42 protein-coding genes and 2 tRNA genes are annotated in these 43,381 nt (G+C 45.1%); 10 read left to right on the top strand and 34 right to left on the bottom strand.

Annotated elements, in window-relative coordinates:
- Window positions 1-235: 235 nt before the first annotated feature.
- The 16 genes from AC1RR2_RS08945 to ndk form a co-directional block, all read right to left on the bottom strand.
- Window positions 236-745, bottom strand: coding sequence for a phosphoribosyltransferase (locus AC1RR2_RS08945; RefSeq protein WP_493221902.1), 510 nt, complete (start codon window positions 743-745; stop codon window positions 236-238).
- 19 nt (window positions 746-764) lie between these two features.
- Window positions 765-2,078, bottom strand: a complete 1,314-nt coding sequence (locus AC1RR2_RS08940; RefSeq protein WP_493221897.1) for an adenylosuccinate synthase — start codon at window positions 2,076-2,078, stop codon at window positions 765-767.
- A 6-nt stretch (window positions 2,079-2,084) separates the two neighbouring features.
- Window positions 2,085-3,236, bottom strand: a complete 1,152-nt coding sequence (locus AC1RR2_RS08935; protein ID WP_493221896.1) for an ATP phosphoribosyltransferase regulatory subunit — start codon at window positions 3,234-3,236, stop codon at window positions 2,085-2,087.
- A 117-nt stretch (window positions 3,237-3,353) separates the two neighbouring features.
- The gene (gene hflC, locus AC1RR2_RS08930) at window positions 3,354-4,250 is read right to left on the bottom strand and encodes a protease modulator HflC (RefSeq protein WP_493221895.1); all 897 of its coding nucleotides are present in this window, start codon (window positions 4,248-4,250) and stop codon (window positions 3,354-3,356) included.
- Entirely contained in the window at window positions 4,250-5,500 is a 1,251-nt protein-coding gene (hflK, locus tag AC1RR2_RS08925; protein WP_493221894.1) for an FtsH protease activity modulator HflK, read from the bottom strand. The genes hflC and hflK overlap by 1 nt, the downstream gene beginning before the upstream one ends.
- Before the next feature lie 104 nt (window positions 5,501-5,604).
- Window positions 5,605-6,714 carry a GTPase HflX gene (hflX, locus tag AC1RR2_RS08920; RefSeq protein ID WP_493221893.1) on the bottom strand — a complete coding sequence of 370 codons (1,110 nt, stop codon included), beginning with the start codon at window positions 6,712-6,714 and terminating at the stop codon, window positions 5,605-5,607.
- 41 nt (window positions 6,715-6,755) lie between these two features.
- Complete coding sequence (gene hfq, locus AC1RR2_RS08915; protein WP_189344399.1) at window positions 6,756-6,992, bottom strand: RNA chaperone Hfq; 237 nt, start codon at window positions 6,990-6,992, stop codon at window positions 6,756-6,758.
- Window positions 6,993-7,140: 148 nt separating this feature from the next.
- The gene (gene der, locus AC1RR2_RS08910) at window positions 7,141-8,484 is read right to left on the bottom strand and encodes a ribosome biogenesis GTPase Der (protein WP_493221892.1); all 1,344 of its coding nucleotides are present in this window, start codon (window positions 8,482-8,484) and stop codon (window positions 7,141-7,143) included.
- A gap of 4 nt (window positions 8,485-8,488) precedes the next feature.
- Window positions 8,489-9,643, bottom strand: a complete 1,155-nt coding sequence (bamB, locus tag AC1RR2_RS08905) for an outer membrane protein assembly factor BamB (protein ID WP_493221891.1) — start codon at window positions 9,641-9,643, stop codon at window positions 8,489-8,491.
- Window positions 9,644-9,656: 13 nt separating this feature from the next.
- Window positions 9,657-10,325 carry a YfgM family protein gene (locus AC1RR2_RS08900; protein WP_493221890.1) on the bottom strand — a complete coding sequence of 223 codons (669 nt, stop codon included), beginning with the start codon at window positions 10,323-10,325 and terminating at the stop codon, window positions 9,657-9,659.
- Window positions 10,326-10,332: 7 nt separating this feature from the next.
- Window positions 10,333-11,694, bottom strand: a complete 1,362-nt coding sequence (gene hisS, locus AC1RR2_RS08895) for a histidine--tRNA ligase (protein WP_493221889.1) — start codon at window positions 11,692-11,694, stop codon at window positions 10,333-10,335.
- A 65-nt stretch (window positions 11,695-11,759) separates the two neighbouring features.
- Complete coding sequence (ispG, locus tag AC1RR2_RS08890) at window positions 11,760-13,022, bottom strand: flavodoxin-dependent (E)-4-hydroxy-3-methylbut-2-enyl-diphosphate synthase (RefSeq protein WP_493221888.1); 1,263 nt, start codon at window positions 13,020-13,022, stop codon at window positions 11,760-11,762.
- 2 nt (window positions 13,023-13,024) lie between these two features.
- Window positions 13,025-14,101, bottom strand: a complete 1,077-nt coding sequence (locus AC1RR2_RS08885; RefSeq protein ID WP_493221887.1) for a helix-turn-helix domain-containing protein — start codon at window positions 14,099-14,101, stop codon at window positions 13,025-13,027.
- On the bottom strand, window positions 14,094-14,867 hold the full coding sequence (pilW, locus tag AC1RR2_RS08880; RefSeq protein WP_493221886.1) for a type IV pilus biogenesis/stability protein PilW: 774 nt from the start codon (window positions 14,865-14,867) through the stop codon (window positions 14,094-14,096). The genes AC1RR2_RS08885 and pilW overlap by 8 nt, the downstream gene beginning before the upstream one ends.
- A 20-nt stretch (window positions 14,868-14,887) precedes the next feature.
- A complete protein-coding gene (gene rlmN, locus AC1RR2_RS08875) occupies window positions 14,888-16,045 on the bottom strand; it encodes a dual-specificity RNA methyltransferase RlmN (protein WP_493221885.1) in 1,158 nt (385 codons plus the stop codon).
- An 89-nt stretch (window positions 16,046-16,134) separates the two neighbouring features.
- Window positions 16,135-16,560, bottom strand: a complete 426-nt coding sequence (gene ndk / locus AC1RR2_RS08870) for a nucleoside-diphosphate kinase (RefSeq protein WP_186889323.1) — start codon at window positions 16,558-16,560, stop codon at window positions 16,135-16,137.
- Window positions 16,561-16,851: 291 nt separating this feature from the next.
- Between ndk and dbpA the strand changes: the two genes are divergently transcribed.
- The 7 genes from dbpA (at window position 16,852) to AC1RR2_RS08835 (ending at window position 24,077) form a co-directional block, all read left to right on the top strand.
- Window positions 16,852-18,234, top strand: coding sequence for an ATP-dependent RNA helicase DbpA (dbpA, locus tag AC1RR2_RS08865; protein ID WP_493221884.1), 1,383 nt, complete (start codon window positions 16,852-16,854; stop codon window positions 18,232-18,234).
- 71 nt (window positions 18,235-18,305) lie between these two features.
- Window positions 18,306-18,941 carry a response regulator gene (locus AC1RR2_RS08860; protein ID WP_493221883.1) on the top strand — a complete coding sequence of 212 codons (636 nt, stop codon included), beginning with the start codon at window positions 18,306-18,308 and terminating at the stop codon, window positions 18,939-18,941.
- Window positions 18,942-19,129: 188 nt separating this feature from the next.
- A complete protein-coding gene (locus tag AC1RR2_RS08855) occupies window positions 19,130-19,543 on the top strand; it encodes a response regulator (RefSeq protein WP_493221882.1) in 414 nt (137 codons plus the stop codon).
- Between the two features lie 78 nt (window positions 19,544-19,621).
- Window positions 19,622-20,500: a helix-turn-helix domain-containing protein gene (locus tag AC1RR2_RS08850; protein ID WP_493221881.1), complete on the top strand. Its 879-nt coding sequence runs from the start codon at window positions 19,622-19,624 to the stop codon at window positions 20,498-20,500.
- Between the two features lie 46 nt (window positions 20,501-20,546).
- On the top strand, window positions 20,547-21,386 hold the full coding sequence (locus tag AC1RR2_RS08845) for a universal stress protein (RefSeq protein WP_493221880.1): 840 nt from the start codon (window positions 20,547-20,549) through the stop codon (window positions 21,384-21,386).
- A 167-nt stretch (window positions 21,387-21,553) separates the two neighbouring features.
- Window positions 21,554-23,515 (top strand): MASE3 domain-containing protein, encoded by a 1,962-nt coding sequence (locus AC1RR2_RS08840; protein WP_493221879.1) that lies wholly within the window; start codon window positions 21,554-21,556, stop codon window positions 23,513-23,515.
- A gap of 211 nt (window positions 23,516-23,726) precedes the next feature.
- Window positions 23,727-24,077 (top strand): flagellar basal body rod C-terminal domain-containing protein, encoded by a 351-nt coding sequence (locus tag AC1RR2_RS08835; RefSeq protein WP_493221878.1) that lies wholly within the window; start codon window positions 23,727-23,729, stop codon window positions 24,075-24,077.
- Window positions 24,078-24,101: 24 nt separating this feature from the next.
- Here AC1RR2_RS08835 and AC1RR2_RS08830 read toward each other — a convergent pair whose 3' ends face one another.
- The 13 genes from AC1RR2_RS08830 to AC1RR2_RS08770 all read right to left on the bottom strand — a co-directional run bounded on the left by AC1RR2_RS08830 (window position 24,102) and on the right by AC1RR2_RS08770 (window position 34,791).
- Window positions 24,102-24,902: a sulfite exporter TauE/SafE family protein gene (locus AC1RR2_RS08830; protein WP_493221877.1), complete on the bottom strand. Its 801-nt coding sequence runs from the start codon at window positions 24,900-24,902 to the stop codon at window positions 24,102-24,104.
- A gap of 9 nt (window positions 24,903-24,911) precedes the next feature.
- Complete coding sequence (gene hemN / locus AC1RR2_RS08825; protein ID WP_493221876.1) at window positions 24,912-26,315, bottom strand: oxygen-independent coproporphyrinogen III oxidase; 1,404 nt, start codon at window positions 26,313-26,315, stop codon at window positions 24,912-24,914.
- Window positions 26,316-26,322: 7 nt separating this feature from the next.
- Window positions 26,323-26,580, bottom strand: coding sequence for a hypothetical protein (locus AC1RR2_RS08820; protein WP_493221875.1), 258 nt, complete (start codon window positions 26,578-26,580; stop codon window positions 26,323-26,325).
- A 119-nt stretch (window positions 26,581-26,699) separates the two neighbouring features.
- The gene (locus tag AC1RR2_RS08815) at window positions 26,700-27,257 is read right to left on the bottom strand and encodes a FixH family protein (protein WP_493221874.1); all 558 of its coding nucleotides are present in this window, start codon (window positions 27,255-27,257) and stop codon (window positions 26,700-26,702) included.
- A gap of 28 nt (window positions 27,258-27,285) precedes the next feature.
- On the bottom strand, window positions 27,286-28,698 hold the full coding sequence (ccoG, locus tag AC1RR2_RS08810) for a cytochrome c oxidase accessory protein CcoG (RefSeq protein WP_493221873.1): 1,413 nt from the start codon (window positions 28,696-28,698) through the stop codon (window positions 27,286-27,288).
- A 65-nt stretch (window positions 28,699-28,763) separates the two neighbouring features.
- Entirely contained in the window at window positions 28,764-29,774 is a 1,011-nt protein-coding gene (gene ccoP / locus AC1RR2_RS08805; RefSeq protein WP_493221872.1) for a cytochrome-c oxidase, cbb3-type subunit III, read from the bottom strand.
- A gap of 2 nt (window positions 29,775-29,776) precedes the next feature.
- Window positions 29,777-29,923 carry a cbb3-type cytochrome oxidase subunit 3 gene (locus AC1RR2_RS08800; RefSeq protein WP_186942912.1) on the bottom strand — a complete coding sequence of 49 codons (147 nt, stop codon included), beginning with the start codon at window positions 29,921-29,923 and terminating at the stop codon, window positions 29,777-29,779.
- A gap of 30 nt (window positions 29,924-29,953) precedes the next feature.
- Window positions 29,954-30,571, bottom strand: coding sequence for a cytochrome-c oxidase, cbb3-type subunit II (gene ccoO / locus AC1RR2_RS08795; RefSeq protein WP_493221871.1), 618 nt, complete (start codon window positions 30,569-30,571; stop codon window positions 29,954-29,956).
- A gap of 25 nt (window positions 30,572-30,596) precedes the next feature.
- Entirely contained in the window at window positions 30,597-32,036 is a 1,440-nt protein-coding gene (gene ccoN / locus AC1RR2_RS08790) for a cytochrome-c oxidase, cbb3-type subunit I (RefSeq protein ID WP_493221870.1), read from the bottom strand.
- Between the two features lie 258 nt (window positions 32,037-32,294).
- Entirely contained in the window at window positions 32,295-34,217 is a 1,923-nt protein-coding gene (locus AC1RR2_RS08785) for a SurA N-terminal domain-containing protein (RefSeq protein ID WP_493221869.1), read from the bottom strand.
- A 77-nt stretch (window positions 34,218-34,294) separates the two neighbouring features.
- Window positions 34,295-34,371: transfer RNA gene (locus tag AC1RR2_RS08780), tRNA-Asp, on the bottom strand.
- Between the two features lie 23 nt (window positions 34,372-34,394).
- Window positions 34,395-34,470: transfer RNA gene (locus AC1RR2_RS08775), tRNA-Val, on the bottom strand.
- Window positions 34,471-34,518: 48 nt separating this feature from the next.
- On the bottom strand, window positions 34,519-34,791 hold the full coding sequence (locus AC1RR2_RS08770) for an HU family DNA-binding protein (RefSeq protein ID WP_493221868.1): 273 nt from the start codon (window positions 34,789-34,791) through the stop codon (window positions 34,519-34,521).
- 424 nt (window positions 34,792-35,215) lie between these two features.
- Here AC1RR2_RS08770 and nadB point away from each other — a divergent pair, with 424 nt between their 5' ends.
- The gene (nadB, locus tag AC1RR2_RS08765; RefSeq protein ID WP_493221901.1) at window positions 35,216-36,835 is read left to right on the top strand and encodes an L-aspartate oxidase; all 1,620 of its coding nucleotides are present in this window, start codon (window positions 35,216-35,218) and stop codon (window positions 36,833-36,835) included.
- 40 nt (window positions 36,836-36,875) lie between these two features.
- On the opposite strand, the gene radA is transcribed toward nadB, so the two are convergent.
- Window positions 36,876-38,261 (bottom strand): DNA repair protein RadA, encoded by a 1,386-nt coding sequence (gene radA / locus AC1RR2_RS08760; protein WP_493221867.1) that lies wholly within the window; start codon window positions 38,259-38,261, stop codon window positions 36,876-36,878.
- Between the two features lie 188 nt (window positions 38,262-38,449).
- On the opposite strand from radA, the gene lplT reads away from it, so the two are divergent.
- Window positions 38,450-39,715 (top strand): lysophospholipid transporter LplT, encoded by a 1,266-nt coding sequence (gene lplT, locus AC1RR2_RS08755; protein WP_493221866.1) that lies wholly within the window; start codon window positions 38,450-38,452, stop codon window positions 39,713-39,715.
- A gap of 121 nt (window positions 39,716-39,836) precedes the next feature.
- Here the strand turns inward: lplT and AC1RR2_RS08750 are convergent, their stop codons facing one another.
- Genes AC1RR2_RS08750 through tsaB form a run of 4 tightly spaced genes read right to left on the bottom strand, consistent with a single transcriptional unit; the run spans window position 39,837 to window position 42,788 of the window.
- Window positions 39,837-40,781: a DUF1853 family protein gene (locus AC1RR2_RS08750; RefSeq protein WP_493221865.1), complete on the bottom strand. Its 945-nt coding sequence runs from the start codon at window positions 40,779-40,781 to the stop codon at window positions 39,837-39,839.
- Between the two features lie 29 nt (window positions 40,782-40,810).
- Window positions 40,811-41,575: a uracil-DNA glycosylase family protein gene (locus tag AC1RR2_RS08745; protein ID WP_493221864.1), complete on the bottom strand. Its 765-nt coding sequence runs from the start codon at window positions 41,573-41,575 to the stop codon at window positions 40,811-40,813.
- A 14-nt stretch (window positions 41,576-41,589) separates the two neighbouring features.
- Window positions 41,590-42,090 (bottom strand): ribosomal protein S18-alanine N-acetyltransferase, encoded by a 501-nt coding sequence (rimI, locus tag AC1RR2_RS08740; protein ID WP_493221863.1) that lies wholly within the window; start codon window positions 42,088-42,090, stop codon window positions 41,590-41,592.
- A 2-nt stretch (window positions 42,091-42,092) separates the two neighbouring features.
- Window positions 42,093-42,788, bottom strand: a complete 696-nt coding sequence (tsaB, locus tag AC1RR2_RS08735) for a tRNA (adenosine(37)-N6)-threonylcarbamoyltransferase complex dimerization subunit type 1 TsaB (protein WP_493221862.1) — start codon at window positions 42,786-42,788, stop codon at window positions 42,093-42,095.
- 91 nt (window positions 42,789-42,879) lie between these two features.
- On the opposite strand from tsaB, the gene AC1RR2_RS08730 reads away from it, so the two are divergent.
- Window positions 42,880-43,317: a thioredoxin family protein gene (locus AC1RR2_RS08730; RefSeq protein ID WP_493221861.1), complete on the top strand. Its 438-nt coding sequence runs from the start codon at window positions 42,880-42,882 to the stop codon at window positions 43,315-43,317.
- Window positions 43,318-43,381 lie beyond the last annotated feature (64 nt).

Genomic DNA, 43,381 nt, shown 5'->3' with positions numbered 1-43,381 from the left:
TACTGAGCACTACACCAAATTTACACCAAAACTCTCAAGAGCCGCATCAAACAATAGGATTTGATTCCCTCCGTGGGCACCACAGTATTAGTTTAAAAAGCCGTTAATTTATTAGCGGCTTTTTTGCTTTTTGAAATACGAAAAACAGGCAATTATTACAGCAAACCTAGTTAGGTAAATTGGACTAGACACAACAGAGTAAGTCCCTATTCATACTAAAAGTCCGTCAGCAATTTTATGCCAAGTCTTCAAAACTCAACGTATCGTAAATTTCAAACGGCTGATGTATCCAAGGCGTGCCTTCTACATACTCAATGTAAAAATCGGGGATGACTACCGATACCGACTTCACCCATATTACTGCACTCTTAATGTCACTAATCTCTGGATAATGAGTGCGCAACCATGGCTGCACTTCTTTAAAGGTAATACCTGAATCAACCAGATCATCCAGTAGCAATACCCTACCGCGCAGATTTTGCTCAACACTGGCGACGCTCCCGCCTATCTGAATTTGCCCATGCTCTTGTCCAGCAGATCCACGATAAGAACTGACCGAGAGTATGCTCAAAGGCAATTTAAACAGGCGCGAAAAAACATCACCTAAGCGAAGTCCTCCGCGCGCCAGGCACAAAATATGATCGAACTGCAAGCCCGATTCATGGATTTTCAATGCTAAGAGTTCTATCGAGCGATGATACTCATCCCAAGAAACCCACAAATCATTTTGCTCAGTATTCAAGATCAATTATTTTCAAAAACGATTACAAGAACGGATGACGCAATACAATCGTTTCTTCACGGTCTGGGCCGGTAGAAACCATATCGATAGGTACACCAACTAATTCTTCAATACGCTTAATGTAATTACGTGCATTGACTGGCAAGGCATCCATAGATTGCGCACCCACTGTCGACTCAGACCAGCCTGGCATTTCTTCGTACACGGCCACACAACGCGCCGCATCTTCCGCACCAACAGGGAAAATATCCACTGCTTTACCATCAATCGTGTAGCCAGTGCACAGTTTCAACGACTCTAGGCCATCCAAAACATCGAGCTTGGTCAAGCACATACCCGACACGCCATTAATTTGCACGGAACGCTTCAACAATGCCGCATCAAACCAACCGCAACGACGCGCGCGACCGGTGACCGTACCAAATTCATGACCCACACTCGCCAAGTGCTTACCGACACCTTGATCGGTTGGCAATTCAGATGGGAATGGACCTGAACCTACACGTGTCGTATACGCTTTAGTGATACCCAAGATGTAATGCAACATGCCAGGGCCAACGCCGGAACCAGCAGACGCATTACCAGCGACACAGTTACTTGAAGTGACGAAAGGATAAGTACCATGATCGATATCGAGCAAACTACCTTGCGCACCTTCGAACAACAAACTTGCACCGTTCTTGTAAGCTGCGTGTAAAGCGCTAGAAACGTCAGTCACCATAGGACGGATGCGTGCGACATCGCGCATCGCATCGTCATAGGTTTTTTGGAAATCGACAGGCTCGGCTTTCAAATAATTTACCAAGACGTAATTATGGTATTCCAAATTTTCTTTGAGCTTTTCGGCAAAGCGTTCTGGATTCAACAAGTCAGCAACGCGAATCGCACGACGAGCCACTTTATCTTCGTACGCAGGACCAATACCTTTACCCGTTGTACCAATTTTGGCAGCACCACGCGCAGCTTCACGCGCTGCATCGAGCGCCGTGTGGTAAGGCAAAATGACTGGGCATGCTTCAGAAATCTTTAAACGTGAGCAAACTTCAACGCCGTTCGCTTCTAATTTATCAATTTCACGCAGCAAATCTGGCACGGACAAAACAACACCGTTACCGATATAGCAAGCCGTACCTGCACGCATGATTCCAGAAGGAATCAATTGCAAAGCGGTCTTCTGACCACCGATAACCAAGGTGTGGCCCGCATTATGGCCGCCTTGAAAACGCACCACGCCTTGCGCGTGATCCGTCAACCAATCGACGATCTTACCTTTGCCTTCATCGCCCCACTGGGTACCAATGACAACTACGTTTTTTGCTGGTTTATTTTGTGACATCGCTCATCAACCTACAGTTTTTAAAATCCATTGACTACCATCGAATTCGACCATGCGCGTGCATTCAAATTCGTCCTGTTCATTCTCGTGACCGGGCAGATTTTGTATCACCACTTCGCCCGCCTGGCGTAATTCATTTATCTTGTGACGCAACGCGGGATCTGGACTCCAAGGAGCCAAAATCGCATTCTTACGCTCTGCAGAAGGCATCAAGCGTGCCAATTCACGCAAATCTAATGAGAATCCAGTTGCCGGACGTGCACGTCCAAACGCTTCACCGACGTGATCATAGCGACCACCGCGTGCAACGGCATTCGGCAAGCCTGGAACAAAAGCATTAAACATCACACCACTGTGGTAGTGATAGCCGCGTAAATCCGCTAAATCAACCGTAACTTTGGCACTACCTGCCAAATCGACCAAATAGGCCAATTCGTCCAATGCTATCGCAATCCCATCGAGTTTGGGCAAAATTTCACGGGCTTTTTGAATAATCGCTTTATCGCCATATAAATTTGGCAAATCCAATAAAGCTTGACGAACTTCCGGTTGGAAGTCTTTCGTCAACTCCTTCAATGCCGGCAGATCTTTCGCTTCTAGCAAAGCGAATAATTGCGACTCATGTCGTTTCGCTGCAGCATCACTATTCAACAATGCGCGTAACACACCAACGTGACAGAGGTCTAAACGTACTTCAGAGATATTCGCCAATGCTAAAGATGCCAGCATCAGCTCCTGAATTTCAGCATCAGCTTCAAGACCAGCGTGGCCATAGATCTCGCCGCCGATTTGCAAGGGCTCACGCGTCGCATGCAAACCTGATGGGCGGGTATGTAAAACACTACCGGCATAGCACAAACGCGTAACCGATTTGCGATTCAGCAAATGCGCATCTATCCGCGCCACCTGCGTCGTCATATCAGCACGTACGCCCATAGTTCGACCGGAAATTTGATCAACTAATTTAAAGGTGCGTAAATCCATATCTTGCCCGGCACCAGTCAATAGAGACTCAATGTATTCAAGCAGAGGTGGCATGACTAATTCATAGCCATAGCAACGGAAGTTATCTAACAAAACACGGCGCAACTCTTCTATCTTGCGCGCTTCTGATGGCAAGACGTCGGCGATGTTTTCTGGGAGTAGCCAATTTGGCATAGGGAACAATCTTCAGCAATAGCAATACTGCAAACATTAATGGATCGGGCAAAAACTAGAAAGACTGCAGTTCAAAATGAAATGCAGTCTATCTAACGTCACCCACTTTTAGTACATTTACTTTTTCGGTGCAGCTCCGGCAGTTCCCGCTCCTGGCGCTTTAAAATATTTAAAGAATTCCGAGTTTTGATCAACTACCATCATGTCACTCTTGTTCTTAAAGCTAGCACGATATGCCTCCAGACTGCGGTAGAACTTGTAGAACTCCGCATTTTGACTAAATGCCTGCGAATAGATTTTCGCCGCTTCTGCATCACCTGCACCACTGATTGTTTGCGCTTCTTTATACGCCTCAGCCACAATCACAATACGCTGACGATCTGCGTCAGCGCGAATTTTTTCGGAATCTGCGAAACCAGTAGAACGTAATTCATTCGCAACCCGGCTACGCTCAGCCTTCATACGCTCATAGACAGAATTATTAATCTGCTCCACGTAGTCCACGCGCTGCAAACGAACGTCAACGATTTCAACACCGATTTGCTTTGCTTCATCCGTGACTTTTTTACGGATCGCTTGCATCACTTTATCGCGCTCACCAGAGATCACATCACGCACTGAGCGCTTGGTAATTTCTTCGTTCAATGCCGCCTTAACGATTTGTGATAAACGGTCACGGGCTCGACTTTCTTCGCCGCCAAAACTAACGAAATACAATTTTGGTTCCGTGATATGCCATTTAACATAGGTATCAACCAAAATATTTTTCTTTTCCGCAGTAATAAAACGATCAGCTTCGGGAGACTCTATCGTCAAAATACGCTTATCCAAAAACATCACATTTTGAAACGGCGGTGGCAATTTGAAATGTAAGCCAGGTTCGCTAATGACCGCTTTCACCTCGCCCAAGGCAAATACGATGGCATGCGATCTTTGATCAACTACAAAAATCGTCGAATACGCGGCCATACCGACAATTACCAAAGCCACTATAGAAGAAATAAATTTATTCATTAACGTGACTCCCTGTCGCGAGAATCGCGAGTACGACCGTCTTTGACTCCACGTACTTCGACTGTCGTCATGGTATCGCTGGCGGCATTTCCTGTCGCTGTACTAGCTGGCTGGCTGCTCTTCACAGCACTCTCGCCATTCAGTTTATCTAAAGGCAAATAAATCATATTGTTTGCGCTCTTGGTATCCATCATTAACTTGGTCGTACTCGAGAAAATCTGCTGCATGGTTTCTAAGTACATACGATCTCGTGTCACAGCGGGTGCTTTCTGATACTCAACCAAGACTTGTTTAAAGCGTGCAGCATTACCCTCTGCATTGGCAATCACGCGTGAACGATAACCTTCAGCATCCTGCAACATGCGAGATGCCTCACCACGTGCTTTAGGAATGACATCATTCGCATAAGCCTGGCCTTCATTTTTTTGGCGTTCTTTATCCTGACCTGCTTTCACCGCATCATCAAAAGCCGCCTGCACTTGCTCTGGAGGCTGCACTGCTTGCATCGTGACGTTCGTAATTTGCGCACCAGATTCATAACGATCCAGAACTTGCTGCATCAACAAATTCACATCTAACGCCACTTTCTCGCGGCCTTCGTACAATACAAAATCCATTTTGCTGCGGCCAACAATTTCACGAATCGCAGTTTCAGCAACCTGACGTATCATTTCTTCCTGATCGCGATTGCTATACAACCATTTTGCGGCATCCTTCAATTTGTACTGCACTGCGAATTGTATGTCGATGATGTTTTCATCATCGGTCAACATCAAAGCCTCTTTCGGCTGCTTATTTTTAACATTATTGCGATATCCAATCTCAACTGTGCGAACCTGCAGCACATTTACAATTTCATGTGCTTGGATCGGCGTGGGCCAGCGCCAATTGAAACCTGGACTTGTTTGATAGCTATATTTACCAAACGTGGTGATGACGCCAGTCTGACCTTCTTGCACGATAAAAAAGCCACTGATCATCCAAAAAAATGCCACGACGACCACAATCACGCCAAAGCCAATTTTGGCAAATGTGGAATCAGAAGGACCACCGCCGCCACCATCTCCGCCACCATTTCTACCAAACATACGTGCAATCGATTGATTGAAATCACGCCACAACTGATCTAGATCAGGAGGTCCTTCTTCAGGCTTTTTGCCGTCTTGCTTTCCATCTTTGGAACCACGACCCCACTGAGGATCGTTCAAAGACAACAAAGGCTTTATTCGTTTAAAAAAGGGAATTCGCATTCGTTCATTACTCACTAAAAAAGTTGAACTATTATTGCTTAATTACTGACAATTTACTGCTAAATTATCGCGATACTGGTTTTAACAAGCCTGCCTTAAACAAGCTACTCCTCAATCAAAGACTCGCTAATTGATTCAGTTTTGACTGGAGTTTCCTGCATCAACTCAATGATGGCGATTCGCAATAAATCAATACCCAAACCATTCTTTGCACTTAAAAAAACTCTATCGATTTTACCATATTCATCGCGCTCTACGGCAGCGGGCAAATCAGCCTGATCAATCTTGTTCCAAACTAACAGTTGCGGAATATGATCAGCACCAATTTCCTTTAATACATGATTCACCTGATCGATCTGATCATTACGAACGGCACTACCACCATCAACCACGTGAAGTAACAAATCAGCATGAATCGTTTCTTCCAACGTGGCTCTAAATGAGGCAACCAATTGATGCGGCAAATCTCGGATGAATCCAACGGTATCAGAAACAACAATGTTTCCAACACCTTCCAAATACAAGCGACGCGAAGTGGTATCAAGCGTCGCGAACAATTGGTTGGCGGCATAAGTGCCCGCCTTTGTCAAAGCATTGAACAACGTAGACTTGCCAGCATTGGTATAACCCACCAAAGACACCGTGAACGTGTTGCTGCGACCGCGCGAACGACGTTGTGTTTCACGTTGCTTATGAAGTTTTTCCATCTTTGCCTTGAGCATCTTCACCCGCTCACCTAGCAAACGTCTATCGGTCTCCAACTGGGTCTCACCTGGACCACGTAAACCGATACCGCCCTTTTGACGTTCCAAATGGGTCCAACCACGAACCAGACGAGTTGCCAGATGCTGCAGCTGAGCTAATTCAACCTGCACTTTACCTTCGTGACTCTTAGCTCGTTGCGCGAAAATATCTAAAATCAAGCTAGTTCTATCGACCACACGAATCTTTAAATGCCGCTCCAAATTTCTCTGTTGCGCTGGCGACAATGCGTGATTGAAAATAACGAGATCTAATGTGAGATCAGTGACAGCGTGTGCGATCTCATCGGCCTTACCCGAGCCGACAAATAATGCCGCGTCTGGACTAGAACGCTTACATGCTATGGTTGTGATGGTCTCAGCCCCCGCCGACAGCGCGAGCTGAGAAAGTTCGTCTAAACTTGCAGCAAAATCACCCTTGCCGAAGTCCACGCCAACTAGTGCAGCGCGCATAAGAACCTAAAAATATTACGACAATTGAACTTCAAAAATAATTACTCTGCTTCTGATTCTGAATTAATACTCACCGCACGGGCTGGTACAACAGTAGAGATTGCGTGCTTGTACACCATTTGCGTCACAGTATTACGCAATAACACAACGTACTGATCAAATGACTCAACATGGCCTTGCAACTTAATGCCATTCACTAAGTAGATCGAGACAGGGATATGCTCTTTTCTTAATGCGTTCAAAAATGGGTCTTGTAACAGTTGCCCTTTATTGCTCATAACAGCTCCATTGTGTTGTTGTGATTAGGAGTTGGGGACACCTTTTATAATTTCAAGTGTCCAAAAGATAATTAAGATACCACGAGAACTTAATTTTTAAAATACTTACTGCCAATTAAACGAAGTAAAGTTCGTCGCAACTTATTTTTTACTTCGAATCTTTAGTGAAAGGGTTTTTACCCGAACGCATTTCTATACGCAAAGGTGTGCCAGTCAAAGAAAAAGTTTCTCTGAAATGCTTTTCCAAATAACGCTTATACACATCACCAATCGCATCCAGAGCATTGCCATGAATAACGATGATAGGTGGATTCTGGCCGCCTTGATGGGCATAACGCATCTTAGGTCGAATTGACCCCTTACGTTTCGGCTGTTGATGTTCAACCGCTTCAATCAGAGCACGCGTCAATTTTGGTGTCGACAAATTCACCATGGCCGCTTCGTACGCTGCATCAATTGATTTCATCAGCGGACTAATGCCTGTCGACTTCAGCGCAGAAATAAAATGAAATTTCGCAAAAGTCAGGAAATTCAATTTGCGCTCAATGTCCATCTTAATTTCATCGCGCCTATCGCTTTGCAAACCATCCCATTTATTGACTCCGACCACTAAGGCGCGACCTGACTCCAAAATAAATCCTGCAATATGAGCGTCTTGTTCCGAGATATCTTGTTGTGCATCAAGTAAAAGTAAGACGACATTTGCTTCGGAAACTGATTGCAAAGTTTTGACTACAGAGAATTTTTCAATGGCTTCAAACACCTTGCCGCGGCGACGGATACCTGCAGTATCAATTAAAGTGTACTGTTGTCCATCGCGCTCAAAAGGAATTTCAATGGAATCACGTGTGGTTCCTGGCATATCGAAAGCAATAACACGCTCCTCACCCAACAAGGTATTCACCAAGGTTGATTTACCAACATTGGGACGACCAACGATAGCTATCTTAATACCTTTAGCTGCATCAGCGACTTCATCTTCTTCTTGTGGCCGCGAAGCATGCGCAATATTAAGCGCTTCGTCCACTAAATCAGCGACGCCATCACCATGTGCGGATGAAATCACGTAAGGATCACCCAAACCAAGCTCATAAAAATCAGCAGCAACGCTGGTATAGCGCATACCTTCTGCTTTGTTCACCACCAACATGACTGAGCGACCTGATTTACGCAAAAAATCGGTAATCGTTTTATCATGAGGAGTTAAACCTTGACGACCATCCACCAAAAAAATGACGACATCGGCTTCAGCGACGGCTTGTTTGGTTTGCTTTGCCATTTCGTGCATGATGCCTTCTTTGGCCACTGGTTCAAAGCCACCAGTATCGATGACCAAAAATGGGCGCTCCCCCACTCTTCCCTCACCATAATGGCGATCACGGGTTAAGCCAGGCATATCAGCGACTAAAGCATCACGGGTACGCGTCAGGCGGTTAAAGAGTGTAGATTTGCCGACGTTAGGTCGACCGATTAAAGCAATAACTGGTTTCATTAATTTATTCCGTCGCAAACGCGACAACAGCACCTAGTTTAGTTTGCACAACCAGGTTATTACCGACCAAAGTCGGGGCAGACATAATCTTACTTCCATCCGTAGCCATACGCGCTAGGAAAGAACCATCTTCTCTAGATAAAAAGTGTAAATAACCAAAACGATCACCGATCACGACTGCACGACCGAACGATGATGGTGTGGCCAATCCACGATTCGTCAATTTGTCATTTTTCCACATCGTGGCACCGCCACTCAATGCGTAGGCAAAAACACCACCTTCATTATCAGCCGCGAACGCAAATCGCTCATCGGCAGCAACTCCCACTTCGCTGGAAATATTTTTCGTCCACTTTGCACTACCATTCGTCAAATCAAAGCAACCTACACGACCTTGATAACTAGCAGCACAAACATTATTACCGACCACAGCAGGTGCACCGGACATATCAACAATACGCTCTAGCTCAGTTGCGCCTTTTGGCTCAGCAGCAGTCGCTTCCCAACGCAAGCCACCATTTTGCAAAGCCACCGCGACTAACTTGCCTCCGGGAGAAGAAATGATCGCCAACTGATCTTTGATCGTAATCCCGGTCACTATACGCAAAGTCAACACTGGCAATGGCCGCTCAAGCGTCCATTTGCGTTGACCAGAATTGATATCAAATGCAGAAATACGATTATCAATGCTATGCACTAAAACCAGATCATCCGACAAAGCGGGCGCGGACAAAATTTCACTAGTTGCTTGATTTTTCCAACGCAATTTACCTTGTGTATCAAACACAAACAACACACCTTTTTCGCCTGCGACCGCAACGGCTTTTTGATTCGCACCAACACCTGCAGTCAAAGGCAAGTCTGCTTTAATTTTCCAAGCAACCTGACCGTTGGCATTGTTGATTTTTGCGATGGTGCCATCTGCCGCAGCGGCATACACATCATTACCCACAGCCACTGGCGAAAACACATAGTCGCCAGCACTTGCAAGATTAACTGTCCAAGCATTCTTTACTGCCATAGCTTGCTTAAACTCTTGCAATGGTGCCGGTACATTCTTTGTATCCACTTTGGCAAATGGATTTAAAGACGACAGTGTCGAACATCCAGACAACAAACTCAAACTAACAATAAGAGACAAAGTGCTGCGTGAAAACATAGTCAATTCCAATTTATTTTTTCTCTGAAGGGATCGCAGCTTTGGCTTGTATTGCACCACCAATTGCATCCAACTTTATCTGAACTAACTGGCGCCCAGCATGTTTCTCACCCATTTTATCTAAAGCGCTTTTATAGGCATCACGTGCTTCATTGATTTTATTTTGAGCGACCAAAATATCTGCTTTTTTATCTAAAACATCGGCTTCGAATTCGGCTGGAAAATCACCCATTAAAATCTTGGTGGCTTCGTCAAAATTCTTTTCATCTAACAAAATCGCGGATAAGCGCAATTTCGCCAATGCTTTAAATTCATTGGTATTTGCATGCTCAACAGCCCAAGTTAACTGCATCTTAGCGACCTTCAGGTCATTGTTGTCGAATGCGCTTTTCGCTGCCGCAAAAGCAGCCATAGTGGCATAGGCGGTACCGCTGTATTTCTCGAGAACCACCGCAGTCGCGCCTTGTACCTTAGCATTATCTTTTAAACTAACCGCACGCTGAACTTCTTCGTACAAAGTTGAGGCTTGCGTTGCCTGATTACGCTGATAGGTATTCCAGCCAGTCCAAGCCGCAAAACTTGACAAGGCAGCGATAAGCAACCACGTCACTAAATTGCCATATTGTTTCCACCATGCTTTGAGGGTGTCTATTTGTTCTTGCTCTTCGAGATCGTATGCCATTTTTTTATTAATGATGAATGTGAATATGATTAGGATTATCGCACTGGGATTCGTCGTGATCAGCACCAACGATTTGATCGACTAAATAATCAACCGCGGTATCAAAAGGAACGCTGGTTTGATTATTCGCAAAGTCGTCTGAACGCATGGACTTAACGGTGACTGTCTCGCTCGCAGCCTCATCTTCGCCAATAATAACGGCAAATGCGGCACCGCTAGCATCTGCTTTCTTCATTTGCGATTTAAAACTACCGATTCCCGTAGCAGATGCGCAATGTAACACAACATCTAAGCCTGCATCACGTAAACGCTCTCCTAAAACGAAAGATTGCATTTGTGCCTGTTCACCTTGATGTACTAAATAGACATCACAACTATTCGCAACCTCAGCGTCGCCATTGAGCTTCATTAATTCCAATAAGCGTTCAACGCCCATTGCGAATCCACATGCTGGGGTATGCTTACCACCAAAAATTGTGAACAAAGTATCGTAGCGACCGCCGGCACATACCGTACCTTGCGCACCCAATTCGTCAGTAACCCATTCAAACACAGTACGGTTATAGTAATCCATACCGCGCACCAGTCTTGGATTGATCGTGAATGGGATACTATTGTGACGCAATATTTTTTGCACGCCTTCAAAATGCGCTTTGGATTCTTCACCCAAGAAATCTAACAACTTCGGAGCATTGTTTACCAAGTCTTGCATCGCTGGGTTCTTGGTATCGAGAATGCGCAGTGGATTAGTGTAAAGACGGCGTTGAGCCTCTGCATCCAACTGCTCCTTGTGCTGCTCGAAATAAGCAATCAATTCTGCTCGATGTTGATTACGCTCGGCAGCATCACCGATCGAATTGAGCTCCAAACGAACATTTGTCAAGCCAAGGTCATCCCACAAACGCTGGCACATCGCGATCAATTCAGCATCAATATCAGGGCCAGCGAAACCTAAGGCTTCCGCACCGACTTGATGAAATTGACGGTAGCGACCACGTTGCGGTTTCTCATGACGAAACATGGGGCCGTTATACCAAACGCGCTTAGGACCTTCGTAAGTAATATTGTGTTCCAAAGCCGCTCGCACAATACCCGCCGTATTTTCAGGGCGCAAAGTGAGCTTATCGCCGTTCATCGAATCTTCGAAAGAATACATCTCTTTTTCAACGATATCGGTTACTGCGCCCAAACCGCGCGCAAATAATGGCGTAGCTTCCACAATAGGCGTACGCATTTGCTGAAAGCCGTAGCTCTTCAATACCGACTGCACCGTATTTTCAAATAATTCCCAAAGCGCAGCCTGCTCTGGGAGAACATCATTCATCCCTTTGATACCGCTGATCTTCTCTATTTTTTTATCTTCGGACATGCACTTATTTCCAATTTAAATTCAACTATGTTTTTGATTGAAATTTCTTATTTCTTACCCCGACTCTACTCTGATGGTGCGTAATGGGTTTGTACATAATCAAGCACGATCTGCTGAAAATCTTTTGCAATATTTTCACCACGCAGCGTCATCGCCTTCACACCATCAATAAAAACGGGCGCGGCTGGTGACTCACCCGTGCCAGGTAGGCTGATACCAATATTGGCATGCTTAGATTCACCAGGCCCATTCACAATGCATCCCATTACAGCAACATTCATGCTTTCAACCCCGGGATGACTAAGCTTCCAACTTGGCATTTGTTCACGCAAAAAAGATTGAATATCGTCGGCTAATTCTTGAAACACCGTAGATGTCGTTCTGCCACAACCCGGGCAAGCAATCACCATAGGCATAAATTTACGCAGCCCCATGGTTTGTAAAATTTCTTGCGCAACAAAAACTTCACGACAGCGATCACCACCAGGCTCTGGTGTCAAAGAAATCCGAATGGTATCGCCTATACCTTCTTGCAGCAAAACCGACAAAGCTGCGGTCGAGGCCACGATCCCCTTGCTTCCCATACCCGCCTCAGTCAAGCCTAAATGCAATGGATAATCGCAATGCTTAGCAATTTCTCGATAAACTGCAATCAAATCCTGAACGCCAGACACTTTGCAAGACAGAATAATTTTATCCGCAGCCAAGCCCAACTCTTCAGCTCTATGAGCACTTTCAATCGCAGAGGTTATCAAGGCCTGGTACATGACCGATTGTGCACTCAGTGGCTCAGCTCGATTGGAATTTTCATCCATAATTCTAGCAAGCAAAGCTTGGTCCAAACTTCCCCAATTTACGCCAATACGAACAGGCTTATCGTAGCGACAAGCCATCTCTATCATTTGTGCAAACTGTGTATCACGTTTAGCGCCTTGCCCCACATTGCCGGGATTAATCCTGTACTTGGATAAAGCTTGGGCGCAATCAGGAAAATCTTTCAACAAAGTGTGACCGTTGTAATGAAAATCACCGACTAGAGGCACGTCGATATCCATACGATCCAACTGCTCCCGAATTGCAGGGACTGCAGCTGCGGCTTCAGGATTATTCACAGTGATGCGCACCAACTCTGACCCAGCCCGTGCCAAGTCTTTAATCTGTATTGCCGTGGCGATCACATCGGCCGTATCCGTATTGGTCATGGACTGAATCACGACGGGAGCATTTCCTCCCACCACGACAAGCCTATCCTTGTAACTGACTTTGACGGATCTAGATAGGCGTCGCAATTGCGCGCCAGATGATATCTCTTGCAAATCAATCAGCATGACTACTTCACCACCAAATTGGCTACATTACTACCACGCTCAGAGGATACATTTAAGGCTTGACCACGCAATATTGCATCGACTCCGGCCGCATTACCAATTCTCACGGACAGTGCCTGTTTCACACTAAACGACTCTTCGGTACCAGCCTTGGCCAAGTGAGAGCTCAGTATAGTGCCATCCTCAGTCTTCACTTGTATCCATGAATTTTCTCGAAATTTAACAACGAGTAAATTCGAATCCGAAGGCAAACCACCAACTGGACTCACAGCAGGTTTCGAGCCCGAGTTTGCATTGATGAGATTATTTGAAACTGCAGCTACGGCAGGGACCACAACTGTCTCAGCAGGCGTTGAAGCTGAATGATTTTCTTGTGATGCAACTGAAGTCAGGTTTCTATTTTCAGCATGTGAACTTGATGCTGGCACACTTTCAGCACCCTGCAGAGCAGGCATGGAACCCGTGGAACTATCGGCCTTTGGCTGATTAATGTTTGCCACGGCAGCACTGGCATTTAACACTTCCGTTTCAGGGATACCTGGCTTGGCAAGTCCATCTTGCGTCAATTGCGTACTCACGGGCGTCTGAAACATCGTGATCAGATTTTTACCAAACTCCGTGCGCTGAATGACCAGAAAAATTGCCACCAACAAGACAAGAAAAATCGCACCTATGATATAGCGTCGATTATTATCGTGATGCCCTAACAAAGACAAGCGAGAGTCCACAAACGGCGTTGACAAAGCTGGACGCAAGGAGGTCTCTAGTTGCATAGGCGAACTATCTTTAGGCAACAAAGCGATCAAACTATCTGCATCAATTTTGAGCAATTTGGCATAAGCACGCACGAATCCTCGCACAATAACTAATTTCGGCAATACTTCAAAACGATTTGATTCAAGGGCTAGAATTTGTCCATGGGACAACTTTAACTGCTCAGCCACATATTGAATGCTCCAGTTTTTTTCTTGACGGCTTGTCGACAACCTCTCACCAACTGAAAAATCTTTTAGCATTCTAGCTGGCTCAGGAGCTTCATTCGCTTCCTCACGAGTCGACACCTGCGACAAATCATTCATTAAACGCACCCTTTTGAAACGAAGCGAATTCTTTTGAATTCGGATGTCTGCGACGTAGCTGTGTTGCCAAGCCATTCACCGACGCCGAATCTCCAAGCTTATTATCTATTTTGATCGCCAGCCACAATACATCGGCAGCAAAAATTTCTTCGCGCAATACGCGCTGAATATAAATTCTGGCATCGGCTAACTGCCCTCTGTCAAAATACAACTTCGCGAGGTTGCCATTAATAGTGGGATTATTGGGCTGTATTTCGGCACCCATTTTAAAATAGCGCTCGGCGGTCGCAAGATCTTTCATACGCAAACTACAAACTCCAGCGCTCACCATGGACTTAACCGGCGCAGCATAAGTACGATCGCTTAAGACCTTATCAAACAGTGGCAATGCCTGTTTACCACGACCATTTTCACACAGGAACCAAGCGTAATTATTAGTAATATCTGAATTTGCCGGGTCTAATTTACGCGCATGCAAAAAATTCTCCTCCGCCCTTGCCATATCATTCATTTCCATCTGAATTAAGGCACGCAAACTATACGCATCCGCGAAATTCGGCGACAAACTGATCACCTGGCGTATCTCCTCCAAGGCCGGCTTGTATTGCCCTTGAGTGAAATAATCCACAGCGAGCTGCATGCGAATTGAGATGCGACGTTGCACATCTGGGGTTTCTGTCGTTACCTTCTCATCGTCCATAGAACTCACGAAACGAGAGCTAGAACAAGCAGCCAACAACAATGCGCAAGAACATAAAAAGATCATCGAAACTGCTTTGCAGGATTTCATTCTTTAATCTCCGTAATTTTGCCGAAATTGGGACCAAATTTTTTCTGATACTCCGACATTTGCTGCATGCGTTCCTGCACTCGCGTTCTATCTTGCACTTCGCCTGCCAATTGACCGCAAGCAGCATCAATATCGTCACCGCGCGTTTTACGCACAGTCGTGACAATACCAGCGTCCATTAAAATTTGTGCAAACAATTTGATACGCACGTTTGGTGAGCGCTTTAAACCTGACTCTGGAAACGGATTGAAGGGAATTAAATTAAATTTACACGGAACTGTTTTCACTAAGGCGACCAGTTCACGAGCATGCTGATCGCTATCATTCACACCATCGAGCATACAATATTCGAATGTAATAAAGTCGCGTGGTGCAAATTCCAAATAACGACGACATGCATCCATCAATTCATGCAATGGATATTTTTTATTCAGCGGCACCAAGCCATCGCGCAATTGATCATTCGATGCGTGAAGTGAAACCGCCATCGCGACCGGACATTCTTTCGACAACTTATCGATCATCGGCACTACGCCACTCGTGGACAAGGTGACGCGACGACGAGATAAGCCGTAGGCATTATCATCCAGCATCAATTTTAAAGCGGTGACAGTAGGCTCAAAATTCAACAAGGGCTCACCCATACCCATCATCACGACATTGGTAATTTGGCGCTCACCTTTTGGACCAGGCTCTATGCCCTTAGTTCGGCGCAGCTCAAACTCAGCCATCCACAATTGGCCGATGATTTCACCTACGCTTAAATTACGATTAAAACCTTGCTTACCGGTAGAACAAAAACGGCAATTAACAGCGCAGCCTGCTTGCGTAGAAATACACAAAGTGCCGCGATTTTCTTCTGGAATAAAGACGGTCTCAACCGCATTTCCATTCCCGACATCGACTAACCACTTGCGGGTACCGTCAGTCGAAGTATGATCACTAATCACTGCTGGCGCAGAGATATGCGCGCGCCCTGCCAACTTCTCTCGCAATGATTTTGCCAGATCAGTCATCTCATCAAAATTGCTAGCGCCGAATTGGTGTATCCAGCGCTGCAATTGTTTTGCGCGAAACGGCTTCTCACCCAACTCGCCACAGTAAGCTACAAGTTGTGCAGGATCAAAATCCAATAAGTTGGTGAGTGCCGTCATTTAAATCTTCAAAGTTAAATTTTTCTCGCGCCTGAGGCTAGTGCCACAGTTAAAACTAATAATTGCAAGTACGTTCGCTTCTGTACAGATTAACGTGAATACACGTTCAATGCTGGAAAGAAGTAAGCGATTTCATTGGCAGCTGTTTCAGCAGCATCAGAACCATGAACTGCGTTTGCATCGATAGATTCAGCGAAATCAGCGCGGATTGTGCCTTTTTCTGCTTTCTTAGGATCAGTTGCGCCCATCAAATCACGATTAGTCAAAATCGCGTTTTCGCCTTCTAATACTTGTACAAAAACAGGACCAGAGATCATGAAATCGACCAAATCTTTAAAGAATGGACGTGCAGCGTGCACAGCGTAGAAACCTTCTGCTTCAGCGCGGGACAATTGTGTCAAGCGAGCGGCAACAACTTTCAAGCCAGCGCCTTCAAAGCGGCTGACGATTTGACCGATAACGTTTTTTGCAACTGCGTCAGGTTTGATGATTGATAATGTACGTTCGATAGCCATCTAAAAACTCCAATAAAAAGAAAGGGTTAAGATAAAATTTCAAGAATTCATCTAACCTTAGATTTTAGCATGAAACCCATTACTCTAGGGAACATGTCAATTAAACCAATTTAGAAATTGATTTGGTGAAATTGCCGCAAGAAGAGCTACTGATGCCGTTTAACCAGGTTAAATCATTTTCAAATTTATACGAAAATCACAAAAAATCTGCATAAATTTGGCTAAACATAGTGCTTCCACAGTGCAACTGTTAGACTGCGCACTTCAATGAAAAAGACAAATACTGACATTATGCAAACTGCCCAACGATTTTCCGAACTCCCGCTAACAAGCGCCATGCTTGATAATTTAACCAGTCTTGGCTATCTGGAGATGACCGAAATTCAAGCCGCCAGCATTCCTGTCATGTTGGAACAACAAGATCTAATTGCCCAGGCAAAAACAGGAAGTGGCAAGACTGCGGCTTTCGGCATAGGCATTTTGAGCAAGCTCAATCCCAGCTATTTCGCTACGCAGGCACTGGTGGTTTGCCCCACCAGAGAACTGGCAGATCAAGTATCCAACGAATTGCGACGATTAGCCCGCGCAATCGGCAATGTAAAAATTCTCACCTTATGCGGCGGAACACCAATGCGACCCCAAATTGCCTCTTTGGAACATGGCGCGCACATTGTGGTCGGCACCCCAGGTCGATTACTCGATCATATCGGTCGCAATAGTATTAATTTGGCGACGGTCCAAACACTGGTATTGGACGAAGCAGATCGCATGGTGGATATGGGTTTTTTCGAAGACATCGTCGGTATCGTTGCCGCCTGCTCTCCACGGCGCCAAACTTTGCTTTTTTCAGCGACCTATCCAAACGATATGCGCAATGCGAGCGCCAGCTTCTTACGTGACCCGGTTGAAATTAAGGTAGAAAGCCAACATGCCGGTCAGCAAATTGAACAGCTGTTTTTCGAAGTAAGTGCCGAAACCAGAAATGCCGCAGTTAGCCAGTTACTGTTCCACTATCAGCCCATCTCTAGTATCGCTTTTTGCAATACCAAAATTCATTGCCGCGAATTGGCAGAAGAGCTGCAACAACAAGGCATCACTGCTTTAGCACTACACGGCGACCTAGAGCAACGTGATCGCGACGAAATTTTAGTCTTGTTCGCTAATCAAAGTTGCTCTGTTCTGGTTGCAACCGATGTTGCAGCACGCGGAATCGACATTCAATCCTTAGGTGCGGTAATTAATGTAGATGTATCAAAAGACACTGAGGTTCATATACATCGCATCGGACGTACTGGTCGCGCCGGAGAACGCGGGCTAGCCTTGACCTTAGTTGCACCCAATGAAAAAAAATGGGTGCGCCTGATCGAAGAGTATCAAAATCGAACTGCTGTATGGAAATCGCTGACAGAGTTAGAACTTCATCAGACTGATTTACAAGCGCCGATGATTAGCTTATGCATCTCGGGAGGCAAAAAAGACAAATTACGCCCCGGTGATATCTTGGGTGCACTCACCGGCGATGTCGGCTTAAGAAAAGACCAGGTCGGCAAAATCAATGTGTTTGAATTTATGTCCTATGTAGCAGTTGAGCGCAGCATTGCAGAACATGCACTCAAAAAATTAAGTCTGTGCAATATCAAAGGGCGACAATTTAAAATCAGAGAGATCACCTGATCTACACGATGAAAAGCAGTGCGAAATAAAGTAAAAAACATTAAAAAAGAACAGCAAAGAGTATCAAGCTTATGATAAAAATTCTGATTGCAGACGACCATACCATTATGCGCGAGGGACTAAAGCGCATTTTAGATGGCATTGAGGACATTCAAGTCATAGGCGAAGCCATCGACGGACACGATACCTTGACCAAAGTCCGTTCAGAAATTTTTGACGTATTACTCCTAGACCTCTCGATGCCAGGACGTAGTGGCGTTGATTTGATTCATCAGATTAAGGATGAATTTCCCAAGCTGCCGATTTTAATCCTCACCATGCACGAAGAGGAACAATATGCGGTAAGAGCGATTCGAGCTGGCGCGAATGGCTATTTAACCAAAGAAAGTGCGGGGACACAATTGGTCACCGCACTAAGGAAAGTTGCATCTGGGAGGCCCTACATCAGTATGGAGGTGGCAGAACAATTAGCGATGTCGGCCATGCCATCGAACAATAACAACACTAGCCATAGCGCCTTGTCGGACAGAGAATTCGAAGTGTTTTGCCATTTAGCCAAAGGAAAATCCATCACAGAAATCGGTGACATGCTACATCTCAGCGTCAAAACAGTGAGCACACACAAAACACGTATCATGCAAAAAATGGAATTAAATTCAATTTCCGAATTAGTCCAATATGCGATGACGCATCATTTGCTCAATTAGTCCCTAAACAGTTCAACTCACAGCGAATGCATAAAAAATGCAAACGCACCGCCCTCCCATTTCCCAAAATCAGCCTGTGCTATAGCTCTAGGCTGTAGGAATATTCCTAGCTGTACGGTACGAACTCCCACACTTTAAATCAGCGAACACTGATTTAAATCAAATGCGCGCGCCGCCATAATAGACACATGCCAATCGCACCCAGTCCATTAAAGATCAAACCCGCCATGAATCTGTTTATCGTCGAAGACTCACTGCTGATACAAAATCGCCTGGTACGGTTCATCGAAGAATTGCCAGATGTCAGCATCGTTGGTATCAGCCCAGACATCGCCAGCGCTTACGAAAAAATTCTGGATACACACACAGACACCATGATTTTGGACATTCAACTGAGCGATGGAAATGGTTTGCTATTACTCAAAAAAATAAAAACAACGCATCCTGAAATTCGTGTGGTGGTACTCACTAATCACTCTAGCGAAGCCAATCGCATGCAAGCTTTACGTGCAGGTGCCGATAGTTTTCTCGACAAGTCCACTGATTTCGAGCAAATCCCCAGCCTCCTGCATCGCTGGCATACACCTGACAGCGCTCATTGATCGAGTAAATACGAGTAAAAAATTCAACGCTCATTGCCATTAAAACAGTTTATAAATTCTTCTTAAAGAGAGCCCATCATGTCTAACTTATTTACTCTTCCTCAGCCAAATCGTTTTGCCGATGTCGCGAATTTGTCTGACAGCGCATGGCGTCAACAAGGTAGCCTTTGGTCAAACCTGCGCCAAATCTGCGAACTATTAGCCATCCCGGCACCCGTCACTGCAGACGGAGAAGATACTTTATTTCAGCACGTTCGTTTCAAAGCAGGTCAACGCATACATCGCATAGGTCAAGTCTTCGACACCCTCTACATCGTCAATTCCGGCTTCATCAAAACAGTGCACATAGACGAATATGGTAATGAGCAAGTCTTAAGTTTCCCTATGAAAGGTGATTTACTGGGAATCGATGGCATACACAAACAGCATTATGCGTCGGAAGCCATAGCCTTAAGTGACTGCGACATGATTTTACTTCCTTACAAAACCTTCACCTCATTGGGTCGTGTGCACGTAGAACTGGAACAAGCCATGTTCAGTGTGATGAGTCGTGAAATCGTGCGTGAGCAAATGATGATCAGTATGCTCAGCGCCCTAAGTGCAGAAGCGAAAGTTGCACGATTCTTGACGAATCTCGGTGAACGTTTCAATCAAATGGGCTATTCTGGCCGTAGCTTTAACTTGCGTATGACACGTCAGGAAATTGGCAGTTACCTTGGTTTAACACTGGAAACAGTCAGCCGTACGCTCTCTGCCCTAAATGAGCTAGGCATGATCTCGGTAGAGCAACGCGAAATCAAATTGAATGATCTTGTTGCATTAAAGACTTTGCGCCGCTTGCCACCATCCAAAGCACGCATTAAAGTAGCAAAAAATGTCACGGAAAAAGTGAGCGCTTTAGTCAATAAAAATTTACTGCCACAATGGAATGGCGAGATGGCAGTCGCATTGAACTAAGGCTTGTTGACTCAAATTTTATTCACGATCGAGGCTGAGGTAAATCATGACTTACAAGACCATCTTGCTGCATGTGGACGAATCTCAAAGTGCCAAGCATCGTGCGCATTTGGCGCAGACGATAGCCAGCACATTTAATGCCCACCTCACTGGGGTCGCTTTAACCGGCATCTCGCGCTATATATTTGAAAGCACGGATCTTGGCGTGGGCGATCCGAATATTATGCTGCATCTTTCCGCACTGAGAGAGCGTGCGGAAAGAGCTTTAACGCAATTTAAGCAGATAAGTACTGGTTTGGGCATCACGACAACCGAATGCATAGTCGCCAACGACGAGGCGAATGGTGGTCTGGGTTTACGGGCACGCTATTCTGATCTGATTGTGATTGGACAAACCAATCGCGATGAACCCTCACCCTCAGTCATGTCAGACTTTCCCGAATTTATGATTGTCAATTCAGGGCGACCAGTACTCATCGTTCCACACACCTCGATCGCAAGTTCCCTTGGTGACATCAGCGTTGTGGCATGGGATGGCAGTCGTGAATCGGCACGCGCTGTGACCGATGCGATTCCTTTGCTCAAACTTAGCAAGCAAGTATATGTTCTGATCATCAACCCAAATGAGCGCGCAGAAGCCCACGGTGATGAACCCGGTGCCGACATCGCCCTCTTCCTCGCACGTCACGATATCAAAGTCGAGATTGCGACACGCTTTAGCTCCCACGACATTGGATCTAGCATTCTTGCTGCATGCAAAGAAATAAACGCTAACCTGCTAGTAATGGGTGGCTATGGTCATTCTCGCTTCAGAGAAATGATTATGGGTGGCGTCACCAGAACGGTATTGGAAAACATGAATATTCCTGTGCTTATGTCGCACTAATGAAGTAATTCGTGCGATGTAAGCCAGTGTATAACCGCTGGTGTTCATTGGCGCCTAAATAAGTGAATTCGCATTTAGGACAAAGTATCTGACAGAAATCACTTTCACCTTACAACTACGACACATTTGCCGATAAAATCCAGATTTTCGCAATCCTGAGCATCTCAATGAAAACTGTCACATCCTATGAATTGCAAAGGATTACCTGGCTTAGTATTGGCCTGTTTATCTTGTCTTGTTACCTGTGGTCACAGCAAGCACTGTTCGCGCAAATTAGAATTCCAAACGCACTTAGTATCCATACTGCGCTGGAAACTGTAACCATTATTATTTTCACCTCTGTATTTATTGTTTCGTGGAATGCATTCGGCGACTTGCGTAAACGCAGTAGCTTGATACTTGCCATTGCATTTTTGAGCGCAGCAATTTTCGGCTTTTCTCACGCCATTTCTTTCCAGGGCATGCCGGGATTTCCTGATGCAATTGATATGCACAAGTCACTGAGTTTTTGGCTATTGTCGCGTTACATCATCAGTTTCACGCTACTTGGGCTGGTAATACAAACTAAAGACATCGATATTTCAAACAATCAGTCTCAGCTCAGCATCTACCTTGCGACTATTTTGACTATAGCAATCAGCTTACTGGTTTTTAATTTTCCCGAAATATTACCTAACACTTATTTAAAAAGCACAGGCCAAACTGCGTTCAAAATTAATTCAGAAATTGTTCTAGTCATCAGCAATGTGATTACCGCAGCATTACTCTACCGGCAGATTTTGCGCTCGAATCACATTAACATCGATACTGATTTAAAAATTAAGCGTTCACTGTTATTTTTCGCCAGTGTAATGATGGCCATCTCTGAAACCTATTTTTCGCTGTATCGTTTACCTGATGAATTGTTTGTCGTGATTGGTCATATGTTTCAAGTGATCGCTGCCTTTGCCATCTATCGCGGCATGGTTGGCATAAACATTCATGCCCCTTACGCGATTCTGAAACAAACCAGCAAAAACCTGCAAAGCACCGCCGATGAACTATTAATCCATAAACGACGGTTGGTGGGCGTCATCGAAACCGCCATGGATGGCATATTAACGATAGACGAACAACACAAGATTATATTAGTCAATCCTGCTGCTGCCAGTATTTTTGGCTATACAGTCGACGATTTGCTTGGCGCATCAATTGACGTCGTCATCCCTATGCGCCATCGCCATGTACATAGTACGCACGTCAGTCAATTCGGCGAGAAGGGAACCACACGGCGAAAAATGGGGGGTAAATTTGACGATTACTATGTCACAGGTTTACATGCGGACGGTAGTGAATTTCCACTCGAAGCATCAATTTCCAGCCTGGTTGAGAACGAAAAACGTTTTTATACCGTTATTTTTCGCGACATCAGTGAACGTAAAATAGCCAAAGAAAAAATGGCACAATATCATTCCGAATTGAGCCAGCTATCTTCTGCTCTGCAAAGCATACGCGAGGAAGAACGCAAGCATATTGCACGCGAACTGCACGACGATCTTGGTCAATTACTTGCCGCTTTGCGCATGGATCTATCCTTACTACAGCGCGACCAAAACTTAATAGAGAAATCGCGCCTGACCCTGGCTAGCATGGATCAACTATTATTGACTTCAATCACGACCTTACGTCGCATTGCAAGTGATTTACGTCCCAGGGCTTTGGACGAAGGTGGTCTATTCTTTGCCTTGCAAACATTGCAAAAAGAATTTGCCCATCGACATGGCGTACATTGCGACCTGATCGCCGACGAAGAGCAATTAATTCTAGATGATGAACGCAGCACTGCAATTTTTCGCATAGTGCAAGAATCACTAACCAATGTCGCCCGCCACGCCAAGGCTAATCACGTGACGATACGCTTTGCAAGAAATGCGCAGTCGCTTGCTTTTTCGATTCAAGACGATGGTCGAGGAATAGAAGAAGGCGCTATGAATAAAACCCGTTCGTTTGGCTTAGTCGGCATGCGCGAAAGAATTAAAGCCATGCAAGGAGAATTCAACATACATAGTGAAGTGGGAAAAGGAACGCAAATTGAAATCTGCATTCCATTAGCCTCACTTGCAACTAATGGACAACCACCACTTAAGTAATGTTCAAATTCGTCCGATAACTACTTATAGTAAGTAAGCAAAGCAAAACTGAGTTAGTACCCACAAATCACTTTTGCAAATAAATCAAGCTACAATTTGCATTATTTGATTAGCGAATTGGCTAGGCGTCAATTTTCTTCACCTAAAAGACAAATTGGGACTATCCTTACTTATTAACATCAGGTTTTTCTGCGAGATCGGAGTAAGTATCATGTCAATTTCTAGTCTGAATATTGGACTTTCAGGAATGAAAGCCTATCAAGGTGCGTTAGACAGTAGCGCCCATAATATTGCAAATGCAAATACCAAGGGCTACCAAGTACAAACAGCAAGTTTTCAAGAAAATACTAATGCGGGCGTGATCGTCAATATCAGTAAAACGAGTAAGCAACTGGCAAGTCAGAATACGGATCCTAATACAAATAGTGAAGCATCAAGTGCAACCGATCTTGCCACTGAGCTCACCAATAATTTGCAATACAAAGCAGGATTTGAGTTCTCTGCAAAAATTGTGAAAACGGCGGACGAAATGTTCTCGACTTTATTAGATTTGAAAAAATAAACAGTAAAACATGCTTATGTAGTTTTAGTAACTAGGCGTAATGCACAGAAAGTCTGGCATGTTTTTCATATCAAAATAGAACAAACCAGCCAGACCAAAAACAATCAAGGTCAACGCAAACAGAGTCTGCACGGACACCATAGCCCCATGTGTCTTTATTTGTCTCGAAATAGTTTGGGCCACTAACAAATGCGGCAGTGCCGCTAGACCGAAGACCAACATCAAAATGGATCCAGACCACGCCGCTCCTGACAGTAGAGCAAATGGTGCAATGGCATACGACAGTCCGCAAGGAAGACAACCCCAAGTCAGTCCTAGCAAAAAGGGATGGGTACTACCGCGCTGCATCGTCGGCATCAATTTGCTATAAAAGAATTGGATTTTTTCACTCAAGGATACTGGCAATACAGACTGCAGTCTTAATCCGAGCAGGCGCAGGCCAAGCACGATCAAAGCCAGATTACCTAAAACGAAAAACACTGTTGCTATCGGAAAATCCGCTTTCCAACGCAAACTAGTTGCACCGAGAGCACCAAACAGCGCGCCGATGATTGCGTAAGTGGTCAAACGACCTGCATGTAATTTGCAGGTATAAAAAAAATTCATCGCATGCGTGTTTGAAAAGTCGACATGCTTAACTACCACAGGATGAATGCTTATGACTTTACTCGACAAATCAGTAGCCAGCAGTGGATTACCTCTTAAACCAGCGGCTTGCGGTAGATTACTCAATAGGCTTGCGATACCGCCACACATCCCTACACAATGAAATCCCCCAATCAGACCTGCTGACAAGGCGGCTAAAATTAGCGGGAGTGTGATCATAAAATTCGACTAGATCAGCTTTGAGTATTTCGCACCACTTTGACGTGACAAATATTGATCGAATACCATACTAAAAGCTCTCACAAACATACGACCTTTTGCCGTCACGCTGACAGCGGACTCGCCTATTTTCATCAAGCCTTCATCCGCATAAGTCTGTACCCGCGCCAACTCATCGGCAAAATATTCCTCAAAGCGTATGCCATATTTTTTCTCTATAAGTGGAACATCCAGGCTGGTGCTGCACATTAGATCCATAATAATTTCACGACGCAACAAATCATCTACCGTTAAATCAAAGCCTTTCTCTACTGGCAATTTATTCTGATCGAGAGCGGCATAATATTCATCTAAAGTGCGCAGATTTTGCACGTATGAAGCACCAATTTTGCCAATAGAAGACAAGCCTAGGGCAATCAAATCACAGTCAGCACGTGTGGTATAGCCTTGAAAATTTCTATGCAGAGATTTGTCTTTGACTGCCAAGGCCAAACTATCATCTGGTTTCGCAAAATGATCTAAACCGATATACACATAACCTTCCGCCAGGAGCCGACGCAAAGACATTAGAAATATTTGCAAACGCTGCTCAGCCGAAGGTAAATCGGCTTCATTAATGCGACGCTGCGGTTTAAAACGGCTTGGCAGATGGGCGTAGTTGTAAAGAGCAATTCGGGCTGGAGAAAGTGCAATAACTTGATCTAATGTCCGCGAAAAACTTTCTAAATTTTGCTTAGGCAAACCATAAATCAAATCAAAATTAATCGACTGAAATCCGACCGCCCGACTTTGTGTAATACATTTTTCTACCATGTCGTAAGCTTGAATTCTATGTACAGCGATTTGCACTTGCTCGTCAAAATCCTGCACACCCAAACTAGTACGATTAAAGCCTACCTCTGCCAATAACCGCAAAGTCTCAGCCGTGACCGTACGCGGATCAATTTCTATCGAAATTTCTGCATCGGGCGCGAAGTCAAAATTATCACGCAGCATCGCCATCAGGCGGCGCATTTCTTCTTCACTTAAGAAAGTCGGCGTTCCTCCACCTAAATGTAACTGCGAAATTGTTTCTCTGGTAGTTAAATGCTGCTGCACCAGTTGTAATTCTTTCGCCAGATAATTCAAATAAATCGCCGATTTAGTGCGATCTTTTGTGATGACTTTGTTACAGGCGCAGTAGTAGCAAAGCGAAGCGCAAAATGGAATATGGATATACAAAGACAAGGGTGGCTTATCTGTGGCCTGATTGCGCTGCTGTAAATACTGAATATAGGACGATTCAGTGAAGCCAGTATGAAACCGATCTGCCGTTGGATAAGAAGTATAGCGTGGCCCCAAGGAATCAAAACGGCGTATCAGCGCTTCAGAAATTTCAAGATTATCTTGTGCAATTGGCTCGTGTATCTGCATTTTATGTCTAAGTTATTTTTCGTAAAAGTAAAGCAGTCAGCCAACTAGAAAATGCACCGAGCGCCCAAAAAATCAAAAAACCTATCGTATAGGCGCCTAACATGTGAAGGTTTAGACGCTCGTCGAGCACGATCAATTCCATAGGATCAACCAAGCTAAAAAAGACGCCAGTCGCGACACAGGCCATTAAAAAAGCTGGCCACAATACGACCATTAACATGGAACGCAATGAAGTTTTTTCTTGTTGCGAATTTCTAGTTTCCAAACTCAACTCCCTTTTCCGAGATTCAGTATGCACGCCTGACAATACAAGCATTCAAACGTAGCCAAAACGCAGCCCAAAAACCATTAACGACAAAATTAAAGCATGAGACATCTACCCAATTAACGTGGTGGTGCCAGCTCTAATTTTCTTTGCATAGGATCCAGCCAGTCACCTGTCAAACGCCAATCATTGGTTTCTAACTTCACATGCAAAATATGAATTGAACCAGAATTAATTGCGCTTTCAAATTTCTTATCCTGGGACAAGTCAGCGCTATATTTACCATTACCATCCAACTTGAGCGGCAAACGACGAACCACTTCTTCAACTGAGCCACTGGTTGCGCCTGAACTTGCCAAACTAAGTTGAACCAGATCAGGTAAAGATTGCTTAGAGTTCAATTGCATTAGAATTTTTTTACCGGCCATGTCCAGTTGCAAACCTGCATACAAGGCTAATTCACGTGCTTTGGCATCTCGTTGCAAGTTAGTATTGATCATTAAGCCTTGGCGATAATAGTCTTTAGCCACCACCTGATCCGCGCCGCGAAATGCAATAAAACCAGTAAAAAGACTAGCGCATACCACGAGCAAAGGGCCACCAATTACCAATAACAACCAAGGCTCTTTATACCAAAGATCTTTCTTGATAGTTTGGGTCAAAATACCTGTATTCATTACAGCTCCTTCAATTCACTTCACTTATTTACTTAGGTACCAAAAATACGGCTTTCTCTGTCACCGAAACATTTGGGTTCTCGCTATCAGTAATCACGAAACGTATACGATTAGAACCAGTTGGTGCTACTCTGGCTGGAATCCTGACGCGGATTGGAAATGCCAGACTGGTGGCGGATTTGATGCTGACCTGAGCCTCATTCACAATGATGGCGCCCGGCACACCTTTAACACTGATTTGAAAATTTCGTGCCGCCTCTTGCGTGTTCATGATCTGCAGGCGATAAACATTTTCAATATCACCCACTTCGGTAATCTTAGGCATCGCTCTATCGCGAATGACGTCGACTTTCAAAGGTACACGATACGCCAATGAGACCGCTGCTAGCAAAATAATTAAACCTAGTATCGCACCGTAGATCAAAGTGCGCAAACGGAACACCCGTTTCCACATGGCGTCCTTGGTCATTTTTTCTGTCAAAGCATGCTCCGTGGTATAACGAATCAAGCCTCGTTCATACCCCATTTTATCCATGACCTGATCGCATCCGTCGATACAGGCACCACAGGCGATGCATTCGTATTGCAAACCTTGACGGATATCGATCCCAGTTGGACAAACCTGAACACAGATACCGCAATCAACACAAGATCCCAAACCTTGTGCTTTGAAGTCAAGCTTCTTATTCCTTGAGCCTCGTGGCTCTCCACGTTCCGTGTCATAAGTTACGATCAGCGTATCTTTATCAAACATCGCACTCTGAAAACGCGCATAGGGACACATATATTTGCACACCTGCTCACGCATGAAACCAGCATTACCGTAGGTAGCAAAAGCGTAAAATAAGAACCAGAATGTTTCCCATGGTCCCAAGCTGAACGAAAACACTTCGTTCGCTAAAGTTTGAATAGGTGTGAAGTAACCAACGAAGGTGAACCCGGTCCAAAGCGCAATTGCCAGCCAGATAAAATGCTTAGTTGATTTAATGCGAAATTTTTTGACCGACATGGGCGCCTGATCTAACTTCATGCGCGCATTTCTGTCGCCTTCAATTTTGGCCTCTACCCACATAAAAATCTCGGTATACACCGTCTGCGGGCAGGCATAGCCACAGAACAAACGTCCGGCTATCGCTGTAAACAAAAACAGCGCTAATGCGGAAATCACTAAGAGAACCGCAAGATAAATAAAATCTTGCGGCCATAAAACTAAACCAAAAATATAAAACTTACGGTTCACCAGATCAAACAGAACGGCTTGTCTGTCATTCCAGCTTAACCAAGCTGAACCGTAAAACAGGATCTGCGTAAAAAATACCAAGACCCAACGCCAAGATTGAAACCAACCTTTTTGAGAACGCATATAAATCTTTTTTCGTTCTTCAAACAAAGCCAATTCAGCTTCATCAACAGGCACTGGAATAATTGGTATTTTTTTCATATCGTACTACTTTGCCTTTTTTTCACAGCAATACATCGTGGGCATCAATACTCGCATTTACAAGCTTACTTGCTTTCAGTTGTCACTTCTGCAGTCGCAGACGCATTGGCAATCTGTTTGAGTGCATTCGTGTCAGCTGCTGATACTGAGCTAGCAGCAGCTGAATTTGAAAGTCCCCATACGTAAGCGGTCAGTAAATGAATTTTGGCGTCGCTTAATATCGCTTTATGTGCTGGCATTTGATTGCCTCTACCTTTGTTGATAGTCTCCATAATATTGTCGATACCTCCGCCATATAGCCAGACCTTATCTGTCAGATTAGGCGAGCCCAGTGCTTGATTACCTTTGCCATCTGCGCCGTGACAGGCCGCGCACACACCAAATTTGCTCTTACCAATTGCCGCCTTGATTGGATCATGGGCAGCGCCAGACAAACTCATGACATAGTTCGCAACGTTCTTCACATCATCATCACCACCTAATGCAGCACCCATCGGCGGCATTTGACCATGACGCCCTTCTTGTAAGGTGGTCTTAATAATGTCAGGTGTGCCGCCATACAACCAGTCGCTGTCTGTCAAATTCGGATAACCTTTTCCACCTTGTGCATCCGAGCCATGACATTGGGCACAACTGTTCAAGAACAAGCGCTGGCCGATTTCACGTGCCTGAGGATCCATCGCAACTTGTTTAATATCAGTGTTCAAATACTTATTAAACAAAGGGCCGTATTGTGCTTCCCCATCCTTCATTTCCTTTTGGTAAGCACCCTCTTGTGTCCAGCCAAAAGTACCTTTATAGGAACCCATACCAGGATACACAATCAGATAGCCTATGCTGTACAAAATCGTAAGGTAAAACAACCACATCCACCATTTCGGCAATGGATTATTCTGCTCCATCAAAGACTCATCCCAGACATGACCCGTGGTCTCGGCTGGCAATGGTTTCCCATCCGTGCCAATTTTCACTTTCACTTTGGATTGAGACCACAATAAGAGTCCACACGCAAGAATACTAATGCCGGTTAATACGGCGATTGCGGTGCTCCACCATTCGCTAAAAAAATCTGCCATGGCTATTTTCCATTCTCATTATCTTGTGGCAACTGTGCCAATTCTTCAAAACGGGCTTTATTCTTAGAACTAAAAGCCCAGTACAGGATGCCTATGAAGGCGATCATACTGATCACGGTCATTACACTGCTTAAGATCGTAAAGTTCATCATCAACTCTCCTAAAAAGTTCTAGTCATCCTAGTTTTTGTTTTTGATTGCAGTACCCAAAACCTGCAAATACGCGATCAAAGCTTCCATCTCTGTTTTACCATTGACTTCTTCTGAAGCTTTGGCAATCTCTTCGGCGCTATACGGCACACCTAAAGTTTGCATGGCACGCATTCTTGGTGCCATCCCTGCACCATCCACTGTCGCTTTCAACAGCCATGGGTAAGCAGGCATATTTGATTCAGGCACGACAGAACGTGGATCGGTCAAATGATCTTTGTGCCAGGTATCGCTATAACGACCACCGACACGTGCCAAGTCTGGGCCAGTACGCTTACTACCCCATTGAAATGGATGGTCATAAACAGATTCACCTGCCACAGAATAATGTCCATAGCGCTCGGTCTCAGCACGGAATGGACGTATCATTTGGGAATGGCAGCCATAACAACCTTCACGTAGATACACATCGCGTCCCGCCAACTGCAATGCTGTGTATGGCTTCATACCCTGCACCGCAGACGTGGTCGATTTTTGAAAAAACAAAGGTACGATTTCAACCATACCACCGATACTGATCGTCAAAATAACCAGTACCAACATAAGACCGATATTGCGCTCGATCAAATCATGAGTAAATTTACGCATAGTGATTCTCCTGATAATGTCGAGGTTAAGCGTGGGCTACATGAGCTGGCAATGCAGGAATCGCATTGTTGACTGGTTTTGCCATCATCATAGTTTTCGCAACGTTATAAACCATCAACAACATGCCACTAAAGTACAGGACACCACCAGCCAGGCGAATCACGTAGTAGGGATAGGTCGCCTTAACCGATTCAACAAAGGTGTAAGTCAAAGTACCGTCTTCGTTGACCGCACGCCACATCAAACCTTGCATCACACCTGCAATCCACATCGCAGCGATATACAGAACAATACCAATAGTCGCGATCCAGAAATGCATCTCAATCAAACGCTTGCTATACATTTCAGTCTGACCGAACAAGCGCGGTACCAGATAGTACAAACTACCAATAGAGATAAATCCAACCCAGCCCAAAGCACCTGAATGCACATGACCGACTGTCCAATCTGTGTAATGCGATAAAGCGTTCACTGTTTTAATCGCCATCATCGGGCCTTCAAATGTTGACATCCCGTAGAAAGATAAAGAAACGATCAGGAAGCGCAAGATAGGATCGGAACGCAATTTACTCCAGGCACCAGATAAAGTCATCACACCGTTGACCATACCGCCCCAAGAAGGTGCCAATAAAATCAATGAAAACAACATACCGATTGATTGTGCCCAGTCAGGCAACGCGGTGTAATGCAAATGATGCGGACCCGCCCACATGTAAGTAAATATCAGAGCCCAAAAGTGAACGATGGACAAACGATAGGAATACACAGGGCGACCGATTTGTTTTGGCACAAAGTAGTACATCATGCCGAGGAAACCGGCCGTCAAGAAGAAACCGACCGCGTTATGGCCGTACCACCACTGCACCATCGCATCTTGCACGCCAGAATAAGCCGAGTAAGACTTCATGAACGAGACCGGCATCGCCGCACTGTTCACAATATGCAGTACCGCTACCGCAACAATAAAAGCACCGTAGAACCAGTTTGCCACGTAAATATGTTCGACCTTACGTTTGACGATGGTGCCGAAAAATACGACTGCGTACGACACCCAAACCAAAGCGATCAGAATATCGATTGGCCATTCCAATTCCGCATATTCCTTGCCTTGGGTGTAACCCAAAGGCAAGCTCACTGCGGCGGCAACAATCACCAATTGCCAGCCCCAGAATACAAATTCAATCAAAGGGCCGCCGAATAGGCGCACATTGCAAGTACGCTGTACGACATAAAATGAGGTGGCAAACAAGGCGCAGCCGCCGAATGCAAAAATCACCGCATTGGTGTGCAAGGGACGCAATCGTCCATAACTCAACCAGGAAATCCCGGATAAAAATTCTGGCCAGGCAAGTTGAGTCGCAATCAGCACACCAACCAGCATGCCGACGACGCCCCAAACAACTGCCATGACAGAAAATTGGCGAACAACTCGATAGTTGTAGGTGTTTTCATTGTTTATTGTCATGATCTCACTCGGTTAAAATATACAGATGCAGGATAACAATCGTTCCATAGAGCTACATTGATACAAATCAAATATAACCTGTATTGCAAAGCAACTTTTTATCGGAATACTGAACTTCGCTGAAATACCATAAAAAACTCAAAAATTTTTAAAAATTTAGGCAAAAAAAAGACAGTCCGAAGACTGTCTTTTTCAAAAACCTGCAGTGGCGTAAGTTAAATATCTTGCGCAGTTTTTTGCCTACTACTTTACATAGACTTATTGTGCCGCATTCAGATTTGATTTTGATGTCAAGGCTGCGCGATTGACGGTAACCTTTGCTTTTTGCTTGAGCGCCTCAACATAACTATAAACGTCTTGCTGCGCCACTGAATTTTCCACTTGTTTGGCTTCTGACAAACGGCGTGCTGGATCTGGCGTACCTTGAGCCACTTTAGAGATACGATACACCTCGTAACCTTGTCCAGCCACTTCTACACCAACGAAACTAGGCAATTTTTGTACGTCCGCCTTCACCACTGCTAAGAAGGCTTCATTGCTCAGCTCAGGCTTTTTCAAACGAGATACCGTTTTTGTTTCACCAAATCCACTGACATTATCAGCAGCTTTCAAAGCCTGCAATTTTGCTTCACCGGCTTTCTTCGCTAATGCCAATGATTCGGTTTGCACAATCTTTGCCTCAATGACTGCTTTGACTTCCTCAAATGGACGCTTGCTGGCCGGTTTATAGTCAACCACCCGACCCGCGACCAAAGTGTTAGGTGCGATTTCGGTTGCTTCCGTATTGTGTTTCTTCTTTAAAGAGTCTTCAGAAAATATCGCCTTCAAAAATTTTGGATTATTTGCGATCATGCTTGCTGGCGCACCAGGCATGCTTTGACGTTGCAAATTGCTGACCTGTTCAATTTTCAGTTTTAATTTTTCTGCGATTGGCTTCAAACTATCTGGCTGTTCATAAGCCATATTCGTGAAAGTTTCAGACGCTTCAGCATAAGCCTTAGCAGCTTTCTGTTTTTTAATATCTGCTACCAATTGCGCTTTCACTTCTTCCAAAGGTTTAATGGCAACAGGCTTAACCGCAGTCAATTGAATAATGTGGATACCAAATTCAGTTTGTACTAAGTCACTAATCTCACCTTGCTTCAGTTTGAATGCAACTTCATCAAAGGCTTTCACCATTGCACCGCGGGAGAAATAATCGAGATCACCACCACGCTCAGCGGAACCCAGATCTTGGGAGTTTTCTTTTGCCAACTTGGCGAATTGATCCGGGTTTTTACGAACTTGTGCCAACAAGCCAGCGGCTTTCTCTTTTACTGCCTTAATTTCATCCGCACTCGCGTCTTTTTTCAAGTTCAATAAAATATGACTGGCTCGACGTTGCTCATCCGTTGTGTAATTCTTTTTGTTTTGCTCATAGTGAGCCAGCACATCTGCATCAGCAACTGTGATTTGCTCTGCCAAGGCATCATTACTCAACACAATATACTCTGCATTAACCAATTCTGGGATCTCAAATTGAGCGACATTTTTATTGTAATAAGCGCGCAAAATGTCATCCGTAATTTTGACATCAGCCACATAATCTTTCGCTTTAAAACTCAAAGCCTGGATTTCACGCTCTTGCTCAGAAATCATCGCAATGCGTTCCGCTACGGTTTTTGAGCTAATCGCGGAATTTTGTACTGAATTGACCAACTGCTGCAATGCCAAATCTTGGCGCAAGCTCGCTTCGTACATGGCGGGCGTCATACCTTGCATCGCCAATAAACTCTTATAACGATCAGTGTCAAACGTATTGTCGGGCTTTTTTAAACCAGCTGTTTCGAGAATATTTTGCTGTAAAGACTGGTCAGTGATGGTCAGTTTATTCTTGACTGTTTCCACGCTCATCGCTTTGCGTGCGATCAAATCATCCAAGATACCTTGACGCGCTTCTGGAGTATTAAGCATCTGTGCATCAAAATCTGGGCCATAAGCTTGTTTCAGTCGATCTAACTGACTACGCAAGGCCTGATCAAACTCTTGTTGGCTAATGGCTTGACCCGCGACCGTCGCCACCGATATGTTAGCGTCTCGCTGCGTGAAACTTTCAATGCCAAAAAAAGCAAATGAAGGGAAAATAATCACCAAGAGCACGCCTTGCATGATGCGCTTATGGGTACGAATATACTCAAACATGATTGACCAATCAATTCGAAAATTTACGACAAAAATAAATATAAAAAAAGGCGAACATAGGTTCGCCTTTTAGATGTTGGCGGAGCGGACGGGGCTCGAACCCGCGACCCCCGGCGTGACAGGCCGGTATTCTAACCAACTGAACTACCACTCCAATTTGCTGCTATTGCTGACATCTGGTGGGCGCTGAGAGGCTCGAACTCCCGACCTAAGCCTTGTAAGGGCTCCGCTCTACCAACTGAGCTAAGCGCCCCATCCATCAACAACATTGTGATTTAATTAGCTCAAATCACGAAGTGCATTAGTTTACCGCATCTTTCAAAGCTTTGCCAGGCTTAAATTTAGGAACCTTCGCTGACTTAATCTTGATTGCCTCGCCAGTACGTGGATTGCGACCAGTACGTGCTGCACGCTTACCAACAGAAAAAGTACCAAATCCAACGAGCGTGACTGTGCCGTTCTTTTTTAAAGTCGTTTTCACTGCACCTATCATTGCATCCAATGCACGTGCTGAAGCAGCTTTAGACAAATCGGCAGATTTAGCGATATGGTCGATCAATTCAGTTTTATTCACTTATGGTCCCCTCACAAAAAATTAACACTACGATGATGTTTTTGGCTTAAACCCAAGACTGTGCAAGCTCTACGGTCTAGCGCAAAATTTGCATCCGGTATTAGATCAAGGCGATCAGTATTGTGTCAAGCGCTTTGGATGTTTTTTTCAAGCGTCACGATAAAAACCTGCAAAAACCCACTGTAATCGCAGGTGCAGCATAGTTCGCCATCACTTTTACCAAATAGATTTTTAGCGATATTGTGTTCAAAAACGAAAAAATATTTCACCATACAATTCATTGCTGCCTGTATCTAGGCTCGAAATAGAGATAGGCAATTCACCGCACCACCGACGCAAAAAGTCCATCCTACGAAACATGGAATTTGAAAAATCGCATATAGTTGAGCCCTTTAACGCAAAATAAAGACGGTTGATACCCATGATGAAATTTGATGTCGCCATAGTTGGAAGTGGATTAGCAGGCTTATCGGTTGCGCTTCATTTAGCGCAAACACATAAAGTTGCCATCATCTCTAAACGGACACTTTTAGACGGCGCCAGTAACTGGGCGCAAGGCGGTATCGCTGCGGTGCTTGACTCACATGACAGTCACGAACAACATATCGCAGACACTATCGTTGCTGGTGCTGGATTATGCGATGAGAGCGCGACTCGCACGATCATAGAACAAGGCCGAGCTGCGATCGACTGGCTGATTGAACAGGGAGTCCCTTTCACCAAAGATCAACATGCTGAACTCGGATTTCACTTGACCCGCGAAGGCGGTCATAGCCAACGTCGCATCATCCACGCTGCAGATGCGACAGGTCACGCTGTCCAAGTCACCTTAGAACAATTGGTACGCAATCATCCAAATATCAGTTTGTTTGAACATCATTACGCGATTGACGTTATCACTTCCAGTAAGATCGGCGACACCTCTGCGACGCCCCGTTGTTTAGGCTTATATGTACAAGATGTCAAATCAGGAACTGTGCACACGGTCAGCGCGCAACATACCGTCATGGCGACGGGCGGTGCAGGCAAAGTCTATCTATATACGACTAATCCAGACACAGCGACCGGCGATGGCATAGCCATGGCTTGGCGCGCAGGTTGTCGTGTTGCGAATATGGAGTTCATGCAATTCCACCCTACCTGCCTATATCACCCTTATGCCAAGTCTTTTTTAATTACAGAAGCAGTGCGGGGCGAAGGCGGCATTTTAAAATTGCCCCCAGAAGCTGGTAGTGCAGCAGGAACGCGCTTTATGCTTACGCATGATGAGCGCGCCGAATTAGCCCCCCGCGATGTGGTCGCCAGGGCCATCGACTTTGAGATGAAAAAACGCGGCCTTGATTATGTGGAACTTGACATCAGTCACCAACCGCCAGAATTCTTAAAGGAACATTTCCCCACCATTTATGCACGTTGCTTAGAATTAGGTATTGACATTACCAAGCAACCGATTCCTGTGGTACCGGCCGTCCACTTCACGTGCGGCGGCGTGGTCACTGACACTTTGGGCAGAACTGACATTCCCGGCTTATACGCTGTTGGTGAAACTGCTTACACAGGCTTGCACGGCGCCAACCGACTGGCCAGCAATTCATTGCTGGAATGCTTGGTGGTAGGTAAGGCGGCCGCACAACATATTGCTGCTCAAAACTGCATTGAAATTCCTGAGCTACCTGCGTGGGACGAGAGTCGCGTCTCCGATGCCGACGAAGAAGTCGTCATCGCCAACAACTGGGATGAGCTGCGTCGATTTATGTGGAACTATGTGGGCATCGTACGTACGACGAAACGTTTAGAGCGCGCCAAACATCGCATTAAATTATTAAAAGAAGAAATCGACGAATACTATGCCAACTTCCGTATCTCAAATAATTTATTAGAGCTACGCAATCTAGTCGAAGTCGCCTCTCTGATCGTCAACAGTGCGCTATCGCGCCGTGAAAGCCGAGGTTTGCATTTCAGTCGCGATTACCCAGATACCATGCCAAAAGCCTTAGCGACGGTGCTATCGCCGAAACAAAAGATCAAACCAAGCAAAAAATAAATGGGGTCGCGAGATTGAGCTCATTCAACAATAAATGGTCTCAATCTACCAAACCATCAACATCACGAATTTTATTCAAAGCTTCGTCGATACGGTCAACGGCGATAATTTGCAAGCCTTCGATTTTTTGTTTAGGTGCATTCGACTTCGGTATCATAGCGACTGAGAACCCCAGTTTAGCCGCTTCACGCAAACGTTCCTGACCTCGTGGTGCGGGACGAATCTCTCCGGCCAAACCGACCTCTCCAAACACAACCAAGCCACGTGGCAGCGGCTTATTGCGCATGGAAGAATTAATCGCCAGCAGTACCGCTAAATCGGCTGCGGGCTCAGTAATTTTCACTCCACCTACTGCATTGATAAAAACATCTTGATCAAAGGCCGCTACACCAGCATGCCTATGCAAAACTGCCAGTAACATCGCCAATCGATTTTGCTCCAACCCCACTGACAGACGCTTCGCATTCGGCGCATGCGAGGTATCAACCAGAGCCTGAATCTCAACCAACAAAGGGCGCGTACCTTCCTGCGTCACCATCACACAAGAACCCGCTACTTGCGTATCGTGCTGAGACAAAAATAGTGCAGAAGGATTAGACACACCTTTCAAACCACGCTCAGTCATAGCAAATACGCCTAACTCATTCACCGCGCCGAAGCGATTTTTTATCGCACGCACTAAACGAAAACTGGAATGAGTATCTCCCTCAAAATACAACACCGTATCAACAATATGCTCCAACACCCGAGGCCCGGCTAATGCGCCTTCCTTGGTGACATGTCCGACCAGTATCATCGTAATATTCATCGTCTTGGCGACACGGGTCAGTTGCGCCGCACATTCCCGCACTTGCGCTACCGAGCCCGGCGCTGAAGTCAGTGCATCAGAGTAGATGGTTTGTATAGAGTCTATCACCACCACCTGCGGTTTATGCTCCGCCAATGTGTTCAGAATTTTTTCTAACTGAATCTCCGCCTGCAAGGACAAACCGCTGGCTTCTACCATTAAACGTTTTGCCCGTAAGGCGATTTGTGCACCGGACTCTTCACCACTGACGTACAAGACTTTCTTAATTTTGTTCAAATTTGATAAAGCCTGCAACAATAAGGTTGACTTACCAATTCCCGGATCACCACCGATCAACACGACACCGCCGGGGACTAAACCGCCACCCAAGACACGGTCAAACTCTTCGATGCCCGTACCAAAACGTGGAATGTCTTGTGCGTCAATTTCCGCCAAATTCAATATCGGTGCAGTTTGTGCGATGCCTTGGTAGCGAGTATTTGAAAATCGATTGCCAGCTTCTTCAACCACAGTTTCAACCAAGGTATTCCATTGCTGACAGGACGGGCATTGCCCAGCCCATTTACTGTGCACGCCACCACATTCAGTACAGGTGTAATTAGTTTTTTGTTTAGCCATATTGAACGCAATCGAAACAAAGTATTATGGAAAGCTTGAAGAACACTGATATTTTACCCAGTATTAGCTGGCATGCTTGCGCTATTTCAAAGAATTATTCGATGTTTCATGCGATATTTCATGGTATAAAGCTTGCCTGCTCGATAAAGCATATCGTGCATGTGACTAGACAAAGGTGCACGGATCGAATGAAACGCGGTTTTTATACAATCATGGCAGCGCAGTTTTTTTCTTCGCTGGCCGATAACGCGCTGCTTATCGCAGCGATGGCACTTTTAGTTTCTATGCATGAACCAGCCTGGATGACTCCCTTACTCAAGTGGAGTTTCGCGCTGTCCTACGTGGTGCTTGCCGCCTTTGTTGGCGCTTTCGCTGATTCACGCCCCAAAGGCAAAGTCATGTTTATCACCAACTTGATCAAAGTTGGCGGCTGCGGACTGATGTTTTTTGATGTACATCCTGTGATCGCATACGGCGTTGTGGGATTCGGTGCTGCCGCTTATTCGCCAGCCAAGTATGGCATCTTGACCGAATTATTACCTCCTGAAAAATTAGTAGCGGCAAATGGCTGGATTGAAGGTTTGACGATTAGCTCGATTATTTTGGGTGTGTTATTAGGCGGCAAATTGATAGATCCGCAAATCTCAAGCACCTTACTGTCGTTTGATTTTCCTCTCATCGATCTAGGTGTAGACAGCACCAATGAATCCGCGCTGTGCGTGATCACCGCCTGCTATGTTATTGCTGCCATATTCAACCGCTACATTCCAGAGACTGGCGCAAAATATCACAAGCAAGAATCTAATCCGATTTGTTTACTGCGCGATTTCGCGCATTGTTCCGTTATGCTATGGAAAGATAAACTGGGTCAAATTTCACTCGCTGTCACGACATTATTTTGGGGTGCCGGGGCGACCTTACAACTGCTAGTTTTGGAATGGGCCAAAGTTAACTTAAATATGCCGCTCAATAAAGGCACTGAACTACAAGGTGTATTTGCACTAGGAATTGCATTAGGAGCGCTGTTCGCCGCTCGCATTGTCCCCCTAAAAAAATCACTCTCAGTTATGCCACTTGGTATAGTCATGGGCTTGGTGGTGACGTCGATGATCTTTGTAAAATCAGTTTGGCTAGCCTACCCGCTCCTGATTTTTATCGGTGGATTGGCAGGATTCTTCGTAGTACCGATGAACGCCTTGCTGCAACATCGAGGTCACGTATTAATGAGTGCCGGACACTCCATCGCAGTACAAAATTTCAACGAAAATTTATCAATTCTCGTTGTGCTCGCACTGTATAGTTTTATGGTGTCACTCTCACTCCACACCAGCATCATTATTGTGATCTTCGGCCTCTTTGTGGCATCGACAATGTACGCAGTGACGCTAAAACACAAAGCCAATCAAAAAATATTTGACTCGGTAGCGCTGATAGGCGAACAAAAACACGAATAGTGCCAGGCTAGAGTACGGCCAGAACTAAGAAGAGAAAAAAAGGGGAAATACGTTTCCCCTTTTTCTATTCAAGACCATGATGTATCAAAGGTACAAAAATTTAGCCGACTAATTTATCCAGCTAAGACAGCAATCTAGTAGCGCGCGAATCCCAATCAGCAGGCACCACCATTCCGCGACAAAATTCTTGCATGAGATTCCCATTTTTTTTCATGATTGCTACCATCACAGGCGTGCTATCGACTTGAAAGTGGCGATGTAAGACATCGAGTATCAAAGATTTTTCCACCACATCATCAGGGGAGACTTGTGCCGGCGCCAACCACTGCAAGCGATCCAATTTCAGTGCATAAGGCACGGCCAGATGTGCAAATTCATCAACCGTCCACCAAAATCCCAAACAATGATTTGCTGCGATACCAGTGATCGATGCCAAGCCACGGTCCGGGCTGTGATAAAACAGCCAGCCTTTGATCAAGGCCTTAGCCGCAATAATTTTAGATTGCACTAATTTTCGGGCGCCTTCATGCTGCGATAAAGTCAGTTGCTGCTGCAAAATTTTTTGCATCTTTGCCCCCAAATTATCGTTCAAATTAGGCCCCAAATAATTGAAAACCGTCAGCGCACGGCCGGGATCCGATGAGCGATGAAATAAGTAAAATTTTGTCGCCAATTCGATGTGCAATAAACCACCCTGTGCATACAGCAAATAGTCGAATTCACCTATGGTTTCTGATTTTTCGCTATGTACCTGCAAACTATGTGCATATAACAGTCCTTCATGGCTAAAGTAAAAAGCCAGTAATTTTTCGGCATAATGTCCGAGCCGCAAAAATTTGTGTAACTTTAGTGCCTCATGTAAAGGTGTTGGATGGGCATTTAAGGCGAACAACCATTTGCGCAATTTTTCGCGATCAGGGATATCTAAACTACCAATCTGTTGCCACCAAATAGGTGAATTTTTATCTAGTAAATCGGGCGATGTCAGCAGCCATGCCAAAGCTCTGACATGAGGATCACTCAATTGAGACCACTCTTGATGAAAACTATTTTGGTAAGTATCCATAGATTATCTCTTGTGAAATCAGACAAATACTAAAGGCGCTTAACTCTGCAAAGATCTTGCCAGACTTCAGATTTGGCTTCGGGATGTGTCATTACGAAGTGCGCATCATGAGTCACAATAACAGGAATTCCTTGATAAACGTGTTGTTCCTGTCGCATTTCAATTTCACTTGCGGCATCACAACTCAACAGTATTTGCCCTAAGCGTTTACCAAACACCAACAAAACCTTTGGCTGCATTAGCTTAATTTGCTGGTGCAGAAGATGCATACATAATCCTGCCGCTTCTAATGCTGCTGCATCAAATGTTGTTTGAGAACTTTCAGAAAGCTTCGCTTTCAACACCGAGCTTCTATAAAAACTGAGCTTGGTTGAAGTTGGCGCACTATCCGATAACAGCGCTGCCAACATATTGAGCATCAGCTTTTCTGATTGTTGGAGAAGCGGTTCCAGTTCAGTCAATTTATCCGACACCGACCAATCAGCAATCACAAGTATCGAAGCGGCAGGGTCACCAGTGCCTAATGATCCCTTACCAAACCGAGCACATAAAGAACATGCCTGACATTGCTGCAGTTCGGCCTGCAATTTCTGCCACGGCGTGAGTAGCGCTTCATCGCTGCTTGAAGTTAATACCGGCAACGCGGCCCCAGCCGAAGCAAGGGCAATATCAAGCTCATCGCAAGAGGCAATTGACTCGGTGATCGATGGCGATGATGGCAATGCTACTTGACGCAGTTGCCAAATCTCGCCCACGCCAAGATTTTTCAAGTAGTACTCACGCATATCACTCATAGAATTTTTTTCGCTTAGTCATGATGAATGAATTCAGACGTCGAAATACGCATCACGATTGCATCTTCGCGGCTCCATTGATCGACAGGATAATACCCTTTACGACGACCGATTTCGGCAAATCCAAAGCGTTGATAGATATGCTTCGCCCGAAGATTTCCAATACGTACTTCCAACATGATGGACGAATAATTTTTTTCTTTTGCCAATACCATCATTTGTTCCAGTAATAGCTTTGCATAACCTTGCCCTTGATAGCTTGAGCTCACCGCAAAAGTCAACAAATGCAATTCATCGAGAATTGGCATCAAAAGAAAATAGGCAATCAACACACCGTTTTGCGCACGTATTCCTAGCGCCTCATGCGGACTGGCGAAAGAGTCGAGAAAATTCCCCCTGGTCCAAGGGTGAGAATAAACATCTTCCTCTATCGCCAAAATTTCATCTAGATCAGCTGCCCCCAATCGGCAGCAATAATATCTTTCTGCACTAGGAACGCAAGTTGGTCTGACCATCGTTACACTCCACGCTGCTGACGTTCGGCAGTCGTTTGGGCTACTTTATTTCGCAAATATAAGGGCTGCGCCTGAGCTGCATCGAGTTGCAGACCAAGTTCAAGAGCACGGGCTGCAACACTGATAGCAAAGGATGCATGCGGCATTGCATTTGTAAAAATTAAATTCGCATACGAATCTGGCACTTCTACCCCATTACCCAGCACTAATGGGACATTGTTCAAACGCGCATAGTCAAGTGCAACTTCAAGTGTGCTAAGGCAGGGAGCGACAGCGTCATTCCATTGCCCCTTGTGGCCGCAATAATGCGCCCAATAAACTTCATCCATTCGCGCATCAAGCAAGCACAACATTGATTCCCAGCCTAAATGTACGTGCGCAGTCTCTGCCATAATTGCCAGACTCACGACCGGAATGACTGGGATATCCAGACCATATGCAAGCCCCTGAACCACACCGCAGGCGGTACGCGTACCCGTGAATGCACCCGGGCCACAGCCAAAAGCCACAGCATTCAGCTGGTGTAAATTCACTCCAGCCTCAAGAAACAGTTCTTGAACCGCGGGCAGCAATCCTTGCGAATGTGTTTGTACACCGGATAAATCACGGCTAACAATGCGCTCGCTAGTATCGTCACGAATACTGAGTGACACTGAAGCCAATTCTGTCGAAGTTTCGATTGCTAATAAAATAGTCATACGTTTATTTTACCTTGTCCAGCGTGCTTTCCCTAAGCTGCTTTTTCTGCTTGTGCTATTTCTACCCACAGATCATCGGTTAAAATATGGCATGACTACACAAATGCCACTTACCGACGATTTTGATGCAATTCAAATTGAATTGAACACCAAGCCTTGGCTTGTTGCTTGCTTATGCGCCGCGTGGTGCGATACCTGCCAAGCCTACCGGTCTGGATTTGATCAACTCAGATTACAACACCTGAATAAGTGTTTTGCCTGGATAGATATAGAAGACCATGCAAATCTGGTCGAAGATCTGGATATTGAAAATTTTCCGACCCTACTGATTCAATATGAAGAAAAAATTTTATTCTTGGGTACCATGCTGCCAGACGCAAATTTAGTCAATCGATTGCTTCAAGCTCTGGAGCAGCAACTCACAGAGTCGGGACTGAAAAAAATCAGCCCGGCCATCCAAAGCAGCGCGTACCCGATCACCACCAATTGGAGCCTACGCCAATTACTCCTAAATTACAGAGTTAAATAAAATATCACCGGTCATAAAGACATGAAAAAAGGGACTAGATTTGCATCTAGTCCCTTAAATCTGG

The sequence above is a fragment of the Undibacterium sp. GW821-FHT11H02 genome, from assembly GCF_058808015.1.
Note: the sequence above shows the minus strand (reverse complement) of the source record. Positions and strands in the feature narration are given on the sequence as shown.

What these genes read in the sequence shown, in the direction of transcription:
- AC1RR2_RS08940 (WP_493221897.1), bottom strand. Translation starts at nt 2,078, where the DNA reads ATGTCACAAAATAAACCAGCAAAAAACGTAGTTGTCATTGGTACCCAG.
- AC1RR2_RS08935 (WP_493221896.1), bottom strand. Translation starts at nt 3,236, where the DNA reads ATGCCAAATTGGCTACTCCCAGAAAACATCGCCGACGTCTTGCCATCA.
- hflC (WP_493221895.1), bottom strand. Translation starts at nt 4,250, where the DNA reads ATGAATAAATTTATTTCTTCTATAGTGGCTTTGGTAATTGTCGGTATG.
- hflK (WP_493221894.1), bottom strand. Translation starts at nt 5,500, where the DNA reads ATGCGAATTCCCTTTTTTAAACGAATAAAGCCTTTGTTGTCTTTGAAC.
- hflX (WP_493221893.1), bottom strand. Translation starts at nt 6,714, where the DNA reads ATGCGCGCTGCACTAGTTGGCGTGGACTTCGGCAAGGGTGATTTTGCT.
- hfq (WP_189344399.1), bottom strand. Translation starts at nt 6,992, where the DNA reads ATGAGCAATAAAGGGCAACTGTTACAAGACCCATTTTTGAACGCATTA.
- der (WP_493221892.1), bottom strand. Translation starts at nt 8,484, where the DNA reads ATGAAACCAGTTATTGCTTTAATCGGTCGACCTAACGTCGGCAAATCT.
- bamB (WP_493221891.1), bottom strand. Translation starts at nt 9,643, where the DNA reads ATGTTTTCACGCAGCACTTTGTCTCTTATTGTTAGTTTGAGTTTGTTG.
- AC1RR2_RS08900 (WP_493221890.1), bottom strand. Translation starts at nt 10,325, where the DNA reads ATGGCATACGATCTCGAAGAGCAAGAACAAATAGACACCCTCAAAGCA.
- hisS (WP_493221889.1), bottom strand. Translation starts at nt 11,694, where the DNA reads ATGTCCGAAGATAAAAAAATAGAGAAGATCAGCGGTATCAAAGGGATG.
- ispG (WP_493221888.1), bottom strand. Translation starts at nt 13,022, where the DNA reads ATGCTGATTGATTTGCAAGAGATATCATCTGGCGCGCAATTGCGACGC.
- AC1RR2_RS08885 (WP_493221887.1), bottom strand. Translation starts at nt 14,101, where the DNA reads ATGAATGATTTGTCGCAGGTGTCGACTCGTGAGGAAGCGAATGAAGCT.
- pilW (WP_493221886.1), bottom strand. Translation starts at nt 14,867, where the DNA reads ATGATCTTTTTATGTTCTTGCGCATTGTTGTTGGCTGCTTGTTCTAGC.
- rlmN (WP_493221885.1), bottom strand. Translation starts at nt 16,045, where the DNA reads ATGACGGCACTCACCAACTTATTGGATTTTGATCCTGCACAACTTGTA.
- ndk (WP_186889323.1), bottom strand. Translation starts at nt 16,560, where the DNA reads ATGGCTATCGAACGTACATTATCAATCATCAAACCTGACGCAGTTGCA.
- dbpA (WP_493221884.1), top strand. Translation starts at nt 16,852, where the DNA reads ATGCAAACTGCCCAACGATTTTCCGAACTCCCGCTAACAAGCGCCATG.
- AC1RR2_RS08860 (WP_493221883.1), top strand. Translation starts at nt 18,306, where the DNA reads ATGATAAAAATTCTGATTGCAGACGACCATACCATTATGCGCGAGGGA.
- AC1RR2_RS08855 (WP_493221882.1), top strand. Translation starts at nt 19,130, where the DNA reads ATGCCAATCGCACCCAGTCCATTAAAGATCAAACCCGCCATGAATCTG.
- AC1RR2_RS08850 (WP_493221881.1), top strand. Translation starts at nt 19,622, where the DNA reads ATGTCTAACTTATTTACTCTTCCTCAGCCAAATCGTTTTGCCGATGTC.
- AC1RR2_RS08845 (WP_493221880.1), top strand. Translation starts at nt 20,547, where the DNA reads ATGACTTACAAGACCATCTTGCTGCATGTGGACGAATCTCAAAGTGCC.
- AC1RR2_RS08840 (WP_493221879.1), top strand. Translation starts at nt 21,554, where the DNA reads ATGAAAACTGTCACATCCTATGAATTGCAAAGGATTACCTGGCTTAGT.
- AC1RR2_RS08835 (WP_493221878.1), top strand. Translation starts at nt 23,727, where the DNA reads ATGTCAATTTCTAGTCTGAATATTGGACTTTCAGGAATGAAAGCCTAT.
- AC1RR2_RS08830 (WP_493221877.1), bottom strand. Translation starts at nt 24,902, where the DNA reads ATGATCACACTCCCGCTAATTTTAGCCGCCTTGTCAGCAGGTCTGATT.
- hemN (WP_493221876.1), bottom strand. Translation starts at nt 26,315, where the DNA reads ATGCAGATACACGAGCCAATTGCACAAGATAATCTTGAAATTTCTGAA.
- AC1RR2_RS08815 (WP_493221874.1), bottom strand. Translation starts at nt 27,257, where the DNA reads ATGAATACAGGTATTTTGACCCAAACTATCAAGAAAGATCTTTGGTAT.
- ccoG (WP_493221873.1), bottom strand. Translation starts at nt 28,698, where the DNA reads ATGAAAAAAATACCAATTATTCCAGTGCCTGTTGATGAAGCTGAATTG.
- ccoP (WP_493221872.1), bottom strand. Translation starts at nt 29,774, where the DNA reads ATGGCAGATTTTTTTAGCGAATGGTGGAGCACCGCAATCGCCGTATTA.
- AC1RR2_RS08800 (WP_186942912.1), bottom strand. Translation starts at nt 29,923, where the DNA reads ATGAACTTTACGATCTTAAGCAGTGTAATGACCGTGATCAGTATGATC.
- ccoO (WP_493221871.1), bottom strand. Translation starts at nt 30,571, where the DNA reads ATGCGTAAATTTACTCATGATTTGATCGAGCGCAATATCGGTCTTATG.
- ccoN (WP_493221870.1), bottom strand. Translation starts at nt 32,036, where the DNA reads ATGACAATAAACAATGAAAACACCTACAACTATCGAGTTGTTCGCCAA.
- AC1RR2_RS08785 (WP_493221869.1), bottom strand. Translation starts at nt 34,217, where the DNA reads ATGTTTGAGTATATTCGTACCCATAAGCGCATCATGCAAGGCGTGCTC.
- nadB (WP_493221901.1), top strand. Translation starts at nt 35,216, where the DNA reads ATGAAATTTGATGTCGCCATAGTTGGAAGTGGATTAGCAGGCTTATCG.
- radA (WP_493221867.1), bottom strand. Translation starts at nt 38,261, where the DNA reads ATGGCTAAACAAAAAACTAATTACACCTGTACTGAATGTGGTGGCGTG.
- lplT (WP_493221866.1), top strand. Translation starts at nt 38,450, where the DNA reads ATGAAACGCGGTTTTTATACAATCATGGCAGCGCAGTTTTTTTCTTCG.
- AC1RR2_RS08750 (WP_493221865.1), bottom strand. Translation starts at nt 40,781, where the DNA reads ATGGATACTTACCAAAATAGTTTTCATCAAGAGTGGTCTCAATTGAGT.
- AC1RR2_RS08745 (WP_493221864.1), bottom strand. Translation starts at nt 41,575, where the DNA reads ATGAGTGATATGCGTGAGTACTACTTGAAAAATCTTGGCGTGGGCGAG.
- rimI (WP_493221863.1), bottom strand. Translation starts at nt 42,090, where the DNA reads ATGGTCAGACCAACTTGCGTTCCTAGTGCAGAAAGATATTATTGCTGC.
- tsaB (WP_493221862.1), bottom strand. Translation starts at nt 42,788, where the DNA reads ATGACTATTTTATTAGCAATCGAAACTTCGACAGAATTGGCTTCAGTG.
- AC1RR2_RS08730 (WP_493221861.1), top strand. Translation starts at nt 42,880, where the DNA reads ATGACTACACAAATGCCACTTACCGACGATTTTGATGCAATTCAAATT.